This window comes from Paenibacillus sp. AGC31, assembly GCF_057334655.1.
The window spans coordinates 1-57,671 of sequence record NZ_JBHFJH010000038.1 but is presented as its reverse complement, the minus strand read 5'-3'; the positions used below and the strand labels follow the sequence as shown (position 1 = coordinate 57,671).

The following is a 57,671-nucleotide window of genomic DNA, read 5'->3' as shown; positions in this document are numbered from 1 at the left end:
TCTAGTTTAACATACCTGAAGCACCGTCACATCCCGATCAGGGGCTTGGAAGGTCTTTCATCTGAAAATTTTTTACAGCAGCAAAAAACAAGGCCAGCATTATAGCCAACCTTGCTCTACTTAAGCTCTATATTAGTTCAAATACGTCATCGGATTCTCCGCTGTGCCGTTCTTCAGGATCTCGAAGTGCAGATGTGTCCCGGTCGAGCGACCTGTGTTACCCATAACGCCGATGCTCTCCCCTTTTTCAACCACTTGTCCAACCTTCACACCGATACTATCCAGATGCCCATACAATGTTTCGTATCCATTACGATGGTTAATAATGATGACATTGCCATAACCACTCTTCTGCCCTGCAAAAGTAACCACGCCTTCATCGGCTGACTTCACATCCCGGTTACCTACCAGATCGACCCCTTTGTGCTGGCGACCCCAACGTTGTCCAAAGCTGCTACTCATCGTTGCATTTGATACCGGCCAAGCAAATTCACCAGTGCCCTCACCAACCACTTTTGTTCCGCTAAGGACTACTTCAGTTACAGCTGCTTTAATCACTTCCTGACCAAGCCACTCTTCCTGAACCACTTCACCATTTTCTTTGGTTATACGGTACTGCATGCTTTTCAAGCCGCTTTGTCCTGGGCGCACGACTTTTGTTGTACCTGCTTTCAACTCGTCACTTTTGCGCACTTCCACTTGCGGTTTGATCTCAATCTGTTCAACAACCTGCTCAACCGATTTAACGGTTACCGCCGGTTTCGGAACGGTCAAGGTCAGTTCGTCTCCAATTTGAAGCGACGTTTCCTTGATGTCCGGATTATGCTTACGAATCTCGCTTTGTGTAATTTCATACTTGGTAGCGATCGAAGAGATTGTATCTCCTTCACGAACCACATAAGTTACAGGCGCGTCTTTACCAACGGTTAATGCTTTAACCGCCTCGGACACATCCCATATTTTGTTTGGATCAGCCTTCACCACATCTGTCGCTACATCTTCCTTGATGCCTACCGACTTCAGGGTTGTGCTAGGTCCCTCCTCTTTCTTCGAGGAGTTAGCCGATACCGACTTCGTCTTAAGCGAACTTCGCACAGCCGATGCCGATATGTATTTGCTCTGCACTTGTTCCAGGATTGCATCAGCTGTTGCCTGATCCTTCACAATACCAATGACTTCACCGTCTACCTTGAGCTCCACACCTTTGGCGTAGGCTGTCAGCATGTCACCCAGTTTGTCCAGCGTCTCGTCACTGTTCACTTCAGGTTTGTACGCTCTTACCGTTTCGGTTGTGATGCCATCCGTGTTCAGCACCATCTCTGCATCCGGATATTTATGTTGATATTCCTCAGTTTTGTCTGTAAATAGTTGTTGTAATTGTGCCTCATCTGCAATGGTACCAATCTCGCTACCTTTAACCATTACTTTATAGTACGGTACGGTGTTTGCAGTAACATATTGTTTGCCTGCGAACCCGAGCGATGCTGCGATGAATACACCACATGCTGCTGTAATGATCCATTTGCGCGAGGCCAGAACGCGCTTCTTATTCACACTGAAGGTGGACATGCTCATGTTGTTTTTGTCTTCGGCCGTCCGGTGTTCCCCGGATTGTTCGTGTACCCGGTCTTTGCCCGGTTGGCGTATGCCTCTGAAACCTTTCATGATTCTCTCCTTTTCAGCACTTCTCAGTTCGCATTTCTGTCAAGACATCACCCATCGTGTCTGTCCCATGCTCGTTGATACTTGTATTGGTTGTCCGCAAAATCGGACTTTAGCTGCGCTCTCAAAAGTGTCAAAATTTTAACCTTTTATCACACCCGTATACTTTAACACAGGTTTTACACTCATTTCAACTCTACACGTCACACCGCAAAGCCACGCCACGCTTGGTTTCCCTGTATTATCCATAAGATAGTATGGCTGATCCATCACCCATTATGCCTCAACATCCGCTGTACTATGTACTTTTGTTCGCAATTTAAGACTAGGTTCTAAGACCCAGTAAAATATGCTTTATTTTTCATAAAAATACAAATAAAATCCCTTACCAGATCAACTCTGATAAGGGATTACGTAAACAACCTGTTTGTGGTTTATCTTAAACTGGATTTCATCTCATGTCACAATAGAAATTAACCTTCATGTCTCGATTCTTTGGCTGCAAGAATTACAAATCGCTTCTGCTGTACTTCCCAGAATCCATTGTGCTCCATCTCCATATGAATATCCATTAACGGCTGACGGAACTGTTTTACCTTGAAATCAGGTACTTGCCACGGGATGGTCTTTAGATAATATACCAGTGCCCCTATATCATAGAAACGCTGCGCGGGAGTTGCTTCCCGTTGCTCCAGAATACGGAATCCACACTGTTCAAGCTGAAGAACAGCACGATCCAGCTCCCATCCAGCGTAATCCGCTGGCATAGGAATGCCGAGCCGATCATTGATCTCCCTGCAGTCTGACCAACCTACCTGTTGAGTTAGAAACAGTCCACCTACCGATAGAATCCGCCTAACTTCCTGCTCATCATACGACTCATGCCGATTAAGAATCAGATCAAATTCCCCATCTGCGAAAGGAAGTTGCGAATCATCAGTCACTGGAAGCACCTTCACACCGAGCGGCTGTAAACGTTCCTCTGCAATCGGTATATTGGGGAGATAGCCTTCGGTCGCACATGTGTATGGAGGAAGGGGACGGAGTCTGGACAGCATTTCTCCTCCACCAGTCCCCATGTCGAGCATTCGTTCTGTTTGATTCAATAATCGGCGCGCCATTGTTCCATAGGACCAAGGCAACATTCCGCTCTGAAGTCGCTCACTCCCTGTTACATAGCTAAAATCCCAGCCACTAAACGGCTGGTCAGCTTCTTGCAGCCCTTGCTCGTATCGCTCTTTCGTCGCCTTGGTAAACTTTTTTAGTGATGGTTCTGAATTAGAATGATATAAGTTCATGTTCAATAAAACCTCCAATTAGTGTATTCATAAACACAAGTCCATCGGTTCTCTTGAATGCACCCTATGAACGGAGGTCCACGAATTAGACTGGAGGTTTTTGCAATGTTGCCTAAACGTTTTTATATGTTGTGTTCTTTACCTTTATATTTCATACACTGTTCCCTCCTACAGGCATTTCCAGTATTTATTTAAATAAATTATATTCAATCACCATCGACAAGTCCATTACATTATGAATCAGGCGATACTCGTCTAGGAGCACGCCCGCTTTCTCTGCCTGTCTTATTCTGTCTGCAGTACTTCCATCAGGTTGTCGTACTCTTCACTGGTCAGGTACTTCGAGATCACCTGTTCAATCTCACGTAATTCCTGTTCCGTTAGGCCACCTTCCATGGCGCCTGAGATTTGCTGCATTTCTTTCTGTGGCAGCTTATTCATGAGCAGACTGAAGATTTTTTCTTTCTCCTCTGCTGGCAGCTTGTCCTTTGCTCCTGTAATGTCATCCGGTGATACGACAATAGCATCATTGCCTGAAGAAGCACCTCCGCTGGCCGCTCCGGTTCCATTACCTGAAGCTGAACCACTACCCTGATCTGTCCCTGAGTCATTACCCGTGCCCGTATCCGTCCCATCGCCTGCACTTGTGCCTGAGTTCGATCCTACGGTCGTATCTGTACCTGAACCTTCCCCAGTGCCCTCGTTTGAGCTACTTCCTTGGGACGCATCGCTACCTGTATCTACGCCAGATTGACCGCTCTCCGTCCCATTCCCCATAACTGAAACAGCATCTTCCGGAACCTGCTCTTCGTCCGCTCCTGTCGGCTGATCTTTCGTCCCATTTCCTGATTTGTTCCCCTCGCTGGTTTTACCGCCCAAGGCACCTTGGAACATGGCAGTTAACCCCATAGGTTGACCTTCCCACTGAATATTGAAACTCGCGAGTAGCGACTTCGCATATGACTGTACAATTAATCCGGTCGTGAGCAGTGTCAGTGAACTGACCAGCAACACGGTTAGCACGATTTTGACAAACCACACAAGCAACTTCATTCCGTTCTCTCCCTCCGATTATCCCACCCGTCTAACATGCGCATGTCCGGGTCTGTGACTCTACTGTTAACCAGTATTGACTGAAATCTCGGGATTATATCCGATAAACATACAAAAAACCTCCAGTCATCGCTATAAAAGCAACAACTGGAGGCTTAACATGCCTAAGTCGGCAGAGGATTCTATTTTATAATTCAAGAAACAATCTCTCTATTTCTTCGATTACTCGTAGATTGGAAGAACTTGATTTGTTTGCTCACGGTTACGACCAACGGAGAAGATGGCAATTGGAATGCCTGTCAGTTCGGAAACACGTTTTACATAATTCTGTGTGTTCACTGGCAGGTCTTCAAGTTTCTTCGCTCCAGTGATATCTTCGCTCCAACCTGGCATCTCTTCGTATACTGCTTCACATTCTGCCAGCATTTTGAGGCTTGCCGGATAGTGTGTGATGACCTCGCCGCGGAATTTGTATCCTGTGCAGATTTTTACAGTTTCCAGACCTGTCATTACGTCCAGAGAGTTCAGGGACAGACCTGTGATTCCACTGACACGACGCGCGTGGCGAACAACAACACTATCGAACCAACCTACACGACGTGGACGTCCAGTTACCGTACCGTACTCATGTCCAGTCTCACGGATTTGGTCACCGATTGCATCATGCAATTCCGTAGGGAATGGGCCATCTCCTACACGCGTTGTGTAAGCTTTCGCTACCCCAATGACTTGCTGAATACGAGCCGGGCCTACGCCAGAACCGATACATACGCCACCTGCGGACGGATTGGATGATGTAACAAATGGATAAGTTCCTTGATCAAGGTCCAACATAACGCCTTGTGCACCTTCAAACAATACTTTTTTGTCCTCATCAATATATTCGTTCAGAACAACGGATGTATCACGTACGTAAGGACGCAGAATTTCAGCATATCCGAGGTAATCTTGCAGAATCTCTTCCACATCAACAGGCTGTCCGCCGTAGACTTGCTCGATGACACGGTTCTTTTCTTTGACTAGATGACGCAGTTTCAGTTCGAAATCTTCAGCATCCAGCAGGTCAACCATCCGAATACCAATACGAGCTGATTTGTCCATGTAACATGGGCCAATTCCTTTGCCAGTCGTACCGATTTTATTCGGACCTTTGCTCTCTTCTTCGAGTGCATCCAACACCATGTGATATGGCAGGATGATATGTGCGCGCTCACTGATGGACAGGTTTTTCGTTGTGAAATCATTGTCATGAATATAGTTAATTTCTTCGATGAGTGCCTTCGGGTTGATAACCATTCCGTTACCAATAACACACGCTTTATCCGTGTAGAAAATCCCTGATGGAATCATCGTCAGTTTATATTTTTTGTTATCAATCAGAATTGTATGACCCGCATTGTTACCACCTTGGTAACGAGCCACCACATCAGCGCTCTCCGCCAAATAATCCGTGATTTTACCTTTTCCTTCGTCTCCCCATTGCGTTCCCACTACAACTACCGTTGACATAGTTAACATTCCTCCGTGGGTGCCTTGCGCACCTTTGTATTGGTCTGTCCGTCCTCTATCCCGGCAGGCGTGTTACGCAAAAAACCGACTGAGAAGCGTGCTAACGGACAGTAAAAATGTCCTTCCGTTACATTCAAGGGAAGGTTTGCGCTGCTTTAACGCAGCAGTATTAGTGTACCAGTACCCTTTTTCAAAGTCAAATCAAATGGCGAACAATTAGATATAGTACAACTGTAATGTTCGGAATTTACCCATTATTTCGACACAAAAAACCGGAGACTTCAGTCTAAGCTTGCTTGACTGCTATCACCGGTTCAAGGATACCCATTTCAATGTGAATCTATATCTGGTATTTATAAGACCTGTTTGAGTTCAGTTGCTCTAATAGTTGATCTTCGGGACAAACGATTCTGGCTTCTTGATCGAAGCCGTCAGCACCTGCCCGTTACATCGCGAAGGCGTCATTGTGCGCCCTCTCGTAATTGACGAATTTATTAAAGTTTTTCAGGAAGACCAGTTCTACCGTACCTACCGGACCGTTACGCTGTTTAGCGATAATGATCTCGATAATATTTTTCTTCTCGGTCTCCTGGTTATAGTAGTCATCCCGGTACAGAAACGCTACGATGTCGGCATCTTGCTCGATCGAACCCGATTCCCGCAAGTCACTCATCATCGGACGTTTGTCCTGACGTTGCTCTACACCCCGGCTCAGCTGGGACAAGGCAATAACCGGAACTTCCAGTTCCCGGCCAATCTGTTTCAGTGTACGTGAAATCTCGGATACCTCTTGTTGACGGTTCTCCCCTGCTTTACCACGTCCACTAATCAGTTGAAGATAGTCGATCAGGATCATGCCAAGGCCTTTCTCTTTCTTCAAGCGACGGCATTTGGCACGAATATCCGCTACGGTAATCCCTGGCGTATCATCTATGAAGATGTTGGCTTCTGACAAAGCGGCAATACCCATCGTCAGCTTCTGCCAGTCCTCATCACCTTTGAAGTCACCCATACGCATTACGCTGGCATCCAGGTTGGCTTCCGCACAGATCATACGTTGTACCAGCTGGGCAGCTGACATCTCCAGACTGAAGATAGCTACCGTCTCCTGTGCCCGAATGGCAACGTTCTGAGCGATATTCAGGGCGAAGGCCGTCTTACCTACGGAAGGACGGGCCGCTACAATGATCAAGTCACTGCGCTGGAATCCGGCAGTCATCTTGTCCAGATCGATAAACCCGGACGGAATACCTGTCGTTGTACCCTTATTCTGATGAAGTGTTTCCACACGATCGAATACTTCCATCAGTACGTCCTGAATGGCTATAAAACCACTACTGGAGCGACGGTTGGAGATCTCCAGAATGCGACGTTCAGCTTCTCCGAGCATCGCTGCAACATCTTCGCCGCCTGTATATCCTTCGCTCACGATCTGGGTTGCCGTACGAATCAGGCGACGCAGCATCGATTTCTCTTCGATAATCTGAGCGTAATAGTCTACGTTCGCGGCTGTAGGTACACCATGGGCTAGCTTAGCCAGATAACTAACGCCCCCGATGTCCTCCAACTCACCTTTATCCTTCAGAAGCGAAGTCAGTGTCACGAGGTCAATTGGTTGATTTCCCTCACCAAGCTGGATCATCGCTTCAAAGATTAATTGATGGGGCTTATCATAGAAATCCTCGGTTTGCACCCGTTCCATCGCTGTAATCAGGGCCTCGCCCTGCAACAGAATTGCACCCAGCACAGCCTGTTCGGCTTCCAGGTTCTGCGGGGGAATCCGGTCGAATAACATTTCTCCGCCCATCTTACTCTTCCGTTACCTGTACCTTCAAGGTTGCCTTCACTTCAGGGTGAACCTTGACAGTTACTTGTGTTACGCCGAGTGTACGAATAGGCTCGTCCAGCTCAATTTTGCGTTTGTCTACTTTCAGACCCTTTTTAGACAAAGCTTCTGCGATCTGTTTGCTGGTAATGGCGCCGAACAGACGACCACCTTCGCCGGACTTGGCTTTCAGTTCAGTCACTTCTGCTTCCAGCTTTTTCGCAAGTGCTTCCGCTTCTGCTTTCTCTTCCTGTTTGAGTCTTTCTTCAGCCGCCTTCTGGTTATCCAGTGTCTTCATGTTGCCGTCTGTTGCCAGACGTGCGATTCCCCGTGGCAATAGGAAGTTCTGTGCGTAACCCTCAGATACTTCTTTCACTTGCCCTTTCTTGCCTTGACCCTTCATATCTTTTATAAAAATGACTTTCATTCGAACAGCCCCTCTTCCTTTTCGATTTCAGCCAGTACGTTCGTCAGCCGTTTTTCTGCCTCTCCAAGCGTTCCTTCAAGCTGCACGGCAGCATTCGTCAAATGTCCGCCACCGCCCAGTCGTTCCATGACAACCTGAACATTCATGCGCCCCAGCGATCTCGCGCTGATGCCAATGAGTCCATCCGGACGCTCGCTTATAACAAATGAAGCGACCACGTCAGTCATGTTCAGCAATGTGTCCGCCACCTGGGCGATCATCATCTGTGAAATCTTGCTGCCAGGGTCTGTGACCGCCAGCGCAATGTTTCCATATACCATTTTAGCATGCTTTATGATTTCTGCCTTAGCAATATATTCTGACAGATCCTCTTTCATCAACCGCTGGATCATAATGGTGTCCGCACCGCTACGGCGCAGGAAGCCTGCCGCTTCGAACGTTCTGGACCCCGTGTGCAGTGCAAAATGCTTCGTATCTACCGTAATTCCGGCAAGTAGAGCCGTAGCTTCCAGCGGAGTGAATTGTACCTTATCATGAATGTATTGCAAGAGTTCGGTTACCAATTCGGCAGCAGAGGACGCATAAGGTTCCAGATAGATCAACACTGCGTCATTGATGAACTCTTCACCCCGGCGATGGTGATCCACAACGACGACACGGGTAGCAGACTGTACCAGTTTTGGCTCCATGGTCATGGAGGCCTTATGAGTATCCACTACCACCAGCAACGTGTGCTCGGTCATCATCTGGGTTGCTTGTTCCGGTGATACAAATGCTTTGGACAACTTCTCGTCCTTATTCACTTGCTCCATCATGCGTTCAATCGATGGATTAATTCCATCCAGAACAATCCGTGCTTCCACATTATACAGACTGGCCGCTTTCCACACTCCGATGGATGCGCCGATCGCGTCCATATCCGGAATTTTGTGCCCCATGATGAGCACCCGATCGCTCTCCTGCATAAGATCACGCAGCGCGTGCGCAATAACGCGGGCTCTTACCCGTGTGCGTTTCTCCACTGCGTTAGACTTACCGCCATAGAAAGACAGGCGTTGTCCGGACTTCACGGCAGCCTGATCACCACCACGTCCAAGCGCCATGTCCAGACTGGACTGTGCCAGTTCTCCCATCTCGCTGATGCTATCCGATCCAAACGCCAGTCCAACACTGAGTGTCATTGGCACTTTGAGATCAGCAGTCATCTCACGAACTTCATCCAAAATGACAAATCGGCTCTGCTCCAGTTCCTGCAAAGACTTATGATTCAGCATCAACAGATAACGATCAGAAGACAGACGGCGCAGGTACACTTCGTACCGCTTGGCCCAAGACGTAATTTCGCTGGTCACTCGGGCAATCAGTGCTGTACGCTGTTGATCGTCCATGCCTTGGGCAGCCTCGTCCAGATTATCCAGAACGAGAATTCCCAATGCAAGGCGTTCATTTTCATATTTATCACGAAGAATGGCTAGCTCCGTAATCTCGTATACATATACATACCGCTCCTGCGGGTTATGAATAACTCCATAATGTCGATCATCCAACTGGAATTCGTCATGCAACTCCTTGGATGAATGTTCCTTCGTCCCATCCTTCTTCTCTTTAGGCTGAGGAAGTTTAGGAAACATATTAAGTAGCGGATTACCCACCATTGTCTTCTCCTGGAACATCTCCGCGACAAAGCGGTTATGCCACTCTACCGTACGATCTTCGCTGTACAGCACAATTCCGAATGGAAGCATGCTGACCGCTTCCCCCTCCATCCGTTTGATCCGAATAGATAGGCCATTAATGTAGTCGTTAAGCTCACGGCGGAACGCGAGCTCCGCCTTAATCATGACGATTCCCAGCGCCGAAGCCAGTATCAGACTAATCAAACCAAGCGTCCAGTTATAAATGGTAACGAACATAACGAGCAACAGCAGCAGTATGAACGCCCATACGGTATAGTAGCCGTGCCAGCGTTTCTTCAGAAATTTAGGCATGACTCATCACCCTATCGTTTTGATTTCGATATTGCCTCACGAAGCGGGAACGCCAGATCGATAATTCCGATAATCCGAAGCGGGCCAATGAAGAAGACCGCAGCCGCCAGGAAATATGGTATAACCGGATTCCATTTCTTTGTATGTGAGAGAAAGAAGAAGAAACCGATCGCTTGAATCATGAAGCCCAGATTAATTAACGGGGACAGATTCATGGCAATCATGGTCCAGTATGTTCCATCACTTTGTCTGGAGATCACTTCGATCAAGAGAGCAAGGAAATAATACCAGATCAATGCACGCGGCATACGCCATTCTCTCGCTGGTGGAAGCTTCGATACCACCACACCCATCACGTTCAGAATTGGACGAGCTATGGCGTGTGTAATAAAGGCCATTACCATCGATGTGACAACGAGAGCAAACGGAATCATAAGCTGTGTTTGTTTGGCAACATCCTCGGTCATCTCAGGTGTCCATGCAAACCCGTTGATCATCTGATTCGATGTATTGGTTAACGGTTCAATGGTCAATTTGACGACATCTTCAATATAACTGGACAGGTCGAATTGAAAAATGACACTGCCCACTAAGAGCAACAACAAGTATTCTGCCAACATCATGCCACTTCCCGCCATCAGAGCGAACAGGGCTGATTTGCGTGTTTTATACGCGTGACCCATCACGATCGCAGGCAGGGTGAAGATGAGCAATAGTAACAGATAGATGGGGTGGAATACGACCAAAATAACGGCTACGGGCACGAGATGCCATATAAATGATTTTAAAGATAATGAAGCATACAAAATAACTCCCGGAATCATCATAAAAAATATGGCAAGTACCGATAAAGGAGTTAACAGCGAAAGTAGCAAGAGCAGATAGACTGCGCTCCAAACAGCTGATTTAAAGCTAAATTTCAACAAATTCACCTCTTACGCATATGATCTTCTAGCGCGGAAATATCCTGGTACCAGTCTTCAAGCTGGTGACCTTCCTGTTTATGCTTTTTCAACTTCTCAACTAGCAGTGCATCCAGATCCTTGAAAGGAATACCGAGCCTGCGGCCCAATATGTAACTACTCATAATCAAACTGGCAAGACTGTCCCCGATTCGAGTTGTACTGCCTTCCCATAACGCCTTGAATAATCGGGATACCTGATCAAGTACTTCGGTTTTCAGCCATTCAATCACTTTAGCGCGTTTGGCTACATCCAGTTCTTTAGGCATTTGGCGAAAGTCACTCTCCCCGAAAAAGCTTTATTCTCGATTATAGCATAAAAAGAGGGCCCGCAAAATTACCCCAAAAAGCGGAGAAGTTCTCCGAAACTGATGTCAGGTACTTATGCGGAGTCCTCCGTACATCCTAGCGACCTATATATTTGTAAAAAACTTCGAATGCGTCCCTAGTTCAGGACTTCTTAAGTTTAACATGATACCGGACGGCTGTGATTATCCCTAATGACACAATAATGTTTAAATTCGTAACCACCTTACTTAGCCTTGATCGATTCTTTGGCTACAATGCCCTCACAGTACTCAATAATCTGACTCCGTCTGACAATACCAATGAACCGATCCATATCATCGACCACAGGAACAAAGTTCTGAACTTTAGCCAGATTAATCAGGTCCTCCATGTTGGCGTCAATGGATACGGGTTTAATATCCAAGCGAAGTGGAACGTCCTTGAGCAAGAACTTTGAAGCGTTTTCAAATGAAATCTTTCCCTCGGCATTCTTCATATACCATAGTAAGTCGCCTTCGGTAACCGTACCAATATATTTGCCCTCTTTATTCAAAATGGGTACCGCCGTAAAACGATGATATTCCATCCGTTCCAACGTTTGCCGCAGCGTAGAATCCGACGTCACGCACGTAACCTCTTGTTTGGGTAGCAAAAAAAATGCGATGTTCATACCCTTGTATATCCTCCTTGTGAATTTCTTCGTTCAACTTATCTCGCTCAACTTATATTATACGGATCAGAACGCAGGATGTTCCAAAAGGATAATAGTTCTCACTACAAAGAAAAAAAACAGCAGCCCGCGAATAAACGTACTGCTGATTGTGGTCTACAACACATCATTGGTATGGAATTGGTTATTCAATCTTTTGCCGGTCAGGGATCATTACTTCACCGGCTGGGGTCGATTGATCCATCCAGTTGTTAATCAGCTCTTTGGCATATTGGACATCTTTCTCGTCAGCCTGACCATAATAGATACCGTCTTTTTTCATCCCCTCACCCAAAATGGTGAAGCTTGAGATCTGCGGTTTCTCCTGAGTAAGCACTTGTTTAGCCAGATCAATAATGAAAGAAGCTCGCATATCTGTCTGGAAGCTGTCTCCCATGATCTGAATCAATTCCGGGATTTTGGCGATTTGATTCAAATTCAGCATTTCATTCGCCATCGCGTTGAGGAATATCTGCTGCCGCTTGGTACGATTAAAATCGCTATCCTCACGGTATCTTACATAGTACAGTGCTTCCTGCCCGTCATAGATCGGCTTACCGCCTTCAATCGTGAATTGCACATGATCCGGGTTTTTGTTCACAATGTCCTCATCAATTGGCAGTTTTACACCACCAAGCGCATCAACCACTTTTTTGATTCCGTCGAAGTTGATCGTTGCATAATAACCCACATCAGCATCAAGAAATTTCTCCACCGTATTGATGGACATATTCTCCCCACCAAAAGCATAGGCATGCGCCAGCTTATCATAATCATCTTCGCCGTCCTTGTTCGCGTCCCGTCCTACAATCTGCACATACGTATCACGTGGAATGGATACCAGAAGCACACGGGATTCCTTGGGACGTACTACAGCATAGATAACGGTATCCGAACGTCCACGCGTTTTTTCATAGGCGCGTTTGTCCGAACCGAGCAGTAATACGGAAAATGGTTCCTTACGGTATACCGTTGGATCAGGCGTGTTATTACCTTCTTGCGGTACATAAGAGCGGGATAGCTGATCTTCTACCGAACCGGCGAGAAACAGATCAAATGCCGCTACAGCCAGTTGCTGACGGAACAAATAACCTCCGATTAACAAAACAACAAGTGAAACGAGCGTTATATATAGGCCTTTTCTTCTTTTCTTCTTCTTATCTTTAGTTCTGCTTTTCATCCATTGATTCCTTCTTCACTATCAAAATGATAATCCATAATACCAATTAAACGTCTGGGATGACTTGTGACTCGGTGTTCTCTGAAGTTTTCTCTCTCTGGAATCAAGACACCGCTTACGCTCGTTCTATTGTAATCATTGCAGGAGCAAGAAAAGTTACAATCCGGTTAAATTGAAAAGAACAGCGACTCCTTTTTAGCTACAAAAGGTACACTGTTCTCTTCATTTCCAACATTATTAAATCAGTTTGTGGATACACCTTCCACATGATGACTCTTCTCTTTTTGACGCAGACGTCCCGTTATAAGCGCAGCTACCAGCGTAAGCACGCTGAATACCACCGCAGACCAGAAAAGGCCATTATAACCCTGCCCTGTCGTTTGATGCACTGCCTGGAGCAACACCTCACGGATGCCTTCATCAGGAATCTGGGACAGGCCCTCTGTCAGACTGGAGACATCACTCCCTGCTGCCCCTCCCGAGGCATATTGTTGCAGCATCTCGGGCGGCACCTGAATTCCTTTGTCAGCTAATCCTGCCTGAATGTTGGATCCCAGATTAATGAAAGAACGTGCCAGGAATCCGGCAAAAATGGTAGGTGCAATAGCCATAGCCATCTGGCGGAATAACGAGCTGGTCGCTACTGCGATGCCTTTATTGTTCTCACCGGCCTGTTCCGTGACAAGTACATTAACTGGCGCACCAAGCATCATACCGAAGCCAATACCTACGAGTGTACTCGCAATGACAAATTGCCAGATATGCTCCACCCATAGCGGGAACAGCAGGAATCCAATCGCAGATAGCAGCCCCGCAACCGATAACGTCCAGATTGGCCCTTTGCGGTCTACGAGGTATCCACCTCCACCTGCCCCGATGCCGGATGCCAGCGCGAGCGGAGTAAACCAGTACCCGGAAGCTGTATTGGATACGCCAAGATATTGTTCAACAAATCCGGGAATAAAGATCACCGAGGCCAGAATGGCTCCGGAGAAAAAGGCAATCAACAGCGTCCAGCGAAAGGACGCAATGCCCAGAAGTTGTGTCGATACAACAGGTTCACGTTCAGATCCTTCCAGCCTTTTTTCCATGAAGTAAAAGAGTACCAGAATAATCACACCTGCCAAGAAGAAACCGTAGAACATCGGTGATCCCAGGCTTTGAAGCATGTTCACACCGTCCAGATTGCTGAAGCTATACATTAAACTGAGTACACCCAACGTTAGGACAGCAATACCGCTCCAGTCCACTGCTGCACGATTCAGTTCCTGTTCTTCCTGAATAAATCGAATACCTGCAATGAATAGCAGAATGGCGATAGGTACATTGATCAGGAATAACCAATGCCAGTTGCCCGTAAGATCCAGTATAAAAGCACCGACATTAGGTCCCAAAATAGCGGCAACACCATTCATACCTCCGAGCAGACCCAAAGCTGTACCCTGACGCTCCGCCGGGAACTTGCTTAATACGTATGAGCTGGCGATGATAAATATCCCTCCACCGCCCAGAGCTTGAATGACACGAGCGATCAGGAAAAAGGTAAACGATGTGCTCAACGCAACGAGCAGGGACCCGATCCCAAACAACGCCACTTCAATCAAAAATAGTTTCTTGCGACCATAACGGTCCGACAGTTTGCCTGCAATAGGTACACTCACCGCAAGCCCAAGCGTGTAAAGCGTAATCGTCCATGCTCCCCATGTTGGCGACACACCAAATGATGCATTTAAGGTGGTCAGTGAAGAGGTGATGATCCCGTTATCCAGCGCAGCCATAAATACCCCTATGGCAAACAGGATTAGCGGCCATTTCATTTGTTTTTGCATCACATATTACCTCCCGATCAGATCGTAAATTCAGTATCGTACAGTTGGTTTGGTACATATATATTAAACTGAATTGAATAATAATGACTCACTGGTCATTTTAAAACAAAAGAAAACCATATGTCAATTTAATAATATGATTATATGGATCAATTTACCTCTGATTCGATAAAATAGAGCTACCACATGTTCAGTTGAACCTGCGGACAGCCCTCATATCTTATCTAACGTACTAACGCTTGCGTAATGCTTCAATAATCTGGTCTGACTTGGTTTCCCGAAAATCCATAGTTGAATAACTTCCGAGTCTCCACAAAACGCCCTTCACGAGTATCTGTTCCAAATACAACTGATATCAGTCTTTTGCCATCACGTTCAGCTGTCCCCACAAAATGATATCCGGAATCTTCATCATACCCGGTCTTTAATCCGTCATTCCCATCGTAAGCATACGGCCCACCAATAGAGGACAACATCCAGTTCGTGTTACTCATGTACATCCCTTTTTGATGCATTGATACTTGCATTTGACTGGAAATTCTTAAAATCTCGGGATGGTTATTCAGCAGATATCGCGCGAGCTTGCATGCATCTATAGCCGTCATTAAGGTCTGCCCTTGTATTTCCATCGGACGGTTAGGACCAAGCAGCTTTTCACTGAGGCCCGTTGAATTCGTGAATTGTGTATCCTCAGACAGCCCAATCTGAGTTGCTTTCTGATTCATCTGTTGCACGAACTTCTGCTCTGTACCACTGATATGTTCAGCCAGAGCAACCGCTGCATCATTGGCTGAATAGACAGCTACGATCTCGAACAACTCCTGAACGGTGAATTGCTCTCCCTGTTTCAGGGTCAGTTGACTGCCCCCCACGGAGCTGGCATACAGGCTCACATTAACAAGATCATTCCAGCCTATCTCACCATTGATCACGGCCTCCATTACTAACAGTTCTGTCATCAACTTACTGACGCCTGCCGGAGCAATCTCTTCGGAGCCGTTAAAATCCATTAAGATCTGTTCAGAGTTCATATCCATTAATACCGCAGATTCAGCTTTAATTCCCGGTTTGCCTACCAGCATGTCCGGTTTCACACCCAAATATATAATAAGCAAGAGAGCTAGCAGCATACCTGCCCGTTTCCACCATTTTCTCATAAGATGATCACCTCTTACCTATATAGACGAAGTAAAGAGGCATTTTGTCTGCACTTTTTTGAAAAAAAGTTAAATTTTTTTTATTTTTTGGTTACAAAAAAAACATGAACCCCATACACCCATGCCAGAGTGTACAGAATCCATGTTTTTAAAGACACTTTTTATTCATTTTCCCAGGAGAATTCTTCTTTGATAATTTAGCAACCGACTTCTTAAAGGACCCCAATCCTAACAGCTGCTAATTTAAGAATGTGTTACTCAGCTACAACTGCTTTGTCTGCATTAACTTGCAGGTCGCTCAGGTAAACGCCTGTTCCATCACCAATCGCATAGTTCATTACACGTTTGTTAACGGGTGCTACAACTGCACGATACAGTGTAGGGAATACAGGAACTTCATCTACCATGTATTGCTGCCATTGATTGTAGATCTCTTTACGCTTGTCTACATCAAATGCTTCAGCAGAGATACCTTGTGCCAGCAATTTGTCATTCTCTTCGCTGGAGAATCTGGAGAAGTTGTAGAGTGCATCGCGGCCATATAGACCAGATGGATCTACGTCAATACCAACGCCCCATGCGGCTTGATACACATCAATGTTCGGATCATCTTTACCTGTGTTACCTACACGGTCATAGAAGCTGTTGAACTCAACCATTTCCAGGTTTACTTTCAAACCAATAGCTGCCCATGATTGAACATAATAACGAGCCAATGGTTCAGCTGTGTCGCCACCAGTCATGGATACAAAGTTGATTTCGAGTGGTGTTCCATCCGGATTCGTACGGAATTCACCATCCAGTTTGTAACCAGCTTCGTCGAGCAATGCTTTCGCTGCTTCTGGATCATATGCTACACCCGGATTGTTGGAATCATGGAATTCTGGGTGAGACGGTGGAATCAAGGTTGTTGCATTCCAACGCAGGCCATTATAGAAACGTTTACCTACTTGATCGTTATCTACAGCCATCCACATTGCTTTACGCAAGTTTTTGTCGCCCATTTTTGCTTCGGCATTGCTTACAACTTTTCCGTTCTCTTCATCCCACGTACCCAGTTTGAAACCGATGTACGTATAAGCACGATCGATTGCGCCCAGGAATTCTACGTTGGACAGGTTTGCATTGTCTTTATATTGATCTGTCGGGAATGCATCCACGAGGTCTACCCCGCCAGATTTCAGTTCTTGAACAACCGTTGTCGGGTTGATAACTTTCAGAGTCACTTTGTCCAGTTTTGGAGCTCCACGCCAGTAGTCTTCGTTTTTAACATAAGTTACAGACTCACCCGGAGTGATGACATCCACTTTAAATGGACCAAAACCAATTGGTTTTTCACGTACTTCTTTGGAAGAAGACATTTTGGCTACATCCATATCTCCGAAGATATGTTTAGCCAGTGGATACGTCCATACGCCACCTGTCAGCAGGGACGGAGTAGATTCTTTATACGTAATGCTGATTTGTTTGTCGCTCAGCACTTTAATACCAGAGATTGTTTTTGCTTTTCCAGCATGATACTCGTCCATACCTACGACACTAGTGAAGTTGGAGTCGTAGCGTGGACCATCATACGCTTTGTTACCGATCACTTCATAAGCAAACTGCAGATCTTCAGCCGTTACCGGCTTGCCATCATGCCAGTTCACATTGTCACGAATGGTCAGTGTGAACGTTTTGCCATCTTCAGATGTCTCATATGTTGCTGCACCATCGTTGGTGTACACATAGTCTTTGTCCCATGTAAGCAATGCCTCATCAAACCATTGCAGTACCTGAACATCTGGGTTACCGGAATAGAAGTTGTAGTTCAGTGTACCTTCAAAAGCAGTATCCGATACAAGTCCGAATGTAATCGATCCACCCTCGATCGCAGTACCCTCATTCGTTTTGACATTGTTGAAGTCTTCAATGGAGTAAACGCCCTCTTCATTAGCAGGTTTTTCCTCCGTTTTTCCCTCTTCTGTGTTGGAAGCTGGAGCTGGAGTAGCTGCTTCTTTCTCAGAGCACGCTGCGAGCACCAATACAAAGACCAACATCATCGTGAAAAATAGTCCCCGTGAAAATAATCCCTTTTTCATGAACCTTTCCTCCCTTTTTTTAACCTCTTCTTTGTCTTGCATCAGTCGCACGCTTTAGGGCTTGACCGACATTATTTATACTCAACATCAATACCAGAATCAGTACCGATGCGGGTAGCCATATCCACCATCTGGATTCCAGGGTTTGCGGATTACGTGCATAACTTACGAGTGTTCCAAGACTAGGCGTACTTTCGGGAAAACCAAACCCTAGGAAAGACAGCCCGGATTCGAGGCCAATGTTGGCAGCGAGATTCAATGTCATCGTTACGATGATAATGGAGCTCAGATTCGGAAGAACCTGTGAGAGCATAATCTTCAGATGAGAAGAGCCCAATGTTTTTGAAGCTTTTACATAATCCAGTTCCCGTTCCTGTAATGCTTTGGAGCGAATCAATCTGGCGATACCCATCCAGAGAAATGCCGTCATGATAAGAGAGAACGAGATGATATTGTATTTCGGTACTGCCGTAACAAACGCGATAACAATCATCAACATCGGAAGGATCATGAAGAAATCAACAACACGCATAAACAGGTTGTCTATCATTCCACCGAAATAACCGGATAAAAGGCCAATTAAGATACCTATGAAGCCAGTCATTAACGTTACGATAATTCCAATGGTCAGGGAGTTACGTGTACCGATCACTAGTTGGCCAAATACATCACGACCTCCATAGTCCGTTCCAAGCCAATATTTCGCGGATGGTGGTTCATATAAGGCAAACAGATCCACGCGCACGATATCATCCTGATTCAGAATGAGAGACGTGCCATATACCAGCAACATGACCAAGCCCAAGAAAATGAGCGAGATTAGTGCCACCTTATCTCTGACAAGCTCCCTCCATAAAATACTCAAGCTGGAGGGGCTTTTATCAACCTTTTGTGAAGTTACAACTACCTCGTTGGCCTTGCTCATCTTGTTTTCACCCCGAAATCTTCAAGTTCTTACTTGATCCGTATACGTGGATCTACAATTCCCAGAATTATGTCAGACAGCAATGCCCCGAGAATGGAAGCTACGCCATACAACAATACGAGTGCAGTCACAACGCTGAAATCACGCAATGAGATGGAACTCAGGAACAACTGCCCCATACCTGGATAACTGAATATACTTTCGATAAAAACCGTACCTCCGATAAGCCCTGTAATCTCATATCCGAAGAACGCGGCGATAGGTAATAGTGAGTTCCTCAAGATATGCCTGTTGTAGATCCGGGATTCCGAGGCGCCTTTGGCTCTGGCAGTAATAACGAATTCCTTATGCTTGATATCAATGATTTCACTACGCAAATATTGAACAGTAGATACCGTTGTAATCAGTGCCATGGATAGTGCCGGCAATAATAGATGATAGAACTTACTCATTATGTAGCTGAATGTGCCTGGTGTAAGTCCCGGCGCAACGCTACCTCCTGTCGGGAACCAGCCGAAGTGGAATCCGAAGATCCATACCATCACTAGTGCGAAGATGAACAATGGTGCGGCAAACCCCAGATAGGTGTATCCCGTGATCAACCGATCAGACCAGGTATCGTTGTAACGACCACTGATGATACCCAGTGGAATAGCGATCAGGTATGTCAGTACAAGTGTCGCCAGTGCGAGCCAGAATGTGTTTGCTACACGCTGACCGATCAAGTCGGTAACCGGCATTTTGAAACGGAAGGATTGCCCAAAATCACCTTGGACGGCGTTTTTGATCCAGTCCCAATATTGCACGTACCAGGGATTATTCAATCCCAGTCTCTCTCGCTGGGCTTCCAATGCTTTGGGATCAACGCTTGGATCAAGCAATCCGGTTAGCGCGTCGCCCGGCATGGCCTTGGCCATCAGAAAGACCAAAAGACTAAGTAAAAAGATCTGAGGAATCATTATGATAATTCTGCGTACTATCGTTTTCCACATATGGCCTTCAACCTTTCTGAGGTAGAGCTACTCGGTGAGTATCGGAAATGGATTTGAGCGAGTATGCAAGCCCTTCCTCATCAAAGAAATTTCGGTATGAATGTTCATACTCGGATTTGACCTGTTGACGGAAGGCTACCATTTCCTCTCGTTTGGTTGGGTCCATATCCGGAATGGCTGCAATAAGACGTTTGGTATAGATGTGTTGCGGATTCTCAAAAATATCATTTGTTGTGCCCTGTTCCACATATCGACCTTTATACATAATTCCAATCTGATCACACATATGACGAATGATGCCCAGATCGTGACTGATGAACAGATAGGTCAGATTCAGTTCTTTTTGAATTTCCTGCATGAAGTTGAGTACCTGAGCCTGTACCGATACATCGAGTGCAGATACAGGTTCATCCGCGATAATTAGCTTCGGCTTCAGTGCAATAGCCCGTGCAATGCCGATCCGTTGGCGCTGCCCCCCTGAGAATTCATGCGGATATTTGTAGATTGATTCCGGACTTAGACCAACCCTTTCAAGTAATTCTCTTACTTGTCTTTTTTCCTCGGTAGCGGTCAGACGCTCATAGTTACGGAAAGGCTCAGCAATAATATCGATAACCCGCTTTTTTGGATTCAATGATGAATATGGGTCTTGAAAAATCATTTGTACATCCCGCTGGAGCTGCCTGTTCTTACGTCGCTCCGTAGCCAAATTTTTTCCATTAAACAGAATCTTTCCGTCAGTGACATGGTTTAGCCCAATAATGGCTCTGCCTGTTGTTGTCTTACCTGAACCTGATTCGCCAACCAGACCATAGGTCTGTCCTTCTTCAATGGAGAAGCTAACATCATCAACAGCCTTTACACTGCCAATTTCCCGTTTAAGCAATCCACCGCGAATCGGAAAGTGTATCTTGAGCCCTTCTACTTCGAGTAATGCCATTATGTTATTCCTCCTCAGCTTTGGTCAGGGAAATGAAAGTGCTGGTAACAGGTACACCGTACAAAGTGACCTGGTGCAATTTCATGCATCTGTGGGTTCTCTTCATGAGCCGAATCACTAATCCATGGAATTCGGGCTTTGAATCTGCACCCTTTGCGAGGAAGGTTTTTGAGTGATGGTACGATGCCTTGGATGACATGTAATTTGGATCTTTCTTCAGACAGGGTGGGAATAGAGTTCAACAGTGAGCGGGTATATGGATGCTTCGCATCGTTCATCAATGTGAAGATATCTGCGATTTCAACAATTTCGCCTGCATACATTACTGCAACGCGATCAGCCATCTCAGCTACGACACCCAGATCATGTGTAATCAGAATAATGCCTGCGTTAATTTCATTCTTCAGATCACGGATCAGCTCCAGGATCTGTAGTTGAATCGTAACGTCAAGCGCCGTCGTTGGTTCATCGGCTATGAGTAGTTCCGGTTTGTTGGCAATCGCAATGGCGATAACAATTCTCTGTCTCATACCACCAGATAGTTCGTGGGGATACTGCTTGTATATTTGTTCGGGACGTGGAATCCCTACCTGATTCAATAAGTGAATGACCTTTTCTCTCTTCTCTCTGGAAGACAGCTTGGACTGATGAAGTGTGAGAATCTCTTCAATCTGTTCACCAATAATCATTAGAGGATTTAGTGCGGACAATGGGTCCTGAAAAATCATGCCCATTTCTTTGCCTCGTAGCTTGTTTAACTTGCTTGGGGAGATATTGGCAATATCTTGTCCTTTATAGAGAATCTGGCCTTCAATTTTTGCTTTGTTATGCAAACCCATAAGAGAGAATGCAAAAGCACTTTTACCTGACCCGGATTCACCTACTATCGCCAACACTTCATTTTTCTTCACCGTAAGGTTAACGTGATCCACTGCTGCATAATAGTCATCTTCAATTCTGAATGATGTTGTTAGATTTCTGACTTCCAATAGCTCTGTATTCAAATCAATCACCCTAACCCCATAATTTCCGTAGATTGTATTCGTGTGTAGAGAAATGCATCCACTGTATATTTCCAAGTTCTTGAAGATAACGAACAATAGCTTATACAAAATACCAAATTGTTAGGAGAAACAAGTTTAAGAGACTCATATTTAGACCATTGGTCAATTAATGTTGATAATTCCTAGCGGAATTATATATCAAAATAATTAATGTAATCATACGTGTAATTTTAGCTAACGTCAATGCTTATTTTGAGATTTTTGGTATAAATGTTTTTTATAATACAGATTTGGATATTAGTAATACTATAAAGGTATATATCAGAGAATTTGAATGGTATTATTTTGTTTTTTGGCTGTGAGGTGCACATAGGCAATTAGCCAAAATAACATATACATAACATAGTAGTTACATCTAGTGTATGTGTATGCTTTGACTTTAGTAGACATTCTTAATTTGGCGTGAGGTAAATGTTACATATATAAGTGATGATTATAACTCGATCTATAGCTGAATTTTATTTAATCGGAGCCGATATACTACAATCGAAATAATATATGCGATCAAAGTAAGAAATCTAGTTAATCTAGTATAGTTTTATTTATTTGCTAATGTAAAGACCAAATTGTCATCTTTTATCATTTATTTTACAAAAGAAAGAAAAAAGCCCTGCAAAATGCAGAACTTATCTAATATTTATTCATTTAATTGTATATAAAACAACCTTTTACGGAGAATCAGGAGGTCTTTTACCACGTTTTAACTCATTAATACTCAAGCCAAAATCCATCTGCAAGTGAGGATAGTCTGGAAAGTTTGCCCAATCTCCACCCCAAGTGAAACCTAACTCTTTGGCAAGCTCCACAACTTCCATCCAGTCTGACTTGCCATTGCCGTTATCATCACGTTCCATATCCCACACCACATCACCGTCAGGCGTACTCAGTGCAAAATCAATTGCTAATCCGTAGTTATGATATGACTCACCACCACGCGCATTAGTAACGATATTACCTGCACTTGAGCGTCCTTGGTTGAATAGTGCATCTTGCTCCTCGGAACTTCGGTAGCCGTGGGTGATAACAATCACTATTCCACGTCTCGCTGCCTTACGTACCAATAATTCCTCATTCTCTGCTACCACAGGATGTAGGCCGGTGATTGGCATAGCTTCTTGAATTGTTGTCCCGGGCCACCTGTTATCTATATCACCTTTTTGCTGTAACCATACATATATAATGGAAAGTAAAAGAGTAGCTATAATCCAGGTTTTTAGACTGCTCTTTTTTCTCTGTTTGCCTTTACGTTTTGATGTATTCATATCCACTCCTGGTGTTTATTCTGAAATAAACAGCTATTCCTGCTGCCTGAACCTTTTCAGTAGATTAGACTCTATTATAATTCATTTGAGCCTTGAATGCTTCTATCACCACAGTTGAATTCTTCCATTTGTTAGAGTGGATCTGTTATTTCTATTACTTCTATTCATATATACAAAAAAGCAGCCGGCTATAAGCCGACTGCTTCGTATGCAAGCTGAGTAAAGACTACTCAGTTGTGTATGGCAATAATGCGATTTGACGGGAGCGTTTGATTGCAATCGTCAGCATGCGTTGATATTTAGCGCTAGTACCTGTTACACGGCGTGGCAAAATTTTTCCACGTTCGCTGATAAATTTACGAAGCAAGTCCGTATCTTTATAATCGATGTGAGTAATTTTGTTAGCTGTGAAGAAGCACACTTTACGACGTTTATTACGGCCGCCACGACGTGCCGGTCTTTTATCGTTGTCTCCGCCTTCTCTTTGCTTGAAGCCCATGCTTTTCAGTCCTTTCCTATCATGTAACCCATATCTCCTAAGAGTATCAGTTCATGTTAAAATGGCAAATCATCATCCGATATATCAATCGGTTTTCCGTCATCGGAAAAAGGATCCTGATTGTTGCTACGCGAATTATTGTTATTGTTCGCGCGTCCGCCGCCTCCATAAGAAGGCTCTTCACGCATTGGTTGCCCACCGCCGCCACCGCTATTATCACGGTTAGCTGACTCCAAGAAACGGACATTATCGGCAATGACTTCGGTCACGTATACACGTTTTCCTTCGTTATTCTCGTAGTTCCGTACTTGAATGCGTCCTTCGACTGCAGCCAGGCGTCCTTTGCGCAAGTAGTTCGCACAGGTCTCGGCAAGCTGTCTCCAGGTTACGACCGGAATGAAATCGGCTTCCTTTTCTCCCCCTTGGCTTGTAAACGGTCTGTCCACTGCCAAAGTAAATTGCGTAACTGCTACTCCTGCTGGAGTGTAACGCAACTCAGGATCCCGGGTTAACCGTCCGATCAGAATGACACGGTTCAACAATGTAATCCCCTCCTTCAGAGCGTATTGGTGCGTTAATCACGAGTAGTCTTAAGCAGACTTAACGTCGTTGGTAATGAGATAACGAATTACTTCGTCAGAAATCTTCATGAGACGCTCAAGTTCAGTTACAACTGCTGGTTCAGCAGTGAAATGTACCAGAACATAAAAACCATCACGGAATTTCTTGATCTCATACGCAAGACGGCGTTTACCCATAACGTCGTGAGCTGTAACTTCACCACCGCCGTTGGAGATGATGCCTTGGAATTTATCGACTGTAGCTTGAACAACTTCTTGCTCAATGTCAGGACGAATAATGTACATCACTTCATATTTGCGCATAATTTTCACCTCCTTATGGACTCTGGCCCTCAATCTAGGTTGAGAGCAAGGAACGAGCACAAACTCGAACTATATTAATATAACAAATACCGGGCCAAAGTGCAAGCAAACGTTCCCTGTACATATTGGCACATGATCAGCCTGGCTATGGAGCACACTACAGAAGCAACAAAGTAACATAATCTGCAGAGGAGGTTTTATCATGGGTGAAAAAACCGAGTTTGAACCAGGAGACAAAGCACCAAACGATGGAGAGTACACGGAAGTTGGGGAGAAAAGCTTTGTCACGGAAATTCAGAATCCAAAGCGGGTAACACTGAAAAAAGGTGAAGATTTTCCCGAAACAAGCAATCATAATCGCAAGTGGAAGAAGCTGACCAAGGCCCGCGTCCATTAATCGCAATACTTTTTTGACGATCCATGTATATAAAACGGAATAAAGCACATAATACAATCAGGCGGTGCACGAGAGAGGTGTGGTTCCGTTGGACAACGAAGCCGATCATTCGCTGTTGGAGATTCATCACGTAATTTAAGAAGCAAGTGGTTATGTGTAGTAAGGCCCTTCGTCTGAAGCACGCGTATTGCTACGTGCAGTACACCAAGTTTCTGATTGTTACGACCGATTGTTTCCTAACAAACAAATGCACCGCCGGATAAAGAGCCCTTCGGGGCTCTTTGTTTTTCGTTCGAGTCATTAATGATGCATCTGATATGGATACACGTTTCAATACATATTCAATAAAACGTTATACAAAAAAAGACTTTCCTAATGGAAAGTCTTCTTATCGATCTTTTTATTAAACTCAATGTGTATTGAGTAAGTTACAATTGAAGTGGCGGAAAGGGTGGGATTCGAACCCACGCACGCTGTGACACGCCTAACTGATTTCGAGTCAGCCCCCTTGGGCCTCTTGGGTACCTTTCCGCAGCAATATTGATTATAGCATGATCATTTACAGAACGCAACACTCATACGGAGCCTGCATGTAAACGTTATTACGCATACTGCATACCGAATTATTGCAAGCTCAGGATTCAGTGGAGTCTTCGGCTGAACGCAGTACCTTCTTCATGTTTTTCTCGAATTTCGCTCTTGGAATCAACACGCTGTGTTTACATCCGACACACTTGATCCGAATATCCATACCCATACGAATGATCTCCATCTCATTGCTGCCACAGGGATGCTGCTTCTTCATCTGCACGATATCCCCAAGCTGGAAACTTTTACGCTCCACCTGTGCCATCCCCCTCATCTTTCTCCAAAGCTATTGCCTGTTCCAATATGGCTTGATTGCTCATCTCATGATACTCCAGCGTTTTCTTCACATCGCCCTGAATCTGACGTTCCACCGAAGCACGAGAGTTAGGCATACATTCAGCCACAATTCGCACCACATACTCAGATGTAGACATCGACTGTATACCGAGCACATCCGGCACCTTCACAATATTTAGGTCACGCTCTTCAATCCCAACCAAAGACTTTTTCACCAGATGTACTGACTCATCGAGACTTAAGTCCGCCTTCATCGGAATATCCACTACAGCCAGCGAATTCGACATGGAGTAGTTCGTTACACTTGCAATCGCCCCGTTTGGGATAATGTGCACCTCACCTTGCCAGCTGACCAGTTTGGTAGTTCTAAGTCCAATCACTTCAACCGTTCCCTTGTAGGTTCCCGTCTGAATAACATCCCCCACAGCAAACTGGTCCTCCAATATGATGAAGAAACCGGTAATCACATCCTTGACCAGACCCTGTGCACCAAAACCAATGGCAAGCCCGAGCACACCAGCACTCGCGAGTAGCGGTCCAACTTGGATATTGATCTCAGATAACAGTAGCAGAATCATAATAAAATTACATGTTATGGAGGTCGCATTTTTCAACAGTTCCCCTACGGTTACGAACCTGCGCGGATTCACGCGAATCTTGCCTTCCTGCTTGCGTTCCATGGAACGATCTATAATTCGATATACCACCTTAATGACAATACGGGTGATGATAAAAATAATGATGATCCGGATTGAGCTGAACATAATGTTAAGCCACATATCAGGATCTGCAATTTTGTTCCATACTTTATCCGTCCATCGAAGGGCTTCACCGACGGCCGCTACCGCACCGCCGCCATCATTCCCTTGAGCAAACTGAAATGACAACATTCATCATCCCTCCTCTACATCGGTATGTTATCATAGCTGTCTTCTGTTTTGAAATAGAGGCCTCGGATCTCTACAAACTCATTACGAATGATCTTCTGCACTCGCTCCAGATCCTCTTTTGGAAACTGAATACATAGCGCACACCCTGCTGTAATTTCTTTTGGTGTAGGGAACAAATCAATCTCTATCTCAGCAAACTCCAGCAGCATTTCAGCACGCAGTGCCTGCTGGGTTGAATCAAATGCAATCAGCATCCAATCGTTAATCCATTCGTCCATATCCGGCTCCTTTCGCCATACGTCCAGCTCTAGAGAAAAAGCTTGTCCTCGTGAAGTATAAAACGCTCTACCTTTCCATATACTGTTACTACTATTCCAAGGGAAAGGATAGATCCTATGAATCCTACTTCGCGTTCCTTTTCATCACAAGACATGACCAGTTTGAAAATCCCCCATACCGATCCAGGTATTCACTCGGCCATTACCCATCGTTTAATGTTCCATCTCTATAAAGCCCATTCTCTGCAAAATGTAGTGATTGTCTGTATCGGCACAGATCGCTCAACAGGCGACTGCCTTGGTCCTCTGGTCGGATCAGCCCTTTCCAAGTGGGACAGCCCTTTATTCCATCTATATGGTACCTTGGATGAACCAGTCCATGCGATGAACCTGCAAGATACACTCCACAACATACAGAAAACACACCATAACCCTTATGTGATTGGCATTGACGCCTGTCTCGGACAATCATCCAGTGTGGGATGCATTCAAGTTGTGAATGGTCCACTCAAGCCGGGTGCGGGGGTAAATAAAGAATTACCGCCGGTCGGCGATATCCATCTGACAGGTATCGTTAACGTCGGCGGCTTTATGGAATACTTTGTTCTACAGAACACACGGCTCAGTCTCGTTATGCGCATGTCCGAGATTATATCCAGCAGTCTGTACTCGGCCATTCGGGAATGGCATACACGTTCTACTCTGCTTGCTGTGCCAGAGTAATAGCTTCCTTTTCCTCTGGGGACAGAGTATACGTGGACTCTCCCCCTTTAAGAGGTTTGGCATATACGTAAGAACCGTCACGGTTATATATCCCCGTAAGGATCATGCCATCCTGGCTATCATTAATCATGGCCATTGAGAAACTCAGATCACTGCCACGCTCTCCATATGCATTGTACCTTTTCACGCCAACTTTACCTTGAATGCGGGTCAGCTTTTGCATGACAACTTGCAGCTGATTCGTTTGCAGTTTGTGTTCATCCTCAATGCTGTCCATCTGAAGTTTCAGATTAATCAGCAATGATTCCAGGTCCTCTACTCCACTGCCAGCCATCATGGCTTCATATTTACGTTTAAACTTTCGTAACTTTGCCCCTTGAACAATACTCACAATCAGCAAGATCACCGTAAGTAATGCCATTCCGCCAATAATCCATAACAGCTGTTCCAGAATCAGCTCGTTTAATTCAGCCATGTAATTGCAACTACCCCTCTATATTTTTGATCAGATTAACGTCTGTCCTGTAATACTATCATTTATTATAAATCAACCCGGTATCCATAAGCTTAATCAAGCAACCCTGTATCAAATGAGTTCATCATTTCAACTCTAATCTAGTCTGCTCCAGTCAATTCCAACACTGCCTTAACGAGTGCTTCCACATGTTCTCTAGTTGAATTGTATCCCACACTGGCCCTTACTGCTCCGGTAGCGGTTGTACCAGCAGATTCGTGTGCAAGGGGTGTGCAATGAAAACCGGAGCGAACCGCAATCCCATAATTCCGATCTAAACGGAAGGCGAGTTGTGCTGAATCATACCCATCTACAGTAAAAGATACTAATCCAGTGCGCGGCTGTCCAATCTCTGGACCAAGCATTCGTATACCCTTAACGGATGACAGCCCATCCATTATATGTTGGGTCAGTTCCCACTCATGTTGGTAGATGAAAGCGGGTGTCATCTCAAGTACATGTTTCACACCCGCATTCAGCCCTGCGATCCCGACTGTATTCGGCGTCCCCGCTTCATACCGATCAGGACGCACCTTTGGCTGCTCCAGAGCTTCTGACTGACTTCCTGTTCCTCCATGAAGTAAAGGCTCTATATCGAGCTCTGGAGCAATGTACAAGCCCCCTGTACCCTGAGGACCAAGCAGTCCCTTATGCCCTGGAAAAGCCAACATATCAATGCCCAATTGTTGTACATTCACAGGCATAACCCCAGCACTCTGAGCTGCATCTACCAATAAGATCGCCTGATGTTTACGACATAGGAGCGAAATTTCTCCAATAGGAAGAATACTGCCAAGCAGATTCGAACTATGTGTACATACCACCAATCTGGTATTGGAACGAAACATACGTTCCATTTGCATCAGATCAATGGCTCCCGAAGCATCAACAGGTACATAATCAATCTCCACATTTCGGAGTCTGCGCATATACTCTAGTGGTCGTCTGACTGAGTTATGTTCAGCCATGGTGGCAATCACATGGTCGCCCTCTCTGAGCGAGCCTTGAATAGCTAGATTTAGCGCTTCAGTCGTATTTGATCCGAATGCAATATCATTCGCATTTTTGATTCCAAAGATATTGGATATGGATTTCCTCGCCTCGAACAACACACGACTTGCCTGAACAGCCATACGGTGACTTCCTCTGCCAGGATTAGCTCCGGCAATCTCCAATGCACTCAACATCGCATCACCGACAGCAGGTGGTTTGGGCCAAGATGTTGCTGCATGATCTAGATAGATAACTCCCTCCACCTCACAACCACCTCTGTCCCATAAATTAATAATTCCCCTGCACATATTGCACGTATAACCCTATAAACAAAGAATGACATATCGTATCTCCATGGTACAGAGGCGATATGTCATGACATGAGTAAGCCCCGCATGTTGTTAATGAATCATAGACCCGACTGTTATTGTAACAATTCCAATAGCCGTTCCAGATCCTGTTGACTGTAGTAGTTGAGCTCAATTTTACCTTTATCTTTATTGTGCTTGATTTTCACTGTTGTTTTGAAACGTTCACGCAGAGATTCTTCTAACGTATCAATGAATGGATCTTTCTTTTTCAACTTCGATTTGGCTTTAGCCTCACCTGTTTTGGAGCGATCCAGTTGTTGAACAGCTTCCTCCAACTCACGTACACTCCATTGCTGATCAATGGTTTGTTTGGCAAGTTGCTTCACCATAACCTCGTCTTTCACACCCACGATCGCACGTGCATGTCCCATAGATAATGTTCCACGTGAAACATGGTCTTTTACTTCTTCCGGCAACGATAACAGACGCAAGAAGTTAGCAATGTGAGAACGTGATTTACCTACTTTTACAGACAACTCTTCCTGAGTCAATGCGAATTGATCCATTAACCCCTGATAAGCAACTGCAACTTCCATGGCGTTCAGATTCTCCCGTTGCAGGTTTTCGATCAACGCAATCTCCATTACCTGCTGATCACTAAAGTTGCGGACTACAGCCGGTACCGTGGCATTACCACAATATTGCGAAGCTCTGAACCGTCGTTCTCCGGCAATAATCTCATAACCTCGTAATACAGGACGAACAATAATGGGTTGTATGACACCATGCTGACGAATGGACTCAGCCAGTTCATGTATTGCGCCCTCATCAAATACCTTACGTGGTTGATAGGGGTTAGCCCGCAGTTGACTAATCGGGATTTCTACGACTTTATCATCGTCATTAATTGAAAGCGAAGGAATGAGGGCATCAAGACCTTTTCCAAGCCGCTTACTCATAAGAAATCACTTCCTTTGCGAGCTCTAAATACACTTCCGCCCCTCTTGAACGAGGGTCATACGTGATAATGGATTGACCATGAGATGGTGCTTCACTAAGCCGTACATTACGCGGAATAATTGTTTGATATACTTTTTGTTGAAAATACTTTTTCACTTCTTCAATAACCTGAATCCCCAGATTGGTCCGTGCATCAAACATCGTCAACAATACCCCTTCAATCTGCAGGGATGTATTCAGATGTTTCTGTACCAGACGAACCGTATTGAGCAACTGACTTAATCCTTCAAGTGCATAATACTCACACTGAATCGGAATGATCACCGAATCGGAAGCAGTCAACGAATTAATCGTTAACATACCAAGGGATGGTGGACAATCGATCAGTATGTAATCATAGTTTTTCTTCACCATGGCGAGTGATTTTTTCAGGCGAACTTCCCGTGATATCGTGGACACCAATTCGATCTCGGCTCCGGCAAGCTGAATCGTTGCAGGTATGATATGAAGGCCTTCAATCTGAGTCTCCACAATCGCTTCTTGAGGAGGAACCTCATTAATAATGACATCATATATACAATTAGCCACATCTGCTTTATTGATTCCGACTCCGCTGGTTGTATTCCCCTGAGGGTCAATATCGACAAGCAATACTCTTTTCCCGAGTGAAGCCAGTCCTGCACCCAAGTTAACAGATGTCGTCGTTTTCCCCACACCGCCCTTTTGATTTGCTACGGCCATAATCTTAGACAATTACTTCACCTCAAATAAAATAGGAGTCTTTTCTGTAGGTTGTGAGATATTGTTAACAAAAAGCAGGCGGCTATCGTCCACACAAACAACAACTACCGTTCCATCAATATACCGACCGTTCTTTATAAATGTCAGACCTAACTTGCTTTATAGACATAAAAAGCGGCCCATTGCCGCCATAAGCTTCAATTATTTGCGTTTTGGAATATGGATAACGATCTCATAATGATCCTCATGGTCTGCTTCTTTTGTTTTGATGTCCAGACCTGAACCAGTTACCATATCAATGGATTGGCGAATTGTATTAAGTGCAAGTCTTACGTCCTTGGTAAAGGAAACACGTCTAGATTTCTTAATCTTGGAAGATTCCTTGTAAAAGGCAACACGTGCCTCTGTCTGTTTCACATTTAATTCTTTTTCGATAATCTCACCGAGCAACTTCATCTGCAGTTCTTCCGTATCCAGAGAAAGTAATGCCCTTGCATGCCGTTCAGAAATTTTGCGTTCCATCAATGCGGCCTTAATGCCTTCCGGGAGCTGTAACAACCGAATTTTGTTCGCGATGGTTGACTGGCTTTTGCCGAGTCGTTGTGCCAGACTTTCCTGTGTCAATTGATGCAAGTCGATCAGCTTCTGATAAGCGACAGCTTCCTCAATGGAAGTCAATCCTTCACGCTGCAAGTTCTCAATCAGTGCAATGGATGCGGCCTGAGAGTCGTTGAATTCACGCACAATAGCCGGAATCGTATCCAAACCCAATTTTCGAACTGCACGCCAGCGACGTTCCCCGGCAATAATCTCATATGATCCATTTCGCACGCGAACGACAATAGGCTGAATTACACCATGTGTTTTGATCGTCTGCAACAACTCATCAATTTTATCATCATCAAAAATAGTACGGGGTTGATATGGGCTGCTCACAATTTCATTAACCGGAATCTGTTTGATCTCATCTCCGTTATTGCGCTCCGCCAAACCAAACAACTTCGAAAATTGTTCTTTCATTCCGCAGATTACCACCTAGTTTCGTAATAGCTCCCACAGTCTTTGCAGGTGCTTCTTATTCAATAAGCGACCTTTAACATGCATCGTTCTTGGAATAAGTTTTGCCTTTCATAACGCTTCCTGTCATGCAACATTGAACGCATATCCATCTATCTATACATATAATCTATGATCGCTGTGACCCAGGATCGGATACTTCTATTCTATCATCTTTTCTATCATAATCCTATGCTTACCTATTCTTTAAACTCTGCTAATTTTCCTGCTTTTTCTTTGTGAATATTGGAAATATGACGACTTACACACATTCAAATAATGAAATTGTTCATGAGCTAATATGCGTGAGATTCATCATTACAGGTTCTTGAAGAGATATGTAATACGGAGTATCTGTAATGTTGATCCAGTCCTCCATTTCAGAAAACAAAAAAAAGAGGAATGTTTCACGTGAAACATCCTCTTTATCCATGTCTAAAATTCTATTCTGTTTTGACTGACTTCGTAAACATCACGCAACTATATCAGCGGAGTCTTCATTGGAGTACCTGGTTTGCGCGGATACTTATATGGTGTCTTATCAAATTTCTGAATCAGAATGATGTGACGCTCTGATTCTTCAACCGGCAGCTGGAAAGGATGAACGGCCTTAACCCGTCCTTTCAGCTGATTGAAGCTGAACTCCGCTTCCTTCATTTCATCACGTGGGTCTCCGCCCTTCATGGCAGCGAACATTCCACCTTTGCGAACAAAAGGAAGGCAGAATTCATTCAGCACAGCCAGCTTGGCTACTGCACGCGCCGTAACGAGATCGTAGCTATCACGATACCCTTCTTTGCGTCCAATCTCTTCAGCACGTCCATGGACCAATTCCACATCAGTCAGGCCAAGGATATCTACCACATGCTGTAGAAAGCCAATACGTTTATTCAATGAATCAATGATCGTAAGCTTAATATGCGGGAAACAGATTTTCAGTGGCAATCCCGGAAAACCCGCTCCTGATCCAATGTCAGCAAGCTTAATCACTTTGGTCATGTCAGTATAAAAAGCCAGCGATACCGAATCATAGAAATGCTTGGTATACACTTGCTCCCGATCCGTTATGCCCGTCAGATTCATCTTTTCATTCCAGGATACCAGCTCCTGATAATACAGTTCGAATTGCTCCAACTGGAGTTCGTCCAGCTCTAATCCATGTTTCTTTAAGCGCCGCTGCAGTTGCTGTTGAATATCGTCCATTATTGTCCCCTTGCTGCGGTTACACGGTTATAATGCTCCAAGTAGACCAGCAGAATGGAGATGTCGGCAGGAGTAACTCCAGCAATACGAGAAGCCTGACCAATCGAGATTGGACGAATCGTAGCGAGCTTCTGCTTGGCTTCCATGGCAAGACCATGAATCTCATCATATACGATAGTGTCCGGAATTTTCTTTTTCTCCATCTTTTGTAAACGTTCCACGTGGATCAATTGTTTCTCAATATAACCCGCATATTTAATTTGTATTTCCACTTGTTCTTTCATATCTGCTGTCAGTTCTACCTCAGATGGTGAGAGCTGTTCAATCAGTTCATACCCCAGCTCCGGGCGACGCAGCAAGGTAAGCAACGTACTGCCATCCTGAATAGGTGTAGATCCGTACTCTTCCAGCTTGGCATTCACTTCAACCGGGCGAGCTTTAGCCACTTTCAGACGTGCAACTTCCTGCTCGACTTTCGCCTTTTTATCCAGGAATTTTGCATAACGCTCTTCAGGGATCAGGCCAATATCATGTCCGATTTCCGTCAAACGCATATCTGCATTATCATGGCGAAGCAACAGACGATACTCAGCGCGTGAAGTCAACAGACGATATGGTTCATTTGTACCCTTTGTCACCAGATCATCAATCAGCACGCCAATATAACCTTGGGAACGATCCAGTATTACCGGCTCTCTCCCCTGTACTTTGAGTGCAGCGTTGATTCCAGCCATAACACCTTGTCCTGCTGCTTCTTCATAACCGGAGGTACCATTAATCTGACCCGCCGTAAACAGACCTGGTAGACGTTTAGTTTCCAGTGAAGGCCACAATTGTGTAGGCACCATCGCATCGTATTCAATCGCATAACCATTACGCATCATTTCCACTTTTTCCATACCTGGAATTGAACGCAACATAGCCAGTTGTACATCTTCTGGCATACTCGTAGACAACCCCTGTACGTAATACTCGGATGTGTTCTTGCCTTCCGGCTCAAGGAATATCTGATGTTTCGGCTTGTCGCTGAAACGAACAATTTTATCTTCAATGGAAGGGCAATAACGTGGTCCGGTTCCTTCAATAAGCCCCGAGAACATCGGAGCACGATGCAGATTATCATTAATAATCTGATGTGTATCCACAGATGTATACGTCAACCAGCAAGGCAACTGCTCATTATCGGAAGATTCTGTTTCATAGGAAAAGAACTTCGGCTTGTCATCGCCAGGCTGAATTTCGGTTTTGCTAAAATCAATCGTATCCTTATGCACACGTGGTGGTGTACCCGTTTTGAAACGAACCAGATCAAAGCCCAGTTCACGCAGATTCTCTGACAATTTAAGAGAGGGTTGTTGATTGTTCGGTCCACTCTCATACATCAACTCGCCCATAATCACTTTGCCGCGCAAGTATGTGCCTGTTGTCAGAACGACCGCTTTAGCCCGATACTCTGTTCCGGTCTGAGTCACAACGCCTACACATTTTCCATCTTCAACGATCAGTCGATCAACCATACCCTGACGCATTGTCAGATTACGTTCATTCTCCATCGTTTCCTTCATTTTATGCTGGTAGGAGAATTTATCTGCCTGAGCGCGAAGCGCGTGAACAGCAGGCCCTTTACCCGTGTTAAGCATCCGCATCTGAATAAAGGTTTTATCGATATTTCGTCCCATTTCTCCACCAAGTGCATCAATCTCGCGCACAACATGTCCTTTGGCCGGTCCCCCAATAGATGGGTTACAAGGCATAAAGGCCACCATGTCCAGATTGATCGTAATCATTAGTGTTTTGGACCCCATACGAGCTGCGGCCAGCGCGGATTCCACACCAGCATGCCCTGCACCAACGACGATTACATCATAACTACCGCCATCAAAAGCCATTCCCGTTTACCTCCTTATTCCGCTGCATTTGGTGTAACTCACGCAGACGGATCATGTTCTAAAATAATGAAACTACTTCTAACCGTTCATCGGAACTTGCATTCCTATCTATATGAAACCAACACGTAATGGCTACAATATCATTCTATCCTTTGACAACAGGCAGAAATTGTACCTTTCTATCATACACTACGATTCAAGTCAATCCGCAGTATATTTTTTTTACTTTCCTAGACAGAACTGGGAGAAAATCTGATCAATTAATGCATCATGTGCTGTATCTCCGACAATCTCGCCCAAATGCTCCCACGCCAAACGAACATCAATCTGAATCATATCGATCGGAATGAGCTGCTCTGCTGCTTCATAGGCATCCACCAGGGACTGCTTCGCTTTTTTGAGCAAAGCAATATGACGCACATTACTGACATAGGTCAGATCTGCGGACTCCAGTTTACCACTGAAGAATAGCGTAGAGATGGCATCTTCCAGTCGATCCACACCCAGATCATCTTTCACCGACATCGGTACAAGCCGTTCTTCCGGAATGTAACGAAGCAGCACGTCACGTTCTACCTGTGGCGTTAAGTCCATTTTATTCATAATGATTATCGATTGTCTACCGCGGATTTGTTCCAATAATTCAATCTCATCGGGATGAAGTGGCTCCGCGGCATTCACAACCATCAAGATCAGATCAGCTTCACTTACTGCAGAACGAGAGCGTTCTACCCCGATCTTCTCTACAACGTCCATTGTTTCCCGGATTCCTGCCGTATCCAACAATTTCAGTGGGATATTATTGATCGTAATGAACTCCTCGATCACATCACGAGTTGTTCCTGGAATGTCCGTGACGATGGCCCGGTTGTCTTGCGCAAGTGTATTCATCAATGAGGATTTACCTACGTTAGGTCGTCCAACGATAGCCGTCGTGATACCTTCTCGCAGGATCTTTCCTTGCTCTGCTGTAGTCAGCAATTTATCAATTTCAGTCATAACCTGACTGGACTTTTCTTTAATAAAATCAGACGTTAACGACTCCACATCATGCTCGGGATAATCGATATTCACTTCAATATGAGCCAGTGTTTCCACCAATGTATATCGCAGATCACGCAGTTTGGAAGACAGTTTGCCTTCAACCTGTTTCAGTGCAACCGAGAAAGCTCGGTCCGACTTGGAACGAATAAGATCCATGACACCTTCCGCCTGAGACAGGTCAATTCGCCCATTGAGAAATGCACGCTTCGTGAACTCACCAGGCTCAGCCAGACGAATATCAAGCTGCAATAACAGGTCCATGACCCGTTTAACAGACACTACACCGCCATGCGCACTGATCTCCACCACATCTTCTGTTGTGAACGAGCGTGGTGCTCGCATGACCGTAACCAATACTTCCTCAATCTTTTCCCCATTAACGGGATCTATGATGTGACCATAATGAACCGTGTGAGATGCTGCTTGAGTTAAAGGGGTTTTGCTGCGAAAAATCTTTTCCGTTTCCGACACTGCTTCCGGGCCGCTGACCCGGATCACGGCGATACCCGCCTCTCCAACAGCCGTTGATATCGCTGTGATCGTATCACTGATCATGGTTATCTCTCCTTGCTCTATTTTAAATTGCCGTCCCTCTGGGGACGCCATATCCATTTTCAAATCTATTAATGATATATCATATGACATGTTGCTTATCGTATTAAGTCCACTCTTTACTTGTTCTACGCACCTTATCAAATTGCTTCTGTACGAAAAAAGCAATGGCTTCTGCACCGGGCAGGAAGCCATTGCGTCTTCAATTTCGTGTTATTTCGTCGTAATAACCACACGCCGATTAGGCTCCTCGCCCTTACTTAACGTCTTAATCTGCGGGTGATTTTGCAGTTTTGCATGGATGACTTTTCGTTCGAGCGGAGGCATTGGTTCCAGTACAACTTCCTTACCGGTACGGATTGCTTGTCCAGCCAACCGTTCAGCCAGATCCTCCAGTGTCTTCCGCCGACGTTGACGGAAATTCTCCGCGTCGAGCACAATTCGAACGAAGCTTTCCGAATATCGGTTCGCTACAATGTTCGTTAGATACTGAAGCGCATCCAGCGTCTGTCCACGTCTGCCAATAATCATGCCCAGATCTTCGCCGGCAATATTGAAGATATGTCCATCCCGCTGTTTTTTGATATGCACTTCAACATCCAGTCCCATACCTGCTGCGACCTCTTTCAAGAAAGCAGCCGCTTCTTCATAGGGATTTTTAGCTGCAACATCCTCAAGTAATGCATCTAATTCAGGTTTGTATGCAGCTGGCTTGATCGGCTGTGGAACAACTTCAGGTACAGGCAATAATTTCACTTCAACTTTGGCCGCCCTCACCCCGAACAAACCCAGGAATCCTTTTGACGGCTGCTCTAACACTTGTATCTCGACCTTGTCCCGACTTACGCCAAGCTCGGTCAATCCTTGGTTTACAGCATCTTCAACGGTTTTTCCTGACGTAATGACTTTGGTCATTTCGATTTTTTGGCCCCTTTCGACCCTTTTCCAGATACGGTCGCTTTGCCACCGTTTTTGCGTTTAGCTCCATTTTTGGAAGAGCTATTCTGCTTCACGTTGACCTCAGCCACGATTTTATCATTATTCCGGTAAAGGAAATAGTTTTGCACGATCGTGTAGATGTTACTGTAGAACCAGTACAGCGGAAGTGCTGACGGGAACTGATAAGACATCACGAAGATCAAAATCGGGTACACCCACAGCATAAACTGCATCGGACCCACTTGCTGTGCAGGGTTCATACGCATCATCATCCATGTTTGAATGAATGTTGTGATGGCAGCCAGCACTGGCAAAATAAACAGGTGATCGGGTGATCCGAGCTGGAGCCACAAGAAATCATGCGTTCTCAGACTGGAGTTTCCGTAAATTGAGTTATAAAGTGCGATGTAAATCGGCATCTGAATGATAAGTGGCAGACAACCGGCCATCGGATTAACTTTGTTCTCCTGGAACAACTTCATTGTTTCTTGCTGAACTTTCTCAGGTGTATCTTTAAACTTGGCTTGAATCTCCTTCAGCTGCGGCTGAATCGCCTGCATAGCTTTGGAGCTACGGACTTGTTTCATTGTTAGTGGTAAAATCAATGTCCGTACAATAAGCACCATCACGAGGACGGCCAGTCCATATTCACCGTTAAACCAGTTGGCGAATGTATCCAGCGCCAGTGAGAACCAGTACACAACATTGCTTTGCCAGAATGAGCCACTATTCTTCAGATCTTCCGTAGTAACCCCGGCTCCTTGTGGAGTACATCCGGCGAGTACAGTGACCATTGCAATGACTGCAATGAGGAGAATCCACTTCCCCTTTGATGTCTTCAATCGCGACACTTCATAACCCCTCTCTTAACCATTCCATTCCATCGTAAAATCATACCATAATTAGGAGGACAAATAAACCGAAGCTTACCGCTTGCTCGACTTCAAAAGAGAGCCCTTTCGCATCGCATGTAGCAGGCTTTTTTCCATTTCCTTATAGGGCATGTCCAGTGCACCTTTTCTGACGATAAAAATCAGATCCATCTGCGTGACGATCTCATGCTCATGATGACGAACAATTTCCTTGATCATGCGTCTCATCCGGTTGCGTACGACAGCGTTTCCGATTTTCTTGCTGCATGATACACCTACCCGGAATTGTTCCGTATCTTTACGGCGACAGCCATACACCACGAATTGATGATTGGCAAACGATTTCCCATACCGGTATACGCGGCTAAAGTCCGCCCGGTTTCGTAGACGCAGTCTTTTATACACGGCGCTTCTCCTTGCTCTTCTCCACCAATGTTATTGACGGAGGCCTCATTACTGATTTAGTATAGGCTTTCTTGAATGACGGTAAACCGCCTTGGCGACAACTTCATTTGGGATGATTGTTAATCAGCTACTTGAACTGATCAGCATTCATCCGGATGAATGTTGATTGGCCATTTAAACCTATCAACGATTCATCATTATATAAGGTAAGTTTTCGAAAAATGGAAAACTCACTCAACATACATCATGTGTGTTCAGCACTTTTTCGCAGACCATTCAGACCTGATCTGTAGCAGCATCCAGTCTGATTTGAGCTAATTAAGAAAAAAAAGACCACCTCGGTGGTCTTCAATGCTTAAGCACTCAGGTTTTTACGGCCTTTAAGGCGACGTGCGGCCAAAATTTTACGGCCGTTGCTCGTGCTCATTCTTTTCCGGAAACCATGAACTTTTTTACGTTTGCTAACGTTCGGTTTGAATGTAGGTCTCAATGTATTGCACCTCCTCACAAGGAAATACTTATGTGATGAATCACTTTCATCTTCACAGAAAACACCTTTATATATTTAACCATGATCACCTGGAAAAGTCAACTGCAAGGCGCAAGGCTTCTCCCTCTTTTATATATACTCTTCATCCCACCCAAAGTAATGACCACAGTTCGTCCACTTCAATACCAGCACCAAGCCCCGAAGAGAGACCTGAAAGTTATCCCCAGACCCTGATCAGATCACCCTATTTCGTCATTTATAGTTATCCACAACCTCAAATGCCTGTTATCTCCTTCATTGTATCCTGTTTGAAGTTATTCACATGTGGATAATGGTTTTAGGCTATTAATATCGTCGAATTCTAATTCGGTTGTATCCGCTTTAATTAAGGTTTACAAGCTTTTGAGAAAGGTGTAGGATAAAAATCACATCTTGTATACAAGTATATGGATGAGGCTGATTTACTTACCTGCCTTTAGTAGTCCTTTGAAAAAAACATTAGCCGTTAGCTTGTAACTACAGACTATGGATTGAACTGAATGTCCAGTCCGCAAAATAGTTATGCTATGATCAGTAATGAACTGATTACTTATTAATAGGAGCGTTAGCCATATGTTATTTCCTTCTTCCTGGCTTCAAGGCGCATCCCGTGGTGAAGCCATTGCCTGCGAATTAAGGCTGCGGATCATCAGCGGTACCCTTCGACCTGGAGAGATTTTGTCGGAAAACCGAATTGCGGCTGATTTTGACAGCAGTCGTTCACCTGTCCGTGAAGCGTTACGAACATTGTCCAATGAAGGACTTATTCGACTTGAACGTATGGGTGTCGTTGTCATTGGACTACGAATCAAGGATGTCGAAGAATTGTATGATGTCCGTTTCCTGATTGAAAGTTTTGTGCAGCAGCGACTCGCGGGTGAGGTCCCGGAATCATTAATCACCCAGCTTCGTAACGTGATCGACAAAATGCAGCTCGCTGGAAGGCATCAGGACGCCGTTGAATTCGCCTATCAGGATCTCGTTTTCCACGAGACCATCATTGAAGCTGCTCAGCATTCCCGTATTTCACATCTATGGAAGAGTATTCGATATGTTGTGATGACCGTTATGCTGCTCACGACGCGCAGGGTATTTGTTCAAGGCGAGCAGAAAGTAAGCGCTGTAATTGAGAAACACCGTTTGCTCGTTGAAGCACTTGAATCAGGTGACAAGATGCTCATTCAGGCTGGAGTCCGCACGTATTTCCAAGATTCTGGCAAAACTCTGCACGAAAGCTTTGATTCCTAATGGGTGCAAGGCGTTTGCAATCATATCCGTCGTGATTGATTGCGGCTTAACTTGTCGACAAGTATACAGAATGCGATTTTCTTTCAATTTAGGGCATGATAAAACTACATTTTTCGCCAACACCTTCTACGATACTGGTACACATTTAATTGTTGACGATAATTTCACTTGTAAGCGTTCTATATCAGAAATAAAGGAGCACACAACATCATGAGCACTCTTTTTGGACTATCCCACAACGCAACATTATTGGTTTGGACGTTAATTGCGATCGTTTTTCTGATCGTTTTGATCTCCAAGTATAAATGGAATCCCTTTATCACCCTGCTGTTGTCCGCATTAATGCTCGGTTTGCTTACAGGCATGAAACCTGCTGATGTGATCTCTTCCATTACCGGGGGACTTGGCGGCACACTTGGAACCATCGCAATTGTTATTGCTCTTGGTACAATGCTTGGTAAGATGATGGCTGAATCTGGCGGTGCCGAGCGCATTGCAACTACATTAGTTGATCGGTTTGGTGTGAAACGTGTGCACTGGGCGATGATGATTGTTGGATTTATCGTTGGTATTCCTGTTTTCTTCGAAGTCGGCGTGATTTTGATGATCCCTATCATTTTCACCGTTGCACGTAAAACCAACATGTCTTTGCTGCAGATTGGTATTCCCATTTTGGCGGGTCTGTCGACTGTACACGGTTTGGTCCCACCCCATCCAGCGCCAATGATTGCGATTGAAGCCTTCAGCGCGGATCTGGGTAAAACCATTCTGTACTCCCTTATTGTTGGTATTCCTACAGCGATTATTGCAGGTCCCTTATTTGGTAAATTTATTGGTAAAAGAATACACACCGAACCGCCAGCAGAACTGGCTGAACAATTCGCAACCAAAACAAACAGCAAGATGCCTGGGTTTGGTATTACCCTGTTTACCATATTGCTGCCGGTTATTTTGATGTTGATTGGTTCCATTGCAAGCATCATTGACCCAAATGCCACGAGTGGCTTCACCGTGTTCAGTGAATTTATCGGTCATGAGATCATTGCTCTGCTCATTTCAGTTGTATTTGCCCTCTTTTCACTCGGCTTTGCACGTGGATTCACCAAACACGATATTTCTCGCTTCACCAGTGAATGTCTGGCGCCTACGGCGACCATCATTCTCATCATTGGCGGAGGCGGTGCCTTCAAACAGGTATTGATCAATAGTGGTGTAGGTAACGCCATTGCTGATGTTGCTACCCATGCCAACATCAACGTGATCCTGTTTGCATGGCTTGTCGCTGCGCTCATTCGTGTAGCTACCGGTTCAGCCACCGTAGCCATGACAACAGCTGCCGGCATTGTCGCTCCAGTGCTTGCACTCACACCAGGGGCCAATATTGAGCTGGTTGTACTCGCCACAGGTGCAGGGTCACTTATTTTGTCCCATGTGAACGATGCGGGATTCTGGATGATCAAAGAATTCTTTAATATGAGCGTCGCCCAAACATTGAAAACGTGGACCGTTATGGAAACACTATTATCCGTGGTGGGACTGATCTTTATTTTGCTCCTGAGTACAGTGGTATGAATGGTCTCTCTATAGTAGACAGAAATTAAAATCTCATCGCTTTCTGGAGAAAGAAGGATTAAATATATGAACAACTACATGATTGGGATCGATATTGGTACCACCAGTACCAAATCCGTGTTATTTACCGAGCAAGGCTCCGTCGTCAGTACCTCAACGCAGGAATATCCTTTGTACACCCCTGCACCCGATGTTGCCGAGCAGGACCCTGAAGAGATTGTGCAAGCAGCCCTACGCTCTGTGCGAGGAGTCATGGATCAGAGTGGTGTTGCTGCCGAGCAGATCCTGTTTGTATCCTGCAGCTCGGCTATGCATAGTGTCATTGCCATGGGGCAGGATAACAAACCCTTAACTCGTTGCATCACTTGGGCGGATAATCGAAGTGCAGCTTGGTCTGCCGAGCTGCAAGAGAATGGATTGGGCCATCGCATCTACCTGCGCACAGGTACACCGATCCATCCCATGTCACCGCTGACCAAATTAATGTGGCTGCGCCACGATGAACCTGAACTTTTTGAGAGTACCGCCAAATTTATTTCGATTAAAGAATATCTGTTCTTCCGTCTATTCGGACAATATGTCGTCGACCATTCCATCGCTTCCTGCACAGGTTTGCTCAATCTGGAACAACTGGACTGGGACGCAGAGGCCCTTGAGGTTGCAGGCATTACACCCAACCATCTCTCGAAGCTTGTACCTACAACACATATATTAGAAGGAATGCATCATGAATCGGCTGAAAAAATGGCTCTCTCCCCCTCTACGCCCTTTGTTATTGGCGCAAGTGATGGGGTTTTATCCAATCTCGGCGTAAACGCCATTGAACCTGGTGTTGTCGCAGCAACCATCGGAACCAGCGGGGCCATTCGCACTGTCGTGGACCGTCCGGTTACAGATCCCAAAGGTCGAACCTTCTGTTATGCCCTCACAGAGAATCTTTGGGTCATTGGTGGACCTGTGAATAACGGTGGCATGCTGTTTCGTTGGGTGCGGGATGAATTCGCCGCGTCTGAAGTGGAGACAGCGAAGCGACTTGGCATCAATTCCTATGATGTGCTGACCAAAATTGCCGAACGTGTCCGGCCGGGATCGGAAGGACTTCTGTTTCATCCGTACCTTTCGGGCGAACGTGCCCCTTTATGGAATCCGGATGCCCGTGGCTCCTTTTTTGGCTTAACACTCCATCACCAGAAAGAGCATATGATTCGTGCTGTCCTGGAAGGGGTTATTTTCAACCTATACACGGTACTGCTCGCCATGGAAGAACAGATTGGGCAACCTACCTCCATTCAAGCCACAGGTGGGTTCGCCCGTTCTCCTCTCTGGCGCCAGATGATGTCCGATATCTTCAATCAGGAAGTGGTTGTACCCGAGAGCTTCGAAAGTTCCTGTCTGGGTGCCGTCGTGCTTGGTTTGTACGCTACAGGGCGGATCCAATCGCTTCATGCCGTTTCTTCCATGGTGGGTACAACGCATCGGCATACCCCTGTCAAAGAGAATGCTGTACTCTACCAAGAGCTCCTGCCCATCTTTATTCGGATCTCTCGCAAACTGGAAGAGGAATACGCAGATATCGCTGAATTCCAGCGTAAGATGTCCCTTCCCCGCCTCTAAATCATCAATCCATACTTCGTCGCTGCACCAAAAAAAGAGGGTGTCCTCTAAAACCGATTTTTGGTTTTAGAAGACACCCTCTTTTGCTATACACGCATAATCTATCCTTTGAATTCATACTATACATTCATACACTTCAACCTCCATATCAGAGCATCAGCTTACCTCTTGATCCTGATAATTCACATTACATATGTCTTGAAATGAAGTTCTCATGATCCATTATTATGGTTCACTATTCTTATAATTCACCGATGGCAGAATTAACATCTGCTCAGAAAATACACCACTGATCTTGTTCATTTGAGGAATGAGTTTACTCCCCTCTCCGTCTCCCACCAAGACACTTAAATTCATGGGTTTTACCCTAGCCACATTGGAAAGAAAACACGAGGGTGAGAGGTCACTCTTTTTCCTATCTCAATCATGCTTCATTTTCACTTCACGGTTATCCACAGAAAGGTTATTCACAAACGAAGAATACTTTTACACACAATTTGGCATCTTTTGACGGATAACCTGTGTATAAAACATTTTTGGTTTTTGGGTCATTCTGTCGAAAATTAAACAGTTTATAAACAATATATTGTGTTGTGACTAAAAATTATACACAAGTTATTGAATTTGTGGATAAAATCACGCGATACGTTGAAATGCGGGGTTTCTTTTGCTATGATTGTATTACTTTTGGATGTGAATATGTGATCTGACCCATAATATTATCAACAGCCTGTGGATAAAGTTGTGAACAATTTTCCGTTGTTCATACTTTTTTTGTTTTCGACCTGCGGGGGTTTGGGGATAAATTCAACAATATATCTCGTATTTCGACACTGCATCATGGCTTAAGCCACACTTGGAACATGTAAAAGGAGTGACAGTCTGTGGACAGCCATACTTCTGATTTATGGCAGCAAATTTTATCAATCATACAAAACAAACTCAGCAAACCCAGCTTTGACACCTGGTTCAAAGCAACCAAAGCGACCAAGCTGAATGACCGTTCAATCGTCATTTCCGCACCAACCACGTTTGCCGTCGAATGGCTGGAGAGCCGTTACACCAAATTGGTTGGCTCGACGGTATACGAGCTGCTTGGCAAGCAAGTCGATGTGAAATTTGTCATCGAAGAGAACAAGCCTGTTGAACCGGATCCGCAACTGCCAGCACCAACGCCTACAGTTGTCCAGGAAGAAGCGGTACTCAGCATGCTGAATCCGAAATATACGTTCGATACATTTGTCATCGGGCCGGGCAACCGTTTTGCCCATGCCGCATCGCTGGCGGTCGCTGAAGCGCCCGCCAAAGCTTACAACCCTCTCTTTCTGTATGGAGGGGTAGGTCTCGGTAAAACTCACTTGATGCATGCGATCGGACATTATGTTCTGGAGCATGATCCGGGCAGCAAAGTCGTTTATTTGTCGTCTGAGAAATTCACGAACGAATTCATTAACTCGATCCGTGACAACCGCGGGGAGAGCTTCCGTAACAAATACCGGAGCGTCGACATTTTGCTCATTGATGATATTCAGTTCTTGGCGGGAAAAGAATCGACACAAGAGGAATTTTTCCATACGTTTAATGCGCTGCATGAGGAACGGAAGCAGATTATCATCTCCAGCGACAGACCACCGAAGGAAATTCCGACACTGGAAGAACGTCTTCGTTCTCGCTTTGAATGGGGGTTAATTACGGATATCCAGCCTCCAGATTTGGAGACGAGGATTGCAATTTTGCGTAAAAAGGCACGTGCGGAAAACTTGGATATTCCGAATGAAGCGATGATGTACATTGCCAACCAGATTGACACCAACATCCGTGAACTGGAAGGCGCCCTGATTCGGGTCGTTGCTTATTCTTCACTGACTAATCAAGATGTAACCACTCATCTGGCAGCTGAAGCACTGAAGGATATTATTCCGTCCAGTCGTCCCAAAATGATCACTATTCACGACATCCAACAAAAGGTCGGCGAGTATTATAGCCTTAAACTTGAAGATTTCAAAGCACGGAAACGGACCAAGGCAGTTGCTTTTCCAAGACAGATTGCCATGTATCTCTCTCGTGAACTGACAGACTTTTCTCTGCCCAAAATTGGGGAAGCATTCGGAGGACGAGATCACACCACTGTCATACATGCTCACGAAAAGATCTCCCAAGCGATTAAAAACGATCAGGATCTCTATAAAGTTATCAACAACTTAACCGAAAAAATTAAGAATCCAACCTGAACAAGTCCCAAGCCTATGCACAACGTATACACATGTGGATAGGCTTGGGTGTACGGGTTTATACCCACTTATCCACATATTCAGTGCCCCTATTACTATTATTACTAAAAAGATCTTAAAGATATCATCTCCAAAATAGCCATTTCGGAGCTTAGCCTTCGGCCTTGAAAAACACCTTTAAACACCCCAATACCCAAAAAAAATCAGCTAGGAGTGAAACCATGAAAATCAGCATAATGAAAAACTACTTAAACGATTCCATACAGCAAGTATCCAAAGCGATCTCAAGCCGTACAACGATTCCGATTCTGAGCGGTATCAAATTCGACGTGAATCATCAAGGTGTAACGTTGACAGCAAGTGACACCGATATATCCATTCAATCCTTCATCCCGCTTGAAGATGGGGATAAAAGCGTAGTTCAGGTAGATCAACCCGGCAGTGTAGTTTTGCCAGCCAAGTTTTTCGTGGAGATTATCAAGAAGCTGCCATCACAGGAAGTACACATGGAAGTCAAAGAGAACTTCAACACCTTTATCTCCGCAGGTGCTACCGAGATTCAACTGGTAGGTCTTGATCCGGAAGAATTCCCGGTACTGCCAAGCATCGAAGAAAACCAAACGGTCTCCATTCCAGGAGATTTGCTGAAAAATATGATCAAACAAACGGTCTTCTCCATTTCCACACATGAGACTACTCCAATCCTGACAGGTGTACTCTGGAGTTTGGGTGACAACGAATTGAAATTTGTGGCAACAGACCGTCACCGTCTTGCTACTCGATCAGCAATGCTGGATAATGCAGAAGGTATCCGCTTCAACAACGTGGTCATTTCCGGTAAAACGCTGAACGAGCTCAGCAAAATTGTTCCGGATCAAAATACCCTTGTGGATATCGTTGTTGCAGATAACCAGGTCCTGTTCAAAATCGACCGTGTATTGTTCTACTCCCGTATTTTGGACGGAACATATCCGGATACTTCTAGAATTATTCCAACGTCATACAAAACAGAACTTGTTTTAGATACAAAAAAATTAAGTGAATCCATTGACCGGGCTTATTTGCTGTCGCGTGAAGAGAAAACAAACATCGTGCGTATGCAGACGATGGATTCGGGATCCGTTGAAATTTCTTCAAGCTCTTCCGAGCTAGGTAAAGTAAGAGAAGAAATCGAACCTGCCGAGTTTACAGGAGATCCGTTAAAAATCTCGTTCAACTCCAAATACATGCTGGATGTGCTGAAAGTTGTTGAAAGTGAGCAGCTGATGATCGCTTTTACAGGAGTCATGAGTCCAATTATCTTGAAACCGCTGGATGACAGTCACAGCCTTTACGTGATATTGCCATATCGGACGACCAACTAACGAAAGGAAGATCACAGTGAACCAAGTTACGATTCGTACGGAATATATTAAGCTTGATCAATTTTTGAAACTGGCTGATTGCATCCCAACTGGAGGTATGGCCAAAGCTCTGCTTCAAGAAGGACTTGTACGTGTGAATAAAGAGCCTGAGGAACGTCGGGGACGGAAGTTATACCCTGGGGATATCGTTGAAGTGGACGGAGAAGGCACATTCGAAGTTGCTGCAGAATAAGAAGACCAGTTCGATCCTGCTGCCTCCTGACGGACGGGATAAAAGGGAGGTTACCGCGTGTTTGTGAACAGCATTGATCTGCAGAATTTCCGCAATTATGAACATCTGAGACTGGATTCTTTTGGTCCCGTAAACTTGTTGATCGGGCAAAATGCCCAAGGCAAGACCAATCTTGCAGAGGCGATTTTTGTACTCGCACTCACCAAAAGCCACCGTACATCCCGTGACAAGGAACTGATTCGTTTCGGTGAGGAACGTGCCAGACTTGCAGCAGAGGTCGACAAAAAGTACGGATCGGTCAAGCTTGAACTATCTTTGTCGCAACAAGGCAAAAAAGCAAAGATTAACGGCTTGGAGCAGCGCAAGTTAAGTGATTTTGTCGGAGCGCTCAATGTTGTGATGTTTGCACCGGAGGATCTGGAGATTGTAAAAGGCACACCGGGGGTCCGCCGCCGGTTTCTTGACATGGAGATCGGACAGGTTGCACCAGGCTACCTGTATCACCTGCAGCAATATCAAAAAGTGCTCGTACAACGAAATAATTTGCTTAAGCAGTTATGGGGAAAAGGGGCATCAGCCCAGACCATGCTTGAGGTGTGGAACGAGCAATTGGTGGAGCACGGTGTTAAAATCGTCAAAAAAAGGAAACAATTCATAAAGAAACTGCAAAAGTGGGCAGAAACGATTCATCAGGGGATCACCGGAGGCGGAGAAGTCTTGCGGCTGGCCTACCTTCCTTCCTTCAGCGAAGCCGCTGAGGAACATGAAGCTGTCTTAATGGACCAATTTATGATAAAATTATCACAAATGAAAGAGCAGGAGATTCGCCGAGGCACAACCCTTAGTGGGCCGCATCGGGATGACCTGTCCTTTTTCATTAACGATCGGGAAGTACAAACATATGGCTCGCAGGGGCAGCAGCGCACAACGGCGTTGTCCCTTAAACTTGCGGAAATTGAACTGATTCATGAAGAAATCGGAGAATATCCAGTTCTGTTGCTGGATGATGTTCTGTCTGAGCTGGACCCTTTTCGCCAGACGCAGCTGATCGAAACGTTCCAGAGCAAGGTGCAAACCTTTATTACGGCTACGGGGATCGAGAGCCTGAACGTTGACAAGCTCAAAGATGCCAGTATTTATCACGTTCATGCCGGACAGGTTGAACGCTAAGGAGTGAGGGCTTATGTACATTCATCTGGGCGGTGAGAAGATCATCCGTTCTTCCGAATTGGTCGCTATTTTTGATATATCGATTGAAAAATCCTCAAAGATCTCCAAGCAGTATGTCACGCATGCCGAGCAGGAAAAAACCGTGGAACATATCGGCGAAGAGGAAGCCAAGTCCATTGTGGTGACCAAAAACATTGTGTACTACTCGCCTATATCCTCAGCCACGCTGAAGAAGCGGGCTCACATTTTTCCGGATCTCTAGCATTGTATGGCATAAAAGATATCTCTTTTGCTGCTTGTCTTTAAATTTGGATAGCTGGCTGAAATGAAGGACGTTGCCTATTTCAGCAAACATTATTAGTTAACGCATATTTACGATATTGAATCTATAGAAGTAGGTGAAAGGCATGTCTATGAATCAACCGTCATATGATGCGAATGAAATTCAGGTCCTTGAAGGATTGGAAGCCGTACGGAAGCGTCCGGGCATGTATATCGGTTCCACCAGTTCCAAGGGCCTGCATCATCTGGTCTGGGAAGTAGTGGACAACAGTATTGACGAAGCGCTTGCAGGTTACTGCGACCACATTGAGGTCAGTATCCATGAAGACAATAGCGTAACTGTCGTCGATAACGGACGGGGTATTCCTGTCGGCGAACATACCAAAATGAAACGTCCTGCACTTGAGGTAGTTATGACTGTCCTCCATGCAGGGGGAAAATTTGGCGGCGGCGGATATAAAGTATCTGGTGGTTTGCATGGTGTTGGTGTGTCCGTTGTGAATGCACTCTCTGAAAAAGTGGTTGTAACGGTTAAACGTGAGGGACATATCTATCAACAGGAATATCGCCGTGGAGCTCCACAGTACGACCTGAAAGTGATCGGTACAACCGATGAAACAGGAACAACGGTTAGATTCCATCCGGACCCAGAAATTTTCACGGAAACAAGAGTTTATGAATATGACATCTTGCTGGCCCGTATTCGTGAGCTGGCGTTCCTGAACAAAGGTATTGGTCTTACACTGACGGATGAGCGTACAGGTGCAACCAACTCATTCCTGTACGAAGGCGGCATTATCGAATACGTCTCCTTCCTCAACCAGAAGCGTGAAGTACTGCATGAGAATCCAATTTACGTTGAAGGTTCCAGAGATAACATCCAGGTGGAAGTTGCTCTGCAATACAATGACAACTACACCGAGAATATCTATTCCTTCGCCAACAATATCAACACCCATGAGGGTGGAACGCATGAATCAGGTTTCAAGAGTGCCCTTACGCGGATTATCAATGATTATGCCCGTAAGGCAGGGGTAATCAAGGACAGCACGGGGAACCTTTCCGGGGATGACGTGCGTGAAGGCTTGACAGCTATTATTTCGGTCAAGATTCCAGAACCGCAATTTGAAGGACAGACCAAGACCAAGCTGGGCAACAGCGAAGTGCGTGGGATTGTCGAATCATTGTTTGCCGAGAAGCTGCAAGAGTTCCTGGAAGAGAATCCTTCCGTATCCCGTCGCATTTTGGAAAAAGGACTGCAAGCAGCACGTGCGCGTGAAGCTGCCCGTAAAGCCCGTGAACTGACACGTCGTAAAGGTGCACTCGAAGTAAGCTCACTTCCAGGTAAACTGGCAGACTGTTCATCCAAGGATGCTTCAATCAGCGAATTGTACATCGTCGAAGGTGACTCTGCAGGCGGATCAGCGAAGCAAGGCCGGGATCGTCATTTCCAAGCGATTTTGCCGCTGCGTGGTAAGATTTTGAACGTGGAAAAAGCCCGTCTCGACCGGATCTTGGGTAATGCGGAGATTAGAGCAATTATTACGGCAATGGGTACAGGTATTGGTGATGACTTTGATATTGCCAAAGCACGCTATCACAAAATCATTTTGATGACCGATGCCGACGTCGATGGTGCTCATATCCGAACACTATTGCTGACATTCCTGTATCGGTATATGCGCAAAATCATTGAGGCAGGTTATGTATATATTGCACAACCGCCATTGTTCAAGATTGAGCGTAACAAAGTGATTCGTTATGCCGGTTCCGAGAAAGAGCGTGATGAAATTATTGCAACGCTCGGCGAAAATGCAAAATTCAACGTTCAGCGTTACAAAGGTCTTGGCGAGATGAATGCCGGACAATTGTGGGAAACGACGATGGATCCGGAGAGTCGGACCATGATGCAAGTATCGATTAATGATGCCATCCTTGCTGATACCATGTTTGACACCCTGATGGGGGATAACGTTGAACCCCGTCGTGACTTTATCCAGGAAAATGCAAAATACGTGAAAAACCTCGACATTTAACATATTCAAAGAGGCGCCTGAGAGGGCGCCTTTTTTTATATTAGGGAAAGTATGGAACAGATAAGTCGTATACTTAGACTTCCGTATCCCTTTGTTATCTGCGTACACGTTTTTTGGCAGACGAAGCCTGTGCTTTAGGGGATGGACGGGAGCTCTTACCCTTTTTGGAGGGCAAACGACCGTACGCAATGGCATAACGTTTGATCTTCCGGTATGCCTCCTTGTCCGGTAATAAGCCAAAGGCATAAATGCCTGGCAGTGTGTTGACTTCAAGAATCCAGGGACGCCCTGCTTCGTCTAGTGCAATATCAATACCGATCTCTTTGAGCCTTGGAAATGATGTTTGCAACTGCACAGCGGTATGAATACCTAAGCGGTACAGCTCAGTACGAAGTTTTTTGAAGCCATCCTGGTGAAGATGGGGGAGTACGAGTTCTTCATACGTGGCCAATCGTCCACCACCATGAATGTTGGTGATGATTTTGCCCGGGGCAGCTACACGTCCCAAAATACCTGTTGTTTCCCAGTTGTGTTGCAGATTTTTCTGAGTTAACACACGCAAGTCAAAAGGTAATTCTCCATGCTTCATCAGCGAGATTCCCTGTTGAATGATATAATCACGTTCCTGAATGCGATCATTCAGTGCTCGTTCGAGTTCGTCTAGGGAATGAAATGATCTCTCCTCTGTACCGTATTGGAGATGATATGTTGTTGTGAGATAGGTAGCTCTGGAGATAACAGCACTTGCTTCGGGTTCATCAGGCAGGCTCCGATCATTGGTTTCTTCCGGAACCTCTGCATCTGTGGTGGAATCCTCGGAATGAACGACAGGTTCGTATAGACGGGTTGTTTTCACCCGCATGACCCCATTACCGTAAGTACCACGGTCCGGTTTGATATAGTTGGACTCAAATAACTCAGTCATTCGTTCCAGAGTTTGACGGCTATATTTTCGGGTCACTGGGATATATTCATTCACAATGCGACTGCGTTGTAACACAGCTGTTTTGGCCCATTTGCTGGAGACGCGTTGGATACCCAAGATTCATCAGTCCTTTCATGTTTTGTTCAGTTCTAAAGAGGGACAGACACGGAGAAATCAAAGGACAAGAGACGATTTCAGTGGTATAATAGAGAAATATGGCGTTTTGTGCGATGAGCTGCACAATTTGCAGTTTGGTCGTAGGACGGGAATAGCTTTAGCCTCTGTAGGCACAGTACATATGCCGTTTTTCTAGCATTGTATGTGCAATTGGGGAGGAAGGCAGGGCGTATCCCCAGACACGCAGAAGTTCCCGGAAGAAAGGCTATTGCCCAGCGGACGTTTAATTGTGTAACTTTTGTGAAAGTAATATAATAAAGAGTAGCGTTCTTGCGCGGTTTTAGCCTTGTTAGGCTTTTCACATATAATCAATTTTTTTGCATGACGGAATGGAACGTTTGTTGAAGGACAAGAAGGAGGTCCAGCATGGCGGAAGAAATGAACTCTCAGATTACAGATCGGGATATAGGCGTCGAGATGCGTGAATCGTTTATGGATTATGCGATGAGCATCATCGTTAGCCGTGCCTTACCTGACGTGCGTGATGGATTGAAGCCGGTTCACCGGCGTATTCTGTACGCGATGTCAGAGCTCGGCATGACACCCGATAAACCACATAAAAAATCAGCCAGAATCGTCGGCGAAGTTATCGGTAAGTATCACCCACACGGTGACTCTGCTGTTTACGAGACGATGGTACGGATGGCACAGGATTTCTCCCTGCGTTATATGCATGTAGATGGACATGGTAACTTTGGATCAGTCGATGGTGATATGGCCGCAGCCATGCGTTACACCGAAGCACGTTTGTCCAAGATTGCTATGGAAATGCTCAGAGATATCAACAAGGATACAATTGATTTCCAGCCGAACTATGACGGTGAAGAACATGAGCCAATCGTTCTGCCTGCTCGTTTTCCTAACTTGCTTGTCAACGGGGTCGGCGGAATCGCGGTAGGTATGGCCACCAATATTCCTCCTCATAATCTGGGTGAGGTCATTGATGGTGTACAGGCCATGATTCAAAATCCGGACATTACATCCATGGAGCTCATGGATTACATTCAAGGACCAGACTTCCCTACGTCCGGCTACATTTTGGGCCGTTCAGGCATTCGCCAGGCGTATCAGACCGGACGTGGTTCAGTAACGATGCGGGCCAAAACCAACATCGAAGAGAATAACAACAAGGCGAGAATTATCGTTACGGAGCTGCCTTATCAGGTAAACAAGGCGAGACTCGTTGAGAAAATCGCCGAGTTGGTACGTGATAAGAAGATTGATGGCATTACTGACCTTCGTGATGAGTCTGACCGTAATGGTATGCGGGTTGTAATTGAGCTTCGCAGAGACGTGAATCCGGGGGTTGTCCTGAACAACTTGTACAAACATACATCGATGCAATCCACTTTCGGTATTAACATGCTTGCGATTGTTAATAAAGAACCTAAAATCCTGAACTTGCGTGAAGTGTTGTATCACTACCTGCAGCATCAGATTGAGGTTATTCGCAGACGTACACAGTTTGAACTGAAAAAGGCTGAAGCTCGTGCACATATTCTAGAAGGTTTGCGTATTGCACTGGATCATATCGACGAGATTATTACGTTGATTCGTTCATCCAGTAATGCGGATGCAGCCAGAGAAGGTTTGATTGAGCGCTTCTCACTCAGTCACGATCAGGCTCAAGCTATTCTCGATATGCGTTTGCAACGCCTCACAGGTCTGGAACGCGAACGTATTGAAAATGAATATAACGAACTGATGGTCAAAATCAGAGAGTATCGCGAAATTCTGGCCAACGAGCACCTTGTACTTGAGATTATCAGTACAGAGCTGCAAGAAATTCGTGATCGCTTCAGCGATGATCGTCGTACGGAGATCACTGTAGGTGAAGAAAGTATTCTGGATGAGGACCTGATTCCACGTGAAGAGGTTATCATTACGATTACTCATACAGGCTACGTGAAACGTCTGCCGGTATCCACATACCGCAGCCAGAAACGTGGTGGACGTGGGGTCGTGGGTATGGATACGAAAGATACCGACTTTGTCGAGCATCTGTTTGTGACCAACTCTCACAACTACCTCATGTTCTTCACCGACAAAGGTAAAGTGTATCGTCTCAAAGCTTACGAGATTCCAGAGCTTGGACGTACCGCACGGGGAACGCCGATTATCAACCTGATCCAGATCGAGCAGGGCGAATCGGTCAATGCCGTAATTCCGGTTCAGGAATTCGAAAGTGACAGATACTTGTTCTTTGCTACCCGCCAAGGGGTTGTGAAGAAGACGCCACTTGAGGATTACACCAATATTCGCAAAGGCGGCTTGATCGGTATTTCCTTACGTGATGATGACGTTCTGATCGATGTTAAGCTGACCGATGGATTGCAAGAGATCATCATGGGTACAGCTCACGGAATGTCTATTCGATTCTCGGAAGGTAACGTACGTTCCATGGGACGTAGCGCAACCGGAGTTAAGGGGATTACATTGGATGCACAGGATGCTGTTATCGGCATGGATGTAGTTGATAAAGAGCTTGATGTTCTGATCGTTACAGCCAAAGGTTACGGTAAACGTACACCTGTCAGTGATTATCGGATGCAGACTCGTGGCGGTAAAGGGATCAAGACTATTAATGTCACAGAGAAGAACGGCTCAGTCGTCAGCCTCAAAATGGTTAAAACCGAAGAGGATCTGATGATTATCACGTCTAGCGGTACGTTGATCCGGATGAGCATGGAAGGCATATCCACTATGGGTCGATACACGCAGGGTGTGAAGCTGATTCATATTCGTGATGAGGATTCAGTGGCTACAGTCAGTCGAATTGACAAAAATGAAGAGGAACCAGACGATGAGTCGCTTGAAGGCTTGGAAGGCGAGGAGTCCCAAGCTCCAGTAGTAAGCTTGGAAGAAGGCACCGTTTCTGACGCTGACGTTAATGAAGTTGAAGGCGACGACGATTCCGGTTCGGAAGCATAAAATAGAATTTTATAAAGACCAATCTCTTGAGATTGGAAGAAGATTGTGAGGGCTCCCGGTGGGAGCCCTTTTGTTTGTATAAAGGAATCTCTTCTTTTATTCTTACGAATCTGGGATGTACAGCCTGATTCCTGAGTAATATAATGGGAAATATCATGAAAAACCGGGACTATGGTCTTGTTTGTTATTAACATAGAAGAACGATGAGTGAGGGGAATATACATGGGATTAATCACCCTGTCAGAGGTCAAACCAGGACTCAAACTTGGGAGTGATGTGCAAACACTTCGCGGCAACGTTCTGCTTCAGAAGGGAAAAGTCATTTTACCCAAGGACATGGAAGTGCTCAGAGCCTTTATGATTCAACAGGTAGATATTGAACAAGAAAGATTGGGGTCGAGTAGTACAGGCAGCAAAGGTGCATCTGTGTCAGCAGGAAGTTCTGCCAATGACAACAATGGTGAACGGGCAGGGAAGACAGGGAACGTCACTACAGCTCCTGTAGTAACGTCTTTGCAGGATGAGTATGAGAAGATGGTCGGACTAACGAAAAATGCTTTCCTGTCCTCTCTGGCGGCCGAATTACCGGTCTATGAGTTACGTACACAGTTGGAGTCTGTGTTTGCACATCTCAAACAATATAATGTGCTTACCTTCACTCCACGAGTAATACAAGAACATGATTATGTATATCACCATGCCGTACTGAGTGCAATCACATCCTATCAACTGGCACAATGGATTGATCTCCCCTCCAAGGATTGGATGCAAGTGGCCTTTGCAGGCTTGTTCCATGATATTGGTAACAACAAGGTAGATCCGCAGATTCTCCATAAACCATCCACGTTGACCGCTGCAGAGCAGGAAGAGATTCGTCAGCATACGAAATATGGGTATCAGATCCTTAAACAAGCAAAGGCCATTAATGAGGGAGCCAGGCTTGCAGCTTTGCAGCATCATGAAAAAGTGGATGGATCAGGCTACCCGTTGCAGCTTAGTGGGACGCAGATTCATATTTATGCCAAGATTGTAGCTATCGCTGATATTTTCCACGCCATGACGCTGGAGAAGATCTACCGCAAGGCTCAATCACCATACCTAGTCCTAGAACAGATCCAAAGTGAGGCATTTGGGAAGTTGGATCCTGCAATTGTAAGAGTATTTGTTCAACGGTCAACCCAGATCCATAATGGCATCCGAGTAAAACTCAGCAATAACCAGATTGGTGAGATCGTATTCTCTGATCGAGATCATCCTACACGGCCTATGGTGTCAGTAGAAGGAAACATTATTAACCTGATGCAGCAACGGCAGCTTCACATCCAAGAGGTTATCGGATAACAATAGATATTAAAGTAACTTGATGAGAGGGCCTTTCTTTTATAGAGAGGCTTTTTACGTGAGATAAATGTGGAAGTGTAGAAAAAACAGAAAGATTGTAGAGTTATATATAATTACTCGAAAAAAGACTTGCAATGTAAATCTGTACATGGTATATTCTAATTCCGGCCAAGAAAACACAGTTTACACGGTGCGGCAAGCGAATGAAATAAGCTTCGAAAGAAACTTAAAAAAAGAGCTTGCAAAGTTGGTTCGGATGTGATAAGATATAAAAGTTGCTGAGGAGAACAACGCTCGGTAACAAAATAAGTTTGATCTTTGAAAACTGAACAACGAGTGAGTAAACATTCTGCTTGCAGAATGAACGCGAAAGTTAGAGACAAGCCTTGGCTTGGATCGACTGGAGCACAAATGAGATTTTTAATCTCGTCAGATTCAAAATGAGCTTATCGCTCTTTTCAATACTTTATTGGAGAGTTTGATCCTGGCTCAGGACGAACGCTGGCGGCATGCCTAATACATGCAAGTCGAGCGGAGTTGATAGGAAGCTTGCTTCCTTGATACTTAGCGGCGGACGGGTGAGTAACACGTAGGCAACCTGCCCTCAAGTTTGGGACAACTACCGGAAACGGTAGCTAATACCGAATAATTGTTTTCTTCGCCTGAAGGAAACTGGAAAGACGGAGCAATCTGTCACTTGGGGATGGGCCTGCGGCGCATTAGCTAGTTGGTGGGGTAACGGCTCACCAAGGCGACGATGCGTAGCCGACCTGAGAGGGTGATCGGCCACACTGGGACTGAGACACGGCCCAGACTCCTACGGGAGGCAGCAG

At 45.2% G+C, this 57,671-nt stretch carries 51 protein-coding genes, 1 tRNA gene and 1 rRNA gene; 14 read left to right on the top strand and 39 right to left on the bottom strand.

Annotated elements, in window-relative coordinates; genetic code table 11:
* Positions 1-132: 132 nt before the first annotated feature.
* The 22 genes from ACE04G_RS23855 to rpsF form a co-directional block, all read right to left on the bottom strand.
* On the bottom strand, positions 133-1,665 hold the full coding sequence (locus ACE04G_RS23855; RefSeq protein ID WP_449004962.1) for a peptidoglycan DD-metalloendopeptidase family protein: 1,533 nt from the start codon (positions 1,663-1,665) through the stop codon (positions 133-135).
* A gap of 470 nt (positions 1,666-2,135) precedes the next feature.
* The gene (locus ACE04G_RS23850) at positions 2,136-2,960 is read right to left on the bottom strand and encodes a class I SAM-dependent methyltransferase (protein WP_449004963.1); all 825 of its coding nucleotides are present in this window, start codon (positions 2,958-2,960) and stop codon (positions 2,136-2,138) included.
* Positions 2,961-3,245: 285 nt separating this feature from the next.
* Entirely contained in the window at positions 3,246-4,013 is a 768-nt protein-coding gene (locus tag ACE04G_RS23845; protein WP_449004964.1) for a hypothetical protein, read from the bottom strand.
* 222 nt (positions 4,014-4,235) lie between these two features.
* Entirely contained in the window at positions 4,236-5,522 is a 1,287-nt protein-coding gene (locus ACE04G_RS23840) for an adenylosuccinate synthase (protein WP_036671866.1), read from the bottom strand.
* A gap of 445 nt (positions 5,523-5,967) precedes the next feature.
* Positions 5,968-7,329: a replicative DNA helicase gene (dnaB, locus tag ACE04G_RS23835; protein WP_036611922.1), complete on the bottom strand. Its 1,362-nt coding sequence runs from the start codon at positions 7,327-7,329 to the stop codon at positions 5,968-5,970.
* A gap of 1 nt (position 7,330) precedes the next feature.
* Complete coding sequence (gene rplI, locus ACE04G_RS23830; RefSeq protein WP_036611925.1) at positions 7,331-7,774, bottom strand: 50S ribosomal protein L9; 444 nt, start codon at positions 7,772-7,774, stop codon at positions 7,331-7,333.
* The gene (locus ACE04G_RS23825) at positions 7,771-9,762 is read right to left on the bottom strand and encodes a DHH family phosphoesterase (protein ID WP_076216655.1); all 1,992 of its coding nucleotides are present in this window, start codon (positions 9,760-9,762) and stop codon (positions 7,771-7,773) included. The genes rplI and ACE04G_RS23825 overlap by 4 nt, the downstream gene beginning before the upstream one ends.
* 11 nt (positions 9,763-9,773) lie before the next feature.
* The gene (locus ACE04G_RS23820; protein ID WP_243391271.1) at positions 9,774-10,694 is read right to left on the bottom strand and encodes a DUF2232 domain-containing protein; all 921 of its coding nucleotides are present in this window, start codon (positions 10,692-10,694) and stop codon (positions 9,774-9,776) included.
* Positions 10,691-10,993, bottom strand: coding sequence for a MazG-like family protein (locus ACE04G_RS23815; protein ID WP_017691445.1), 303 nt, complete (start codon positions 10,991-10,993; stop codon positions 10,691-10,693). The genes ACE04G_RS23820 and ACE04G_RS23815 overlap by 4 nt, the downstream gene beginning before the upstream one ends.
* 263 nt (positions 10,994-11,256) lie before the next feature.
* Positions 11,257-11,682 carry a CBS domain-containing protein gene (locus tag ACE04G_RS23810; protein ID WP_091035263.1) on the bottom strand — a complete coding sequence of 142 codons (426 nt, stop codon included), beginning with the start codon at positions 11,680-11,682 and terminating at the stop codon, positions 11,257-11,259.
* A gap of 184 nt (positions 11,683-11,866) precedes the next feature.
* On the bottom strand, positions 11,867-12,901 hold the full coding sequence (locus ACE04G_RS23805) for an LCP family protein (protein WP_036671869.1): 1,035 nt from the start codon (positions 12,899-12,901) through the stop codon (positions 11,867-11,869).
* 242 nt (positions 12,902-13,143) lie between these two features.
* Positions 13,144-14,730, bottom strand: coding sequence for an MFS transporter (locus tag ACE04G_RS23800; protein ID WP_221820223.1), 1,587 nt, complete (start codon positions 14,728-14,730; stop codon positions 13,144-13,146).
* Between the two features lie 251 nt (positions 14,731-14,981).
* Positions 14,982-15,887 (bottom strand): D-alanyl-D-alanine carboxypeptidase family protein, encoded by a 906-nt coding sequence (locus tag ACE04G_RS23795; protein WP_339306316.1) that lies wholly within the window; start codon positions 15,885-15,887, stop codon positions 14,982-14,984.
* 254 nt (positions 15,888-16,141) lie between these two features.
* A complete protein-coding gene (locus ACE04G_RS23790; protein ID WP_221820227.1) occupies positions 16,142-17,968 on the bottom strand; it encodes an oligopeptide ABC transporter substrate-binding protein in 1,827 nt (608 codons plus the stop codon).
* Positions 17,969-17,987: 19 nt separating this feature from the next.
* A complete protein-coding gene (locus ACE04G_RS23785) occupies positions 17,988-18,893 on the bottom strand; it encodes an ABC transporter permease (protein ID WP_036611941.1) in 906 nt (301 codons plus the stop codon).
* Positions 18,894-18,922: 29 nt separating this feature from the next.
* Positions 18,923-19,885 carry an oligopeptide ABC transporter permease gene (gene opp4B, locus ACE04G_RS23780; RefSeq protein WP_221820232.1) on the bottom strand — a complete coding sequence of 321 codons (963 nt, stop codon included), beginning with the start codon at positions 19,883-19,885 and terminating at the stop codon, positions 18,923-18,925.
* A gap of 7 nt (positions 19,886-19,892) precedes the next feature.
* The gene (locus ACE04G_RS23775) at positions 19,893-20,825 is read right to left on the bottom strand and encodes an ABC transporter ATP-binding protein (protein WP_260632670.1); all 933 of its coding nucleotides are present in this window, start codon (positions 20,823-20,825) and stop codon (positions 19,893-19,895) included.
* A gap of 14 nt (positions 20,826-20,839) precedes the next feature.
* A complete protein-coding gene (locus ACE04G_RS23770) occupies positions 20,840-21,829 on the bottom strand; it encodes an ABC transporter ATP-binding protein (protein ID WP_339180906.1) in 990 nt (329 codons plus the stop codon).
* Positions 21,830-22,557: 728 nt separating this feature from the next.
* Complete coding sequence (locus ACE04G_RS23765) at positions 22,558-23,151, bottom strand: M15 family metallopeptidase (RefSeq protein WP_339180908.1); 594 nt, start codon at positions 23,149-23,151, stop codon at positions 22,558-22,560.
* A 226-nt stretch (positions 23,152-23,377) separates the two neighbouring features.
* Positions 23,378-23,650, bottom strand: a complete 273-nt coding sequence (gene rpsR, locus ACE04G_RS23760) for a 30S ribosomal protein S18 (RefSeq protein ID WP_017691433.1) — start codon at positions 23,648-23,650, stop codon at positions 23,378-23,380.
* A gap of 56 nt (positions 23,651-23,706) precedes the next feature.
* Positions 23,707-24,192 (bottom strand): single-stranded DNA-binding protein, encoded by a 486-nt coding sequence (ssb, locus tag ACE04G_RS23755; RefSeq protein ID WP_017691432.1) that lies wholly within the window; start codon positions 24,190-24,192, stop codon positions 23,707-23,709.
* A gap of 48 nt (positions 24,193-24,240) precedes the next feature.
* Complete coding sequence (gene rpsF, locus ACE04G_RS23750) at positions 24,241-24,534, bottom strand: 30S ribosomal protein S6 (RefSeq protein ID WP_036611944.1); 294 nt, start codon at positions 24,532-24,534, stop codon at positions 24,241-24,243.
* Positions 24,535-24,736: 202 nt separating this feature from the next.
* On the opposite strand from rpsF, the gene ACE04G_RS23745 reads away from it, so the two are divergent.
* Positions 24,737-24,931: a YjzC family protein gene (locus ACE04G_RS23745; protein ID WP_221820238.1), complete on the top strand. Its 195-nt coding sequence runs from the start codon at positions 24,737-24,739 to the stop codon at positions 24,929-24,931.
* A 440-nt stretch (positions 24,932-25,371) separates the two neighbouring features.
* Here ACE04G_RS23745 and ACE04G_RS23740 read toward each other — a convergent pair.
* The 4 genes from ACE04G_RS23740 to ACE04G_RS23725 form a co-directional block, all read right to left on the bottom strand.
* Positions 25,372-25,462 (bottom strand) — tRNA-Ser (locus ACE04G_RS23740).
* Between the two features lie 103 nt (positions 25,463-25,565).
* Complete coding sequence (locus ACE04G_RS23735) at positions 25,566-25,775, bottom strand: DUF951 domain-containing protein (protein WP_036611950.1); 210 nt, start codon at positions 25,773-25,775, stop codon at positions 25,566-25,568.
* Positions 25,765-26,706 (bottom strand): mechanosensitive ion channel family protein, encoded by a 942-nt coding sequence (locus ACE04G_RS23730; RefSeq protein WP_221820241.1) that lies wholly within the window; start codon positions 26,704-26,706, stop codon positions 25,765-25,767. The genes ACE04G_RS23735 and ACE04G_RS23730 overlap by 11 nt, the downstream gene beginning before the upstream one ends.
* A gap of 14 nt (positions 26,707-26,720) precedes the next feature.
* Positions 26,721-26,984, bottom strand: a complete 264-nt coding sequence (locus tag ACE04G_RS23725; RefSeq protein WP_017691427.1) for a putative Se/S carrier protein — start codon at positions 26,982-26,984, stop codon at positions 26,721-26,723.
* A 117-nt stretch (positions 26,985-27,101) separates the two neighbouring features.
* On the opposite strand from ACE04G_RS23725, the gene yyaC reads away from it, so the two are divergent.
* A complete protein-coding gene (gene yyaC, locus ACE04G_RS23720) occupies positions 27,102-27,707 on the top strand; it encodes a spore protease YyaC (protein WP_036611957.1) in 606 nt (201 codons plus the stop codon).
* Here the strand turns inward: yyaC and ACE04G_RS23715 are convergent.
* The 12 genes from ACE04G_RS23715 to rpmH form a co-directional block, all read right to left on the bottom strand.
* On the bottom strand, positions 27,682-28,182 hold the full coding sequence (locus ACE04G_RS23715) for a DUF4446 family protein (protein ID WP_047841029.1): 501 nt from the start codon (positions 28,180-28,182) through the stop codon (positions 27,682-27,684). The genes yyaC and ACE04G_RS23715 overlap by 26 nt on opposite strands.
* A gap of 140 nt (positions 28,183-28,322) precedes the next feature.
* On the bottom strand, positions 28,323-29,477 hold the full coding sequence (locus tag ACE04G_RS23710; protein WP_339306319.1) for an aminotransferase class V-fold PLP-dependent enzyme: 1,155 nt from the start codon (positions 29,475-29,477) through the stop codon (positions 28,323-28,325).
* A 161-nt stretch (positions 29,478-29,638) separates the two neighbouring features.
* Complete coding sequence (locus ACE04G_RS23705) at positions 29,639-30,484, bottom strand: ParB/RepB/Spo0J family partition protein (protein WP_062836525.1); 846 nt, start codon at positions 30,482-30,484, stop codon at positions 29,639-29,641.
* Positions 30,477-31,238 carry a ParA family protein gene (locus tag ACE04G_RS23700; protein ID WP_024629525.1) on the bottom strand — a complete coding sequence of 254 codons (762 nt, stop codon included), beginning with the start codon at positions 31,236-31,238 and terminating at the stop codon, positions 30,477-30,479. Before ACE04G_RS23700 ends, ACE04G_RS23705 begins: the two co-directional genes overlap by 8 nt.
* Before the next feature lie 189 nt (positions 31,239-31,427).
* Complete coding sequence (gene noc, locus ACE04G_RS23695) at positions 31,428-32,246, bottom strand: nucleoid occlusion protein (protein WP_091012196.1); 819 nt, start codon at positions 32,244-32,246, stop codon at positions 31,428-31,430.
* Positions 32,247-32,762: 516 nt separating this feature from the next.
* Positions 32,763-33,485 carry a 16S rRNA (guanine(527)-N(7))-methyltransferase RsmG gene (gene rsmG, locus ACE04G_RS23690; protein ID WP_449004965.1) on the bottom strand — a complete coding sequence of 241 codons (723 nt, stop codon included), beginning with the start codon at positions 33,483-33,485 and terminating at the stop codon, positions 32,763-32,765.
* Entirely contained in the window at positions 33,485-35,374 is a 1,890-nt protein-coding gene (gene mnmG, locus ACE04G_RS23685) for a tRNA uridine-5-carboxymethylaminomethyl(34) synthesis enzyme MnmG (RefSeq protein ID WP_449004966.1), read from the bottom strand. The genes rsmG and mnmG overlap by 1 nt, the downstream gene beginning before the upstream one ends.
* A gap of 222 nt (positions 35,375-35,596) precedes the next feature.
* Positions 35,597-36,973 carry a tRNA uridine-5-carboxymethylaminomethyl(34) synthesis GTPase MnmE gene (gene mnmE / locus ACE04G_RS23680; RefSeq protein WP_449004967.1) on the bottom strand — a complete coding sequence of 459 codons (1,377 nt, stop codon included), beginning with the start codon at positions 36,971-36,973 and terminating at the stop codon, positions 35,597-35,599.
* A 210-nt stretch (positions 36,974-37,183) separates the two neighbouring features.
* Positions 37,184-37,885 (bottom strand): RNA-binding cell elongation regulator Jag/EloR, encoded by a 702-nt coding sequence (gene jag, locus ACE04G_RS23675; protein ID WP_339306327.1) that lies wholly within the window; start codon positions 37,883-37,885, stop codon positions 37,184-37,186.
* Positions 37,882-38,760 carry a YidC/Oxa1 family membrane protein insertase gene (locus tag ACE04G_RS23670; protein WP_036671883.1) on the bottom strand — a complete coding sequence of 293 codons (879 nt, stop codon included), beginning with the start codon at positions 38,758-38,760 and terminating at the stop codon, positions 37,882-37,884. The genes jag and ACE04G_RS23670 overlap by 4 nt, the downstream gene beginning before the upstream one ends.
* A 75-nt stretch (positions 38,761-38,835) precedes the next feature.
* Entirely contained in the window at positions 38,836-39,186 is a 351-nt protein-coding gene (gene rnpA / locus ACE04G_RS23665; protein WP_036611981.1) for a ribonuclease P protein component, read from the bottom strand.
* 355 nt (positions 39,187-39,541) lie between these two features.
* Entirely contained in the window at positions 39,542-39,676 is a 135-nt protein-coding gene (gene rpmH, locus ACE04G_RS23660; RefSeq protein ID WP_017691413.1) for a 50S ribosomal protein L34, read from the bottom strand.
* Between the two features lie 612 nt (positions 39,677-40,288).
* Between rpmH and ACE04G_RS23655 the strand changes: the two genes are divergently transcribed.
* From ACE04G_RS23655 to gyrB, 9 genes are all read left to right on the top strand, one after another.
* Positions 40,289-40,963: a GntR family transcriptional regulator gene (locus ACE04G_RS23655; protein WP_124118702.1), complete on the top strand. Its 675-nt coding sequence runs from the start codon at positions 40,289-40,291 to the stop codon at positions 40,961-40,963.
* Positions 40,964-41,173: 210 nt separating this feature from the next.
* Positions 41,174-42,535, top strand: coding sequence for a GntT/GntP/DsdX family permease (locus ACE04G_RS23650; protein ID WP_339306331.1), 1,362 nt, complete (start codon positions 41,174-41,176; stop codon positions 42,533-42,535).
* 66 nt (positions 42,536-42,601) lie between these two features.
* On the top strand, positions 42,602-44,149 hold the full coding sequence (gene gntK, locus ACE04G_RS23645; RefSeq protein WP_449004968.1) for a gluconokinase: 1,548 nt from the start codon (positions 42,602-42,604) through the stop codon (positions 44,147-44,149).
* Between the two features lie 884 nt (positions 44,150-45,033).
* A complete protein-coding gene (gene dnaA / locus ACE04G_RS23640) occupies positions 45,034-46,380 on the top strand; it encodes a chromosomal replication initiator protein DnaA (protein ID WP_062327668.1) in 1,347 nt (448 codons plus the stop codon).
* 221 nt (positions 46,381-46,601) lie between these two features.
* Positions 46,602-47,744 carry a DNA polymerase III subunit beta gene (dnaN, locus tag ACE04G_RS23635; protein ID WP_017691408.1) on the top strand — a complete coding sequence of 381 codons (1,143 nt, stop codon included), beginning with the start codon at positions 46,602-46,604 and terminating at the stop codon, positions 47,742-47,744.
* Between the two features lie 16 nt (positions 47,745-47,760).
* Positions 47,761-47,976, top strand: coding sequence for a S4 domain-containing protein YaaA (gene yaaA, locus ACE04G_RS23630; protein ID WP_036611994.1), 216 nt, complete (start codon positions 47,761-47,763; stop codon positions 47,974-47,976).
* A gap of 57 nt (positions 47,977-48,033) precedes the next feature.
* Positions 48,034-49,146, top strand: coding sequence for a DNA replication/repair protein RecF (gene recF, locus ACE04G_RS23625; RefSeq protein WP_339306334.1), 1,113 nt, complete (start codon positions 48,034-48,036; stop codon positions 49,144-49,146).
* A gap of 13 nt (positions 49,147-49,159) precedes the next feature.
* The gene (remB, locus tag ACE04G_RS23620) at positions 49,160-49,408 is read left to right on the top strand and encodes an extracellular matrix regulator RemB (RefSeq protein ID WP_017691405.1); all 249 of its coding nucleotides are present in this window, start codon (positions 49,160-49,162) and stop codon (positions 49,406-49,408) included.
* A gap of 145 nt (positions 49,409-49,553) precedes the next feature.
* Positions 49,554-51,464, top strand: a complete 1,911-nt coding sequence (gene gyrB / locus ACE04G_RS23615) for a DNA topoisomerase (ATP-hydrolyzing) subunit B (protein ID WP_076216622.1) — start codon at positions 49,554-49,556, stop codon at positions 51,462-51,464.
* Positions 51,465-51,558: 94 nt separating this feature from the next.
* Here the strand turns inward: gyrB and ACE04G_RS23610 are convergent, their stop codons facing one another.
* Positions 51,559-52,506: a YheC/YheD family protein gene (locus tag ACE04G_RS23610; protein ID WP_339306337.1), complete on the bottom strand. Its 948-nt coding sequence runs from the start codon at positions 52,504-52,506 to the stop codon at positions 51,559-51,561.
* Between the two features lie 426 nt (positions 52,507-52,932).
* On the opposite strand from ACE04G_RS23610, the gene gyrA reads away from it, so the two are divergent.
* The 3 genes from gyrA to ACE04G_RS23595 form a co-directional block, all read left to right on the top strand.
* Positions 52,933-55,497, top strand: coding sequence for a DNA gyrase subunit A (gene gyrA / locus ACE04G_RS23605; RefSeq protein WP_339306339.1), 2,565 nt, complete (start codon positions 52,933-52,935; stop codon positions 55,495-55,497).
* 222 nt (positions 55,498-55,719) lie between these two features.
* Positions 55,720-56,838, top strand: a complete 1,119-nt coding sequence (locus ACE04G_RS23600; RefSeq protein ID WP_221820264.1) for an HD-GYP domain-containing protein — start codon at positions 55,720-55,722, stop codon at positions 56,836-56,838.
* Positions 56,839-57,304: 466 nt separating this feature from the next.
* Positions 57,305-57,671: ribosomal RNA gene (locus tag ACE04G_RS23595) — 16S ribosomal RNA — on the top strand; the annotation flags it as partial.

Coding starts and splice junctions, on each gene's coding strand:
- jag (WP_339306327.1), bottom strand. CDS start 37,885: ATGACCAAAGTCATTACGTCAGGAAAAACCGTTGAAGATGCTGTAAAC.
- ACE04G_RS23745 (WP_221820238.1), top strand. CDS start 24,737: ATGGGTGAAAAAACCGAGTTTGAACCAGGAGACAAAGCACCAAACGAT.
- dnaB (WP_036611922.1), bottom strand. CDS start 7,329: ATGGGCGGAGAAATGTTATTCGACCGGATTCCCCCGCAGAACCTGGAA.
- ACE04G_RS23775 (WP_260632670.1), bottom strand. CDS start 20,825: ATGGCATTACTCGAAGTAGAAGGGCTCAAGATACACTTTCCGATTCGC.
- ACE04G_RS23790 (WP_221820227.1), bottom strand. CDS start 17,968: ATGAAAAAGGGATTATTTTCACGGGGACTATTTTTCACGATGATGTTG.
- gyrA (WP_339306339.1), top strand. CDS start 52,933: ATGGCGGAAGAAATGAACTCTCAGATTACAGATCGGGATATAGGCGTC.
- ACE04G_RS23730 (WP_221820241.1), bottom strand. CDS start 26,706: ATGTTGTCATTTCAGTTTGCTCAAGGGAATGATGGCGGCGGTGCGGTA.
- ACE04G_RS23795 (WP_339306316.1), bottom strand. CDS start 15,887: ATGAGAAAATGGTGGAAACGGGCAGGTATGCTGCTAGCTCTCTTGCTT.
- yyaC (WP_036611957.1), top strand. CDS start 27,102: ATGAATCCTACTTCGCGTTCCTTTTCATCACAAGACATGACCAGTTTG.
- ACE04G_RS23600 (WP_221820264.1), top strand. CDS start 55,720: ATGGGATTAATCACCCTGTCAGAGGTCAAACCAGGACTCAAACTTGGG.
- opp4B (WP_221820232.1), bottom strand. CDS start 19,885: ATGTGGAAAACGATAGTACGCAGAATTATCATAATGATTCCTCAGATC.
- dnaN (WP_017691408.1), top strand. CDS start 46,602: ATGAAAATCAGCATAATGAAAAACTACTTAAACGATTCCATACAGCAA.
- rpsR (WP_017691433.1), bottom strand. CDS start 23,650: ATGGGCTTCAAGCAAAGAGAAGGCGGAGACAACGATAAAAGACCGGCA.
- ACE04G_RS23800 (WP_221820223.1), bottom strand. CDS start 14,730: ATGCAAAAACAAATGAAATGGCCGCTAATCCTGTTTGCCATAGGGGTA.
- rpsF (WP_036611944.1), bottom strand. CDS start 24,534: ATGCGCAAATATGAAGTGATGTACATTATTCGTCCTGACATTGAGCAA.
- rsmG (WP_449004965.1), bottom strand. CDS start 33,485: ATGGACGATATTCAACAGCAACTGCAGCGGCGCTTAAAGAAACATGGA.
- ACE04G_RS23805 (WP_036671869.1), bottom strand. CDS start 12,901: ATGAAAAGCAGAACTAAAGATAAGAAGAAGAAAAGAAGAAAAGGCCTA.
- ACE04G_RS23725 (WP_017691427.1), bottom strand. CDS start 26,984: ATGGACGAATGGATTAACGATTGGATGCTGATTGCATTTGATTCAACC.
- remB (WP_017691405.1), top strand. CDS start 49,160: ATGTACATTCATCTGGGCGGTGAGAAGATCATCCGTTCTTCCGAATTG.
- ACE04G_RS23650 (WP_339306331.1), top strand. CDS start 41,174: ATGAGCACTCTTTTTGGACTATCCCACAACGCAACATTATTGGTTTGG.
- ACE04G_RS23785 (WP_036611941.1), bottom strand. CDS start 18,893: ATGAGCAAGGCCAACGAGGTAGTTGTAACTTCACAAAAGGTTGATAAA.
- ACE04G_RS23850 (WP_449004963.1), bottom strand. CDS start 2,960: ATGAACTTATATCATTCTAATTCAGAACCATCACTAAAAAAGTTTACC.
- ACE04G_RS23715 (WP_047841029.1), bottom strand. CDS start 28,182: ATGGCTGAATTAAACGAGCTGATTCTGGAACAGCTGTTATGGATTATT.
- mnmG (WP_449004966.1), bottom strand. CDS start 35,374: ATGGCTTTTGATGGCGGTAGTTATGATGTAATCGTCGTTGGTGCAGGG.
- mnmE (WP_449004967.1), bottom strand. CDS start 36,973: ATGATCAGTGATACGATCACAGCGATATCAACGGCTGTTGGAGAGGCG.
- ACE04G_RS23840 (WP_036671866.1), bottom strand. CDS start 5,522: ATGTCAACGGTAGTTGTAGTGGGAACGCAATGGGGAGACGAAGGAAAA.
- ACE04G_RS23705 (WP_062836525.1), bottom strand. CDS start 30,484: ATGAGTAAGCGGCTTGGAAAAGGTCTTGATGCCCTCATTCCTTCGCTT.
- rplI (WP_036611925.1), bottom strand. CDS start 7,774: ATGAAAGTCATTTTTATAAAAGATATGAAGGGTCAAGGCAAGAAAGGG.
- gntK (WP_449004968.1), top strand. CDS start 42,602: ATGAACAACTACATGATTGGGATCGATATTGGTACCACCAGTACCAAA.
- gyrB (WP_076216622.1), top strand. CDS start 49,554: ATGTCTATGAATCAACCGTCATATGATGCGAATGAAATTCAGGTCCTT.
- ACE04G_RS23825 (WP_076216655.1), bottom strand. CDS start 9,762: ATGCCTAAATTTCTGAAGAAACGCTGGCACGGCTACTATACCGTATGG.
- ACE04G_RS23855 (WP_449004962.1), bottom strand. CDS start 1,665: ATGAAAGGTTTCAGAGGCATACGCCAACCGGGCAAAGACCGGGTACAC.
- ACE04G_RS23845 (WP_449004964.1), bottom strand. CDS start 4,013: ATGAAGTTGCTTGTGTGGTTTGTCAAAATCGTGCTAACCGTGTTGCTG.
- ACE04G_RS23810 (WP_091035263.1), bottom strand. CDS start 11,682: ATGAACATCGCATTTTTTTTGCTACCCAAACAAGAGGTTACGTGCGTG.
- ACE04G_RS23815 (WP_017691445.1), bottom strand. CDS start 10,993: ATGCCTAAAGAACTGGATGTAGCCAAACGCGCTAAAGTGATTGAATGG.
- ACE04G_RS23765 (WP_339180908.1), bottom strand. CDS start 23,151: ATGAATACATCAAAACGTAAAGGCAAACAGAGAAAAAAGAGCAGTCTA.
- ACE04G_RS23655 (WP_124118702.1), top strand. CDS start 40,289: ATGTTATTTCCTTCTTCCTGGCTTCAAGGCGCATCCCGTGGTGAAGCC.
- noc (WP_091012196.1), bottom strand. CDS start 32,246: ATGAAAGAACAATTTTCGAAGTTGTTTGGTTTGGCGGAGCGCAATAAC.